This is a genomic window from Cupriavidus necator (assembly GCF_040578825.1).
GTDB lineage: Bacteria > Pseudomonadota > Gammaproteobacteria > Burkholderiales > Burkholderiaceae > Cupriavidus > Cupriavidus necator_E.
This window is the reverse complement of sequence record NZ_JBEFLI010000030.1, coordinates 1-54896: the sequence shown is the minus strand read 5'-3', so window position 1 is coordinate 54896 and position 54896 is coordinate 1. Positions and strand designations below refer to the sequence as shown.

Genomic DNA, 54896 nt, shown 5'->3' with positions numbered 1-54896 from the left:
CGATACCGTCGTGGCCGATGAGATCATCGCCAAGATCGACACCGAAGCCACCGCTGGTGCTGCCGCTCCGGCCGCAGCCGCAGCTGCCCCCGCCGCTGCTGCCGCTGCTGCCGCTGCTGCACCGGCCGCTGCTGCTGCCGCGCCTGCCGCCGCCGGCGGCGTGGCCATGCCGTCGGCTGCCAAGCTGATGGCCGAAGCCGGCCTGTCGGCTGGCCAGGTTGCCGGCACCGGCAAGGACGGCCGCATCACCAAGGGCGACGTGCTGGGCGCAGCCGCTGCACCCGCACCCGCCGCCAAGGCTGCCCCGGCTCCGGCCGCCGCCAAGCCGGCGCTGCAACAGGTTGCGACTCCGGTCGACTTCGCCGCGCTGGGCGACCGCCCGGAAGAGCGCGTGCCGATGAGCCGCCTGCGCGCCCGTATCGCCGAGCGCCTGCTGCAGTCGCAAGCCACCAACGCCATCCTCACCACGTTCAATGAAGTGAACATGAAGCCGGTGATGGACCTGCGCAACAAGTACAAGGACCGCTTCGAGAAGGAACACGGCGTGAAGCTGGGCTTCATGTCGTTCTTCGTCAAGGCCGCGGTGCACGCGCTGAAGAAGTTCCCGCTGATCAACGCTTCGATCGACGGCAACGACATCGTCTACCACGGCTACTTCGACATCGGTATCGCGGTGGGTTCGCCGCGCGGCCTGGTGGTGCCCATCCTGCGCAATGCCGACCAGATGAGCCTGGCCGACATCGAGAAGAAGATCGCCGAGTTCGGCGTCAAGGCGCGTGACGGCAAGCTGTCGCTGGACGAGCTGAGCGGCGGTACGTTCTCGATCTCCAACGGCGGTGTGTTCGGCTCGATGCTGTCGACCCCCATCATCAACCCGCCGCAATCGGCCATCCTGGGCGTGCACGCCACCAAGGACCGCCCGGTGGTGGAAGACGGCCAGATCGTGATCCGTCCGATGAACTACCTGGCGATGTCCTACGACCACCGCATCATCGACGGCCGTGAAGCCGTGCTGGGCCTGGTCGCGATGAAGGACGCGCTGGAAGATCCGGCCCGCCTGCTGCTGGACCTGTAAAGACCGGTCCACCCCCGCGCGCATCGGCACGTGCTGCCTGCGCGCGGGGCGCATCTCCAGTTTTGACGGCGCGCCGGCACATGCTGCTGCCGGCGTCCACAAAGGAAATCCATGAGCAAACAATTCGACGTGCTGGTGATCGGCGCCGGCCCCGGCGGCTATATCGCCGCGATCCGTGCCGGCCAGCTTGGCCTGAACGTGGCCTGCTGCGAAGGCAACGCCTACGACGATCCCAAGAACGAACCGCGCCTGGGCGGCACCTGCCTGAACGTGGGCTGCATTCCCTCCAAGGCGCTGCTGGCGTCCTCGGAAGAGGTCGAGAACGTCCAGCACCACCTGGGCGACCACGGCATCACCGTGGGCGACGTCAAGGTCGACGTGGCCAAGATGCTCAAGCGCAAGGACGACGTCGTCGGCAAGATGACCAAGGGCATCGAGTTCCTGTTCCGCAAGAACAAGGTGACGCTGCTCAAGGGCTACGGCAAGTTCGTCGGCAAGACGGCCGAGGGCTTCCAGGTCGAGATCGCCGGTGAGGTCGTGACTGCGAAGCAAGTCATCATCGCCACCGGTTCCAAGGCTCGCCACCTGCCGGGCATTCCCGTTGACAACGACCTCATCAGCGATAACGAGGGCGCGCTCAAGTTCCCGTCCGTGCCGAAGAAGCTGGGCGTGATCGGCGCCGGCGTGATCGGCCTGGAGCTGGGCTCGGTGTGGCGCCGCCTGGGTGCCGACGTGACCGTGCTGGAAGCGCTGCCGGCCTTCCTGGGCGCCTGCGATGAAGGCGTGGCCAAGGAAGCGCAGAAGCTGCTGACCAAGCAGGGCCTGAAGTTCAGCCTCGGCGTCAATGTCACCGAAGTCAAGACCGGCAAGAACGGCGTCACCGTCAGCTACACCGACAAGGACGGCGCCGCGCAGACGCTGGAAGTCGATCGCCTGATCGTGTCGGTCGGCCGCGTGCCCAACACCGACAACCTGGGCCTGGACGCTGTTGGTCTGGCTGCCGACCAGCGCGGTTTCATCGAGGTCGACGACCACTGCGCCACCAAGGTGCCGGGCCTGTGGGCCATCGGCGATGTGGTGCGCGGCCCGATGCTGGCGCACAAGGCCGAGGACGAAGGCGTGGCCGTGGCCGAGCGCATCGCCGGCCAGAAGCCGCACATCGACTACAACTGCATTCCGTGGGTGATCTACACTTTCCCGGAAATCGCATGGGTGGGCAAGACCGAAGCCCAGCTCAAGGCCGAAGGCCGCGAGTTCAAGGCGGGCCAGTTCCCGTTCATGGCCAACGGCCGTGCACTGGGCATGGGCCATCCGGAAGGCTTCGTCAAGATGCTGGCCGATGCCAAGACCGACGAGATCCTGGGCGTGCACATCGTCGCCGCCAACGCGTCGGACCTGATCGCCGAAGCCGTGGTGGCGATGGAGTTCAAGGCCGCGAGCGAGGATATCGGCCGCGTCTGCCATCCGCACCCGTCGATGTCGGAAGTCATGCGCGAAGCCGCGCTGGCAGTCGACAAGCGTCAGCTTAATATGTAAGGCGTATGCTTCGCATAGCCTGAGTACCGGCGCGCCGCATCCGTGGCGCGCCGTTTTCACTTGCGGGCCGTCCCGCAGGGACCCGCTAGCATGAACGTCACCGAGTACTACGAGAAGGAACTGAAGGAGCGCGGCTACCAGTCCGACGAAGCGCAATTGCGCGCCGTGGCCCGGCTGCAGCAGTGCTACGACGAATGGGTGGCCTACAAGAGCCGCCGCAACAATGCACTGAAGAAGCTGCTGGTCCGTCCCGACGTGCCCATGGGCGTCTACATGTGGGGCGGGGTAGGGCGCGGCAAGTCCTTCCTGATGGACAGTTTCTATACCTGCGTGCCGGTGGTGCGCAAGACGCGGCTGCACTTCCACGAGTTCATGCGCGAGGTCCATCGCCAGCTCGAGGAACTGCGCGGCCGTCCCGATCCGCTGGACGAGCTCGCCAAGCGCATCGCGCGCCGCTTCCGGCTGATCTGCTTCGATGAATTCCACGTCAGCGACGTCGCCGACGCGATGATCCTGCACCGCCTGCTGCAGCAGATGTTCGAGAACGGCGTGCAGTTCGTGATGACGTCCAACTACCGGCCCGACCTGCTGTATCCGGATGGCCTGCACCGCGACCGCGTGCTGCCCGCCATCGCGCTGCTGCAGCAGAAGCTCGATGTGGTCAACGTCGACGCCGGCATCGATTACCGCAAGCGCGCGCTGGAACAGGTGCAGGCGTACCACACGCCGCTTGGCGCCAAGGCCAGCTCGGCGCTGCGCGACGCCTTCACTTCCATTGCCGGCGTGGCGGACGAATCGCCGCTGCTGCATATCGAGCACCGCGAACTGCGCGCGCTGCGCAAGGCCAATGGCGTGGTGTGGTTCGACTTCGCGACGCTGTGCGGCGGGCCGCGCTCGCAGAACGACTACCTGGAGCTGGCTTCGCAGTTCCACACCGTGATCCTGTCCGACGTGCCGCGCATGACGCCGCGGATGTCGTCGGAGGCACGGCGTTTCACCTGGCTGATCGACGTTTTCTACGATCACAAGGTCAAGCTGCTGATGTCGGCGGAAGTGCCCGCGGACGAGCTCTATACCGAAGGCCAGATGGCCAACGAATTCCACCGGACCGTGTCGCGCATCATCGAGATGCAGTCGCGCGAGTACGTGGAGTCCGAGCGCCGCACCATGGATACGTCACTCACCTGAGTGTTGTATTCGGCCCGGCGCGTGACGGCAGCCGGGCCGCATTGACCTATATCAAGGTCGATGCCGGGACCCGCCTATACCCTGCAGTGGGTAGAAAAAGGTCCCCATGTCGTCGTCCCCAGTCACCAGTCATCCGGCCAGCCTGCTGGCCACTCCTCCCGCCACCGCGCTCCGCGAACCCGCGGCCGCCATGCCGTCCGGCACCGGGGCACAGCTTGCGTGCTTCCATTGCGGCCTGCCGGTGACGGATGCCGAGCCGCTTGCCGCCGACCTGGACGGCAGCCGCCGCGTGTTCTGCTGCGGCGGGTGCCAGGCGCTGGCCCGGACACTGCACGCGGCCGGTTTTGCGCATCTCTACGGCGACGAAGCCCGCTTTGCCCGCCCGATCGACGAAGACGCCCGGCGCGAGGCCGAGCCGATCTGGGCCGCCTACGACACCCCGGAACTGCGCAGCCAGTTTGTCCGCCCCCTCGACAACGACCGCGCCGAGATCACGCTGGCGCCGGAGAACATCCGCTGCGCCGCCTGCGCGTGGCTGATCGAACAGCACCTGAGCCGCCAGCCCGGCGTGGAAAGCGCCGTCGCCAACGTCGCCACCCGCCGCGTGGTAGTGCGCTGGCGCGACCGCGAACAGACCGTGGCGGGGCTGCTGGCGGCCCTGGCGGGCATCGGCTACATGGCCTGGCCGTTCGAGGTCTCGCGCACTGACCAGCAGGACCGCCGCGCGCGCCGCGGGCTGCTGATGCGCATGGCCGTGGCCATGCTCGGCATGATGCAGGTGATGATGTACGCGTGGCCGATCTACACCCACGAGGCCACCATCGATCCGGGTCAGCTCCAGCTGATGCGCTGGGCCAGCCTTGCGCTGACGCTGCCGGTCGTGCTCTATGCCGCCTCGCCGATCTTTGCCGGTGCCTGGCGCAGCCTGCGCCAGCGCCATATGGGCATGGACGTGCCGGTCGCGATCGGCGTCGGCGCGGGTTTCCTTGCCAGTGGGCTGGCGACGGTGCGCGGCGTCGGCGAGGTGTATTTCGATTCGGTGACGATGTTCGTCGCCTTCCTGCTGCTGGCGCGCTACCTGGAGCTGCGCGTGCGCCAGGCCTCGCGCAGCGGCGCCGAGATGCTGGCGCGCCAGCTTCCTGCCACCTGTGAACGGCTGGCCGGCGTGGGCGCTGCCGGCGAACGCGTGCCGGTGGCGCGGCTGCGCGCCGGCGATCTCGTTCGCGTCAAGGCGGGCGAGATCGTTCCCGCCGACGGCACCGTGGTGGCGGGGGCGAGCGAACTCGATGAATCGATGCTGACCGGCGAAAGCCGCCCGGTGCGCCGCGGCGCCGGCGAAACCGTGCTGGCGGGCTGCTTCAACACCGCCAGCCCGCTGGAGTTGCGGGTCACGCGCGTCGGCGCCGGTACCCGGCTGGCCGAGATCGTTGCCGTGCTTGATCGCGCGCTGGCGGAGAAACCGCGCCTGGCTACGCTGGCCGATCGCGTCGCGGGCTGGTTCGTGGCGACGCTGCTGGTGCTGGCGGCGCTGACCGGCCTGGTGTGGGGCCTGTGGATCGATCCGTCGCGTGCGTTGCTGGTGACGATCGCGGTGCTGGTGGTCAGCTGCCCGTGCGCATTGTCGCTGGCCACGCCCGCGGCGCTGGCGGCGGCGGGCGCGGCGCTGTCGCGTCGCGGGGTGTTGCTGACGCGCGGCCATGCACTGGAAACGCTGGCACGCGTGACCGACGTGGTGCTCGACAAGACCGGCACGCTGACCGAAGGCCGTTTTGCGGTCTCGGCGGTCGAGCCGCTTGCCGGCCAGGACCAGGCGCAATGCCTGGCGCTGGCTGCGGCGATGGAGCGCGGCGGCGAGCATCCGATTGCGCGCGCGCTGGTGGCCGCCGCTGGTGCCGGCGCGGACGCAACGCTCGCGGTCGCGGCTATGCGCAACGTGCCGGGCCAGGGCCTGGAAGCATCCGTCGCGGGCAGGCGCCTGCGGCTCGGCCGCCGCGATTTTGTCGCGGCGCTGGCGCCCGAAGGCGCGACCGGCTCGCCGGATGCCGCCGGCGACTGCGCGCATCCCGGCGCGACGTTCGTATGGCTGGGGGCCGAATCCGGCCCGCTTGCGCGCTTCGTACTGGCAGACCTGGAGCGCGCCGAGACCCCGGCGCTGCTGGCGCGGCTGCGCGCGCTGGGGGTGGGTTGCCACCTGGTGTCGGGCGACAACGCCCCGACCGTGCGCTGGTGGGGCACGCATTTCGGCATGGAATGCGTGGCCGGCGGGACCACGCCCGAAGGCAAGCGCGATTACGTCGCGCGCCTGCAGCAGGGCGGGGCGGTCGTGCTGGCCGTGGGCGATGGCATCAATGACGCACCGGTGCTGGCCCAGGCGCAGGTATCGATTGCGATCGGCAGCGGCGCGCCGCTGGCACAGGCCGGCGCGGATGCGGTGCTCACCCACGGCGGCGTGGCTGAGATTGCCACCGCGCTCGCGGTGGCGCGCCAGACGCGCCGCGTGGTGCGCCAGAACCTGGGCTGGGCCTTCTTCTACAACGTGGTCGCGATTCCGCTGGCGGCGACGGGGCTGGTCACCGCCTGGATGGCCGGCATCGGCATGTCGCTGTCGTCGCTGCTGGTGGTGGCCAATGCCTGGCGCCTGCTGCGCGCAGGCCGCAAGGGAGCCTGACGATGGAAACGCTCTACCTGCTGGTCCCGATGAGCCTGGTGCTCGTTGTGGTGATCGCAGCCGCGCTGTGGTGGGCCTTGCATGCGGGCCAGTACGACGACCTCGACCGTCCCGCCGAATCGATCCTGCTCGACAACGACAAGCCTTGAGTGAGCGCCTGAACACGTCTCGGTGCGCCGCCGTGCGCCTCCGACCCGGCATCGCCAGCGAGGTTCATCAGGCGTCCTGAGCGACTTGATAAAGATCAACACACCGACCGCACGGTTTTTCTAAAGTCACACCGTCAGTAGGTTTTTTCTTCTCTAGCATTTGGGGGTCTGAATGGATGTCACCGCCGCGTCTTCACGCGTCGACACCTTCAATTACAACGTCGTGAGGCAGTTCGCTGTCATGACGGTAGTTTGGGGGATCGTCGGCATGGCCGTCGGCGTGCTGCTGGCAGCACAGCTGATCTGGCCGGAACTCAACTTCAATACGCCGTGGCTATCCTTCGGACGCTTGCGGCCGCTGCATACCAATGCGGTGATCTTCGCCTTCGGCGGCAGCGCGCTGTTCGCCACCTCGTACTACGTGGTCCAGCGTACCTGCCAGACCCGTCTGTTCTGCGGCCCGCTGGCCGCATTCACGTTCTGGGGCTGGCAGCTGGTCATCGTCGCCGCCGCCATCACGCTGCCGCTCGGCATCACCAGCTCGAAGGAATACGCCGAGCTGGAATGGCCGATCGACCTGCTGATCACCGCGGTCTGGGTGGCCTACGCGATCGTGTTCTTCGGCACGATCGTCAAGCGCAAGACCCGGCATATCTACGTCGCCAACTGGTTCTTCGGCGCCTACATCCTGACTATCGCGCTGCTGCATATCGTCAACAACATCGAGATGCCGGTGTCGCTGTGGAAGTCCTACTCGGCCTATGCCGGCGTGCAGGACGCGATGATCCAGTGGTGGTACGGCCATAACGCGGTGGGCTTCTTCCTGACCACCAGCTTCCTCGGCATGATGTACTACTTCATCCCGAAGCAGGCCGAGCGCCCGATCTACTCCTACCGCCTCTCCATCGTCCACTTCTGGGCGCTGAACTTCACCTATATGTGGGCCGGCCCTCACCATCTGCAGTACACCGCGCTGCCGGACTGGGCGCAGTCGCTGGGCATGGTGTTCTCACTGATCCTGCTGGCGCCTTCCTGGGGCGGCATGATCAACGGCATCATGACCCTGTCGGGCGCCTGGCACAAGCTGCGCACCGACCCCATCCTCAAGTTCCTGGTGGTGGCGCTGTCGTTCTACGGCATGGCCACGTTCGAGGGCTCGATGATGTCGATCAAGACCGTCAACGCGCTGTCGCACTACACGGACTGGACCATCGGTCACGTGCATTCGGGCGCGCTGGGCTGGGTGGCGATGATCTCGATCGGCTCGCTCTACTACCTGATCCCGCGGCTGTTCGGCGAAAAGCAGATGTACAGCGTGCGGCTGATCGAGTGGCACTTCTGGATCGCCACCATCGGCGTGGTGCTCTATATCGCCTCGATGTGGATCGCCGGCGTGATGGAAGGCCTGATGTGGCGCGCCACGCAGCCTGACGGCACGCTGACGTACGCCTTCGTCGAAGCGGTCAAGGCCAAGTACCCGTTCTACCTGATCCGTCTGCTCGGTGGCCTGTGCTTCCTGTCCGGCATGCTGCTGATGGCTTACAACATGGTCAAGACCATTGTCGGCAAGCCCGTCGTGGATGCGCCGATCCCGGCCAGCCTCGCTGCCTCTGCCCACTGATCCATCCAGGATAGAAAGATGTCTGACAAACAAAGATTCTTTTCCCACGAAACGCTGGAGAAGAACATCGGCTGGCTGATCATCTGCACGATCGTCGTGGTCAGCATTGCGGGTCTGGTCCAGATCGTGCCGCTGTTTTTCCAGCACTCCACCACCGAGCCGGATCCAGGCATCACCCCGTATTCGCCGCTGCGGCTGATGGGCCGGGATATCTATATCCGCGAAGGCTGCGTCGGCTGCCACTCGCAGCAGGTGCGAACGCTGCAGGCGGAAACCGAGCGCTATGGCCACTACTCCACGGCGGGCGAGTCGGTCTACGACCATCCGTTCCTGTGGGGTTCCAAGCGTACCGGCCCGGACCTAGCGCGCGTCGGCGGCCGCTACTCGGACGACTGGCAGCGTATCCACCTGCGCAATCCGCGCGACGTGGTGCCGGAATCGGTGATGCCGTCGTACCCGTGGCTGGAAAAGGCGGAACTGCCTACCAACGATATCCAGGCCCGCATGCGCGCACTGGTCAGGCTGGGCGTTCCCTACAGCGAGGCCGACATCGCCAAGGCGCCGGACGAGCTCAAGGGCAAGACCGAGGAAGACGCGCTGGTGGCTTACCTGCAAGCGCTGGGTACCAACCGTCGCAACGTGCGCGTGGAAGCGGCCGTTGCCCCGGCACCCGAAGCGGCACAAGCCAAGGAGTAAGCCATGGCCATGATCACTGCCATTGCGACCGTCGTATCGATGGTCGTCTTCCTGGGGATCTGCTGGTGGGCCTGGTCCGCCGGCCGGCAGGCCGCTAACCGGGAATCCGCCATGCTGCCGTTCGCGCTGCCTGACGAAACCACGACTATATCGAGCCGGAACACCTAGCCATGAGCGATTTCATTTCCGATTTCTGGGGTTACTACATTGCCGCGATCGCGCTCGTCGGCATCGTCTGGTGCGTCTGGCTGCTGTTCTCGCAACGCAAGATCACCAAGACGGCCGGCGCCGTCGAGGATACCGGCCACGTCTGGGACGGCGACTTGCGCGAGCTGAACAACCCGCTGCCGCGTTGGTGGATGTGGATGTTCCTGCTGACGTGCATCTTCGGGCTGGCCTACCTGGTGCTGTACCCCGGCCTGGGCTCGTACGCCGGCGTGCTGAATTTCTCGACGCAGGGCGAACTTGCCGCCCACCGCGCAGCGCAGGAGCAAATGCAGAAGGAGATCTACGGCAAGTACCTGAAGATGGACGTCAGGCAGGTCGCGGGCGATCCGCAGGCCCGCGAGATCGGCCAGCGCCTGTTCCTGAACTACTGCGCGCAGTGCCATGGCTCCGATGCACGCGGCAGCCGCGGCTTTCCCAACCTGACCGACAACGACTGGCTGTATGGCGGCGAACCGGAAACCATCCAGCAGACCATCACCAAGGGCCGTAACGGCGTGATGCCGCCGCTGGGTGCCACCATCGATGCCAAGCTGGCGGGCGACGTGGCGCAGTATGTGCGCTCGCTGTCGGGCCTGTCGTCGGATCCGATCCGCGTCTCGCGTGGCGAGGGCACGTTCAAGACGACCTGCGCGGCCTGCCACGGTGCCGGCGGCAAGGGCAACCAGGCGCTGGGCGCGCCGAACCTGTCCGACAACGTCTGGCTGTATGGCAGCTCCGAGGCCAGCATCGTCGACGCCATTCTGAAGGGCCACAACAACCATATGCCGGCGCATGAGGAAATCCTGACGCCCGAACGCATCCGCATGCTGACGGCCTATGTCTGGGGCTTGTCCCACACCGGCGGAGGCGCCGGGCAATGACAGGCGACTCATCTGAGCGGACGCTGGCCGCCCGCGGGAGCAAACGTCCATGAACGCACCCGGGACCAAAGGACTGGCCCGGGCGGCCGACCCGCAGCGGTCGGCCGCTGCGCCTGGTGAGAGCTCCGACGAAACGCTGTACGAGGTCCGCCGCAAGATCTATCCGCGCTCGGTGACGGGCGCTTTCTCCAGCTGGCGGGTCTGGCTGGTGATCCTGACCCAGCTCATCTACTACGGCACGCCCTGGCTCCAATGGAATGGCCGCCAGGCCGTGCTGTTCGACCTTGGCGAGCGCAAGTTCTACATCTTCGGCCTGGTGCTGTGGCCGCAGGACGTCATCTACCTCACGGTGCTCCTTGTCATCTCGGCGCTGGCGCTGTTCCTGTTCACGGCGATCGCGGGCCGGTTGTTCTGCGGCTATGCCTGTCCGCAGACGGTCTACACCGAGATCTTCATGTGGATCGAGCGTCGGATCGAAGGCGACCGCATCGCCCGCATCCGCCTGGACGGCGATCCCTGGAGCCTGCGCAAGCTGCGTCTCAAGGCAACCAAGCATTTCCTGTGGGTGCTGATCGCGCTATGGACCGGCTTTACCTTTATCGGCTATTTCGCGCCGATACGCGAGCTGGGCGGCGAGGTGCTGGCGCTGTCGCTGGGGCCGTGGCAGACCTTCTGGATGCTGTTCTATGCGTTCGCCACCTGGGGCAACGCGGGCTTCATGCGCGAGCAGGTGTGCAAGTACATGTGCCCGTATGCGCGCTTCCAGAGCGTGATGGTGGACCGCGACACCTATGTCGTGACCTACGACGTGGGCCGAGGCGAGCCGCGCGGCAGCCGTTCGCGCAAGACCGACCACCGCAAGGCCGGGCTGGGCGATTGCGTCAACTGCAGCATTTGCGTGCAGGTGTGTCCGACCGGCATCGATATCCGTGACGGGCTGCAGTACGAGTGCATCGGCTGCGGCGCCTGCATCGACGCGTGCAACCAGGTGATGGACAAGCTCGAATACCCGCGTGGGCTTATCCGGTACACCTCGGAAAACGCGATGCGCAAGGGCCTGTCCGCGGCGGCATCGCGCAAGCGGCTGCTGCGTCCGCGCGTGATCATCTATTCGGTGATCTGGGTAGCGCTGATGGCGGGTTTCGCGGCATCGATCGCGCTGCGCACGCCGCTGAAGGTGGATATCATCCGCGACCGCGGGGCATTGGGTCGTGAGGTGGAAGGGCGCTGGATCGAGAACGTCTATCGCCTGCAGCTGATCAACACGACCGAAGGGCCGATGCGCATCAGCGTGCGCGCCGACAGCGACGAACTGAAGCATCTGACGGTCGAGTACGACAAGCAGGCCGAAGCGCTGGCGCCGACGTCCAACCGCTTGCTGCCGATCCGCATCCGCGTGCCGATCGAGGAGGCGGCGCAGGGCACGCACAAGATCAGCGTGACGGTGACGAGCGAAGGCACGGAGCAGGGGAGTGCCGAAATCCGGCAATCCACCAGTTTTATCGTGCCGCGCAATTTGTGAAGCTAACAGGCGCGGTGCAGGCACAGGCCGGCGCCGCGCCGGTGCAAATGAAGGGGGCAAGATGAATCAGCAAGGCAATCCGTGGTGGAAGGAACCGTGGCCGTGGCTGTTGATGACCGGCCCGCTGGTGGCGATCGTGGCGTGCGGCGTGACGATCTGGCTGGCGTCCACGCATCCTGATCAGCCGGTTCAGGGCGCGACGCGGCACGGCCTGGTGGTCGAGAAGGTCGAATCCGCGCCGCCGAAGGCTGGCGCAGCGAGGCAGCCATGAGGTTGCGCTGGCTGATGTGGGTGTTGTGGCCTGGCTTCCTGATGGCGGGCTTCGCCACCGCAACGGTGTTTTCGGTGGTGGATCCGGGCGACCTGAAGTTCTTCGGGCATCAGGTCGATGCATCGCGCGAATCCATCTACACCATCGGCTTCCTTGTCGCCTGGGTGTTCTGCGCGCTGTCCAGCGGACTGACGCTCTACACCATGCCGACGCGGCTCAGCGATACCGACGAACTGGAATGACGCTTTGAATAGCCATCGCCGCATCCGGCGATGGCGGCAAGATGGATAGGCGGGGGGCGCTCAGCAGGAGCGGCTGTAGAGTTGCTTGATGCCGGCGATGTCCACCAGCTTGACGTGGCGCTGGCGAATCTGGATCAGGCCGGCCTCGGCAAAACGCGAGAACAGGCGGCTGACGGTTTCCAGCTTCAGGCCGAGGTAGCTGCCGATCTCTTCGCGGCTCATGCGCATGACGAACTCGGAGGCCGAGTAGCCGCGCGCCGACAGGCGTTCCGACAGGTTGATCAGGAAGGCGGCGAGGCGCTCCTCGGCGCGCATCGAACCGAGCGTGACCAGCATCAGTTGATCGTGCGTGATTTCCTTGCCCATCAGGCGCAGGAACTGCTGCTGCAGCGAGGGCAGGTCGGCCGACAGGTGTTGCAGGTCGTTCATGCGCACCACGCAGACTTCGGTATCTTCCAGCGCCGTGGCATCCGATGCGTGCTGCATTTCGCCGAGCCCGTCGAGCCCGACGATTTCACCGGGCAGGTGAAAGCCGGTAATCTGCGACCGGCCATCTTCGGTGGTGACGTGGGTCTTGAGCGTACCGAAGCGAATGGCATAGACAGCGGTGAGCGGATCGCCCATGCGATAGAGGGTCTCGCCCTTGTGGACGCGGATGCGTTCCTGCACCAGCGTATCCATCTTCGCCAGGTCTTGCTGCGACATGCCTACCGGAAGGCACAGTTGCCCCATTGAACATGTGGAGCAACGGGGCGACATCTCGGTAACGGGAATGGAGGTAAGCAATTGGAACCTGCAAGAATGGCAGCGAGGGCGCGACCCCGACATTTTAACGTGCGATGTGATGCGGCAGGGAGCCGGAATTGACATTTGGTGTGCTTATTAGCGTTTTTCTGCTTGCGCTCCTTGGCGGTGTGCATTGCGCCGCCATGTGCGGCGGCGTGGCGCTTGCAGTGGAGCAACGCTGCGGCACCTCGGCGACGGTCAGCTTCGCGCGCAGCCGGGCTGCGTGGCTTGGCGAGTTGCTGGCAATGCACATCGGCCGAATCTCGACCTATATGCTGCTGGGTGCACTGCTCGGCGCGGTGGGTGCCACGGCCTGGAAGCAGGACTATCTGCCGGTGCAGCGCTGGCTGTTCGGTGCCGGCAGCGCGATGCTGTTGATTTCAGGCTGGCGCTTGCTGCGCGGCAATGCCTTCACGGTGGCCTGGCTGGAGCCGCTGGCCGCGCGCGGCAGTGCGGCGCTGGCAGGGCGACTCGGAAAACTGGCCGGCAGCCTGCCGGCATTCGCGCGGGCGCGCGGTGGCCTGGCGCGGCGCTACGGCGTGGGGCTGGCGTGGGGCCTGGTGCCGTGCGGCATGGTCTACGGCGCGCTGACACTGGCGCTGCTGGCCGGCAACGCCGGCTCGGGCGCCCTGGTGATGGGCGTGTTCGGGCTGGGAACGCTGCCAAACCTGCTGGTGCTGTCGGGGCTCTCGGGCTATCTGCGCACGGTATCGCGGCGTCCGGGTGTGCGCCTGGGGGCCGGCGTGGCGGTGATGGCCTTTGGCGGGCTGGGCATCGCGCGAGCGGTGCTGCTGCCACATTCGCTGGCCGGGCAGGGCTTCTGCCTGGTGTTCTGAGGCGGCCGCGCCGCACGGCGCAACGGATTTGGTTGCAGGCAGGGCCGGGAAGCCATACAATCGCGTGCATTGCGGTATCGCGCGGTGTGATTGCAAGGAGGGATTGCAATCCCTGGAGCCTGGCACATTCCGCGGTCCATCCGGTTCAAAAGATCTGGTTCAAAAGTCCGGCTGGCACCACGGTGTTGGAGATGCCGGCCTTGCTCCCGATATCCGTTTCCGATATCCGCGTTTTCGGTATCCGTTTTTTTCTTGCGCCCGAGGCCTTCGGTTAGCCGACAGCGACATCCGTTGCACGGATGCGCGACGCAAGAGGTTCGCTGACCGCCCCATGACGGCATGCGGACGATCTCCTGCCGGAACGACCGGCAATTCGATGCAAAGAAAGGGAAGTGCACGGCTTGGATGCAGCAGGCATTCGGGTTAGCTGCGCAATGAGATGGCGGTGGCATTGGCATCGCTGTATCCAAAATCTCCGGTGCCCCGGATCCGTCCGGGAGCAGGTGCAAAGACAGGCTGCACACCATCAACATGAATACCCAAGAGGCGAAGATCGTCCTCGAGACGGCGCTGATCTGCGCGCAGGAGCCCTTGCGTGTCAATGATCTGCGACGGCTGTTTGACGATGACGTCGGTGCGGACACGATCCGCGTGCTGCTCGACGAGCTGCGCCAGGACTGGCGCCAGCGCGGCGTGGAACTGGTGGCGCTGGCCAGCGGCTGGCGCTTCCAGAGCCGGCCGGAAATGCGTGAATACCTTGATCGCCTGAATCCGGAAAAACCGCCAAAGTACTCGCGTGCGGTGATGGAAACGCTGGCGATCATTGCCTACCGGCAGCCCGTGACCCGCGGCGATATCGAAGAGATCCGCGGCGTGACGGTGAGCACGGAAGTGATCAAGAAGCTGGAAGACCGCAGCTGGATCGAGGTGATCGGCCACCGCGACGTGCCGGGGCGGCCGGCGCTGTATGCGACGACCAAGGCCTTCCTGGACGATCTGGGCCTGCGCACGCTGGATGAGCTGCCGCCACTGGAAGACGCCCAGGCCCAGGCGCAGGCAGCGATCCTGGAGCAGCAGGCCATCGATTTTGAAGGGCTGGCGGCGGGCAAGCCTGGCAGCGCCGACGAGGAGGCATTTGCCGACCCCGCGGCGGCCGCCGCAGCCCCGGCGCCTGATACAGAACTTGCCGCACCCGAGGCACTGCCACCCGAGACCGACGCGCCGGCAGCCGCGGTGGTCGATGCCGGGCCCGCCGACGCTGCCGACACCGCCAATGGCTTCGACGTCGAGTCGCAGCACCGGGCAGCCGATGAGGCTGCCGACGACGCCATCGAATCCGACGACGCCGAACCCAATCCGGACGGGGCCCGGGAAGACATGCCGGACGACGGCACCCCGCCGCACCCGAGCGAGCACGACGAGCGCGTGCCGAACTGAATAACATGCAACATCCGATAGTGAATATCTTGTCTGATTCCGTTGAGCAAGACGCCCGCAATGCGGGCGCATCCGCCGACACCGGCGCCGCAGAACCCGGATCGGGCAGCGAAGCCGCGCCCCGCCGCAAGGGCCTGCGCCGTGGGCTGAGGAACCTGGTGGCATCGCGCCGCCAGGCCGCGCAGGACCGCGACGCCGGCCGCGGCGAAGGTGCCGAGGCGCCCGCGCAGGGCGAATCCGGCGAGGCGGGCCCTGTGTCCGCGGCCGGCGCTGCTTCCGCGGCGGCACCTGCCGGCGGGCGCGGCGGCCAGCGTGGCCGCGGCAAGCGCAAGACGGGTCAGGGCGAAGGCGGCCAGGCCGGCCAGGGTGGGCAGGCCAGGCAGGGCTCTTCCACCAAGGCCGAGAAAATCGACCGCGCCGCCCAGGGCGAGGGTGCCGACAAGCCCGAGCAGGGCGGCCGCAAGCGCAAGCAGGGCCAGCGCGCCGGCAAGGGCGCTGCGCCCGCCGAAGCGCAGGGCGGCGCACGCCAGCAGGGCCGCCGCAAGGACGGCGCCAAGTCGCAGGCGCAGCAGCCTCAGCAGCCACAACAGCGCAAGGGCCAGAGCGGTGGCGAAAAAACCGCGGCGAGCAGCGAAGACCTGTTCCGCTTCGTGATCTCCGAGCAGTACGACAAGGAAGACACCGTCATCCCGCGCACCAAGGCCAAGCCGGTGCGCGAGCTGTCGGCCGAGGACGATGCCCCCAAGCTGCACAAGGTGCTGGCCGAGGGTGGCCTGGGCTCGCGCCGCGAGATGGAAGAACTGATCCTGCAAGGGCGGGTCTCGGTCAACGGGTTGCCCGCGCATATTGGCCAGCGCATCCTGCCGGCCGACCAGGTGCGCGTGAACGGCAAGCTGATCCACCGCAAGGTGTCGACCAAGCCGCCGCGCGTGCTGCTGTACCACAAGCCCGCCGGCGAGATCGTCAGCCAGTCCGATCCGGAAGGCCGTCCGACCGTGTTCGACAACCTGCCGCGCATCAAGACCGGCAAGTGGGTCGCGGTGGGCCGCCTGGACTTCAATACCGAAGGGCTGCTGATCTTCACCACCTCGGGCGATATCGCCAACCGTTTCATGCATCCGCGCTACGGCGTGGAGCGCGAATACGCGGTGCGCACGCTGGGCCAACTGGCCGAGGCCGATCGCCAGCGCCTGCTGCACGGCATCAAGCTGGATGACGGCGAAGCGAACTTCCTGCGCATTGCCGATGGCGGCGGCGAGGGCGTCAACCAGTGGTACCACGTGGCGCTGACCGAAGGCCGCAACCGTGAAGTGCGCCGCATGTTCGAGGCGGTCGGCCTGACCGTGTCGCGCCTGATCCGCACCCGCTACGGCCAGTTCCTGCTGCCGCGCGGCCTCAAGCGCGGCCGTTGGCAGGAGGTCGAGCCCAATGATGTCAAGGCGCTGATGGCCGGGGTCGGCCTCAAGGTGCCCGGCAAGGGCGAGCAGGCGCCCAAGGGCGCGACCAAGATCGGCGGGCGCAAGCAGCGCACCGAGGCGGCGATTGCCGGCATGCCGATGGCAACCGGCATGGACGGGCTGCCGCGCTTCGATCAGGGCGGCGCACGCGGCGGTGCCCGCGGCGGCCAGCCCGATCCGATGAAGACGTCGATGGGCTATATCAGCCACGGCCCGACGCTGCTGACCTCGCATGCGGCCAACCTGGCTGGCACGCGCGGCACTGGCCCGCGCCAGGGCCGCGGCGCCGCGGCGGGCGGGCAGGGCAAGCCGCAGCGCCGTGGCGGCGGCGAAGCCAACGGCAATGTGATGCCGAAGGCCGCAAAGCCGGGCGGCAACCGCGCGCCGCGCGGCGCCGGTGCCAACCGCGGTGGAAAGACCGGCGGCAATCGTGGCGGAAGCAGCGGCGGCAATCGCTAAAGCGCCGGATGCGGCGCACGACGGGCGTGCGCCCGCCGGCGCCGCATGCAATACGGATACAAATACGCGGCCATGTCTGGCTTTTGCCTTTTCGACATAATCAGCGTATAATTCAAGTCTATTCAAAAAGCCATCCTCGTCGAGGATGGGCGAATGATGGGCATTGCGCCCATTTTTTTTTGGTTCGCCCGTTTTCGGCCCCGCGCTCCGGCGCGAGGCGCGGATGGCGGACAGGCAGGGCTGCAGCAGGGTCGTCCCGGACGGCACCGGCGGGTTTGCCTGCCACGGTGTTGATGGCCATTACTCGGGATAACAGTGCATCTGGCAGATTTGATCGAAACCACCCTTAGCGGCATGGGATATGAGCTGGTCGAGCTCGAGCGTGCCCCCGCCGGATTGCTGCGTGTCTATATCGATCAGCCTGAAACCGGCATTGCCATCGAGGATTGTGAAAAGGTGAGCCGCCAGCTCACCCACGTGTTTACGGTCGAAAACGTCGACTATGAACGCCTCGAGGTCTCGTCGCCCGGACTGGACCGGCCGCTGAAGAAGCTGGCCGACTACGCCCGCTTTGCCGGTGCCGAGGCGCGCGTCACGCTGCGCCTGCCGGTCAACGGGCAAAAGAACTTCACAGGGATCCTGCAGGCGCCCACCGGGGAGGCGGGCGCAGAGAAGGTCGGCCTGGAGTTCGAGGGCAAGGATGGCCCGGCGCTGCTGGAGTTTGCCGTATCCGATGTCGACAAGGCCCGCCTGGTGCCGGTGATCGACTTCAAAGGAAATCAAAGAAAAGGGAACAAGCAATGAGCCGCGAAGTTCTGTTGCTCGTCGATGCGCTTGCGCGTGAGAAGAACGTCGACAAGGATGTGGTATTCGGTGCCCTGGAGGCGGCGCTCGCCTCGGCCACCAAGAAGCGTTTCGAGGAAGACGTGGATATCCGGGTCGCGATCGATCGCGAGTCGGGCGAGCATGAAACCTTCCGCCGCTGGCTGGTCGTTCCCGACGAACAGGGCCTGCAGGAGCCGGACAAGCAGATCCTGCTGTTCGAAGCCCGCGATGAGAACCCCAGCCTCGAGCTGGGCGACTATGTCGAGCAGCAGATCGAGTCGGTCGAGTTCGGCCGCATCGGTGCGCAGGCTGCCAAGCAGGTGATCCTGCAGCGTATCCGCGACGCCGAGCGCGAGCAGATCCTGAACGACTACCTGGATCGTGGCGAAAAGATCATGACCGGCACGGTCAAGCGTGCCGACAAGAAGGGGCTGATCGTCGAGTCCGGCCGCGTGGAAGCGCTGCTGGCCCGCGACCAGATCATCCCGAAGGAAAACCTGCGCACCGGCGACCGCGTGCGTGCCTACATCCTGAATGTGGACCGCGCCGCGCGCGGCCCCCAGATCGAGCTGTCGCGCACCGCGCCCGAGTTCCTGATCAAGCTCTTCGAGAACGAGGTGCCGGAGATGGAACAAGGCCTGCTGGAGATCAAGGCCGCGGCCCGCGATCCGGGCGTGCGTGCCAAGATCGCGGTAGTGGCGCATGACAAGCGCATCGACCCGATCGGCACCTGCGTCGGCGTGCGCGGTACCCGCGTCACGGCGGTGCGTAACGAGATCGGCGGCGAGGCCGTGGACATCGTGCTGTGGTCGGAAGACCCGGCGCAGTTCGTGATCGGCGCGCTGGCACCAGCACAGGTGCAGTCGATCGTGGTCGATGAAGAGAAGCACAGCATGGACGTGGTGGTCGACGAGGAAAACCTCGCCGTCTCGATTGGCCGCAGCGGTCAGAACGTACGCCTGGCGTCCGAGCTGACCGGCTGGCAGATCAACATCATGACCCAGGAAGAATCGGCGCAGAAGCAGGCCGAAGAGAGCGATGTCGTACGCAAGCTGTTCATGGCCAAGCTGGACGTGGACGAGGAAGTTGCCGACATCCTGATCGAGGAAGGCTTCTCCACGCTGGAAGAAGTGGCCTATGTCCCCATCAGTGAAATGATGGAGATCGAGGCCTTTGACGAAGACACCGTCAACGAGCTGCGCAACCGCGCGCGTGATGCGCTCCTGACGATGGAACTGGCCCGGGAAGAAAAGGTGGAAGAGGTGTCGCAGGATCTGCGCACGCTCGACGGCCTGAACCCGGAACTGATCGGCAAGCTGGCCGAAGGCAATATCAATACGCGTGACGACCTGGCCGAACTGGCCGTGGACGAACTGGTCGAGATGACCGGCGTCAGCGAGGAAGAAGCCAAGGCGCTGATCATGAAAGCACGGGAACATTGGTTTAACTGAGGGACACGGCCGGGCCGGCCAACACCAGCCCGGGCGCGCTTTCCGCATACGATTTGTCCCGACGAAGAAACCAAGCATTGAAAGGGTTTGAATGGCAAGCACAACAGTTGCCCAACTGGCCGCAGAACTGAGTCGCAGCGCAGCTGCCCTGCTGGAACAATTGCAGGCGGCTGGGGTGGGCAAAGCTGCGCCAGAAGACATCATCACGGAATCGGATAAGACCAGGCTGCTGGACTATCTGAAGCGTTCGCACGGCCAGGCCGATGACAGCGCCCGCAAGAAGATCACACTGACCAAGCGCGAAACCTCCGAGATCCGCCAGTCGGATTCCACGGGCAAGACCCGCACGGTCCAGGTGGAGGTGCGCAAGAAGCGCGTGCTGATCAAGCGCGACGAAGCCCAGCCCGAGGCCCATGCCGACGCAGCCGAGGCCCAGGCCCCGGTGGTCGACGGCGCCGAGCAGGCACGCCGCGAAGAGGAAGAACGCCACCAGGCCGAGCTGCTGGCGCGCCAGGAAGCTGAAGCCAAGGCCGCCCGCGAGGCCGCCGAGCGCGAGGAAGCCGAGCGCCGCGCCCAACAGGAAGCTCTGGAAGCGGAGCAGCGCCGCCAGGCCGAACTCGCCGCCAAGAAGGTGGAGGAAGAGGCTGCCGCTTCGCGCGCCGTGACCGAGGCCAACGAGGACTCCTCGCGCAAGAAGGCCGAGGACGAGAAGGCCCGCGTCGCCGCCGAACGCGCCGAGGCGCAGAAGGCCGCCGACGAGGCCAAGGCCGCCGCCGACAAGGCCCGCGCCGAGCAGGAAGTCGCTGCGCGCAAGCGCCGCGAAGCTGCCGAAGCCGAGGCCCGCGCCATCCAGCAGATGCTGAATGCGCCGGCCCGCGTGCTGAAGGCGCCGTCCGAGCGCAAGGCCGAGGAAAAGAAGGCCGAGCAGACCGGCACGCTGCACAAGCCGGTCAAGCCGGTTTCCGCCACCGCGGCTGAAGCCAAGCCGGGCGACAAGAAGCCGGCGGCCACGGCCACCACCACTACTGCCGACAAGAAGGGCAAGGTCGTCAAGGCCGGCACCTCGTCGACGTGGCAGGACGAAGGCAGCCGCAAGAAGGGCAGCGGCCTGAAGACGCGCGGCGATTCGTCGGGCGGCGTGGGCGGCTGGCGCGGTGGCCCGCGTGGCCGTGGCGGCAGGCAGCAGCAGCATGACGACAGCCGCAGCAACTTCCAGGCGCCGACCGAACCGGTGGTGCGTGAAGTGCACGTCCCCGAAACCATCTCCGTGGCCGATCTCGCCCACAAGATGGCGGTGAAGGCATCCGAGGTCATCAAGCAGATGATGAAGCTCGGCCAGATGGTGACCATCAACCAGGTGCTGGACCAGGAAACCGCCATGATCGTGGTGGAAGAAATGGGCCACAAGGCGTTCGCCGCCAAGCTGGACGATCCGGAAGCGCTGCTGGTGGTGGACGGTGAAGAACACACCGACGCCGAGCTGCTGCCGCGTCCGCCGGTGGTGACCGTGATGGGTCACGTCGACCACGGCAAGACCTCGCTGCTGGACTACATCCGCCGCACCAAGGTTGCCGCGGGCGAAGCCGGCGGCATTACGCAGCACATCGGTGCCTATCATGTGGAAACCGAACGCGGCGTGATCACCTTCCTGGACACCCCGGGTCACGAGGCCTTCACGGCCATGCGTGCCCGCGGCGCCAAGGCGACCGACATCGTGATCCTGGTGGTCGCGGCCGACGACGGCGTGATGCCGCAGACAAAGGAAGCGATTGCGCACGCCAAGGCTGCCGGCGTGCCCATCGTGGTGGCGATCAACAAGATGGACAAGCCCGAAGCCAACCCGGACCGCGTCAAGCAGGAACTGGTGGCCGAGCAGGTCCTGCCGGAAGAATACGGCGGGGACTCGCCGTTCGTGCCGGTGTCCGCCAAGGCTGGTACAGGTATCGACGACCTGCTGGAGCAGGTGCTGCTGCAGGCTGAAGTGCTGGAACTGACCGCTCCGGTCGATGCCCCGGCCAAGGGCCTGGTGGTGGAAGCCCAGCTCGACAAGGGCAAGGGCCCGATCGCGACCATCCTGGTCAGCAGCGGCACGCTCAAGCGTGGCGATGTGGTCCTGGCTGGCAGCGCCTACGGCCGCGTGCGTGCGATGCTGGACGAGAACGGCAAGCCGACCAAGGAAGCCGGCCCGTCGATCCCGGTGGAAATCCAGGGTCTGTCGGAAGTGCCTGCCGCGGGTGAAGAAGTGCTGGTGCTGCCGGACGAGCGCAAGGCGCGCGAAATCGCGCTGTTCCGCCAGGGCAAGTTCCGCGACGTGAAGCTGGCCAAGCAACAGGCCGCCAAGCTGGAGAACATGCTCGAGCAGATGGCCGAAGGCGAAGTGCAGACGCTGCCGCTGATCGTCAAGGCCGACGTGCAGGGTTCGCAGGAAGCGCTGGTGCAGTCGCTGCAGAAGCTGTCGACCGCCGAAGTGCGCGTGCAGATCGTGCACGGCGGCGTGGGTGGCATCTCCGAATCCGACGTCAACCTGGCGACGGCTTCGAAGGCGGTCATCATCGGCTTCAACGTGCGCGCCGACGCCGGTGCGCGCAAGCTGGCCGAGCACAACGGCATCGATATCCGCTACTACAACATCATTTACGATGCGGTAGACGAGATCAAGGCGGCGATGTCGGGCATGCTGGCGCCGGAGAAGCGCGAAACCACGATCGGCCAGGTCGAAGTGCGCCAGGTTTTCCGCGTGCCGAAGATCGGCGCGGTGGCGGGCTGTATGGTCACCGACGGTCTGGTCAAGCGCAATTCGCTGGTGCGCGTGCTGCGCAACAACGTGGTGATCCACGACGGCGAGCTGGATTCGCTCAAGCGCTTCAAGGACGATGTGAAGGAAGTGAAGCAAGGCTTCGAGTGCGGTCTGTCGATCAAGAACTTCAACGATGTTCAGGAAGGCGACCAGCTCGAGGTGTACGAAATCACAGAGGTGGCGCGTACGCTGTAAGGCGTCGCAAGCAACGGCAGGCTTCGGCCTGCCGTTGTCATCTCGACCAGACTGTATTGAATGGCCAAGAAAGGCAGTATCTCCTCCCGCAATCTCCGCATCTCCGACCAGATCCAGAAGGACCTGGCCGAGATGATCCAGCGCGAACTGCGCGACCCGCGCCTGGGCCTGGTCACGCTGCAGTCCGTCGCGCTGACGCCGGACTACGCGCACGCCAAGGTGTACTTCACCGTGCTGGGCGCCGAGGCGGCGACGGCCGAAGCCATCCTCAACGAGAAGGCCGGCTTCCTGCATTCGCTGTTGTACAAGCGTCTGCATATCCATACCGTGCCGACGCTGCGCTTCCTGCACGACACCTCGGTCGAACATGCGATCGAGATGTCCAAGCTGATCAACGAAGCGAACGCCACGCGTTCGAAAGACGACTGAGCCGGCGCCCGTGCCGCCAGGCATGGGCTCATGGCCTGACCGATGCGGCCCTCCGCGCCGCATTGCCGTCGCCCCCTGTTTTCCTCCGATGACCGATTCCAACGCCAACCGTCCGCCGCGCCTGCCGCGCCGCGAGGTGCATGGTGTGCTCTTGCTCGACAAGCCGCTGGGCCTGTCGTCCAACGATGCGCTGGTGCGCGCCAAACGGCTGCTACGCGCGGCCAAGGCCGGGCATACCGGCACGCTCGATCCGCTCGCCACGGGGCTGCTGCCGCTGTGCTTTGGCGAGGCCACCAAGTTCTCGCAGGACCTGCTCGAAGCCGACAAGAGCTATGACGCCGTGGTGCGGCTGGGCGCGCGCTCCAGCACCGGCGACGCCGAAGGCGAACTGTTCGATGTGCGCGAGGTCACTTGCGACCGCGCCGCGGTGGAGCAGGTGCTGCAGCGATTCCTCGGCGAGATCGAACAGGTGCCGCCGATGCATTCGGCGCTGAAGAAGGATGGCCGCCCGCTGTACGAATACGCGCGCGCCGGCCAGACCGTCGAGCGCGCGGCGCGCCGGGTCACCATCCGTTCGATCGTGCTGATCGATTGCGCCTTGCCGGCGGAGCCCACGTTCAGCATGCGCGTGACCTGCAGCAAGGGCACGTATATCCGCACGCTGGCCGAGGATATCGGCGAGGCGCTGGGCTGCGGCGCCCACCTGACGGGGCTGCGCCGGATCGCCGTGGGCGACCTGACGCTGGACGGCGCGGTCACGCTGGAGCAGATCGAACAGCAGGATGATGCGCAGCGCCCGGCCATGCTGGCGCCGGTGGATGCCTTGCTGCAGAAGTGTGTGCCGGTTTATCTGGATGAAGCGGCGGCGGGGCGTTTCCTGCAAGGCCAGCGCATCGCCCGGCGCGACCTGCCGGCCGGCCCGGAGCTGGCCGAGGAAGCGCTGGCGCGGATCTATGCCGGTGATCCCGCGCGGCTGCTGGGCGTGGCGCGCATGCGCGAGGGCGCGTTGCGGCCTGAGCGATTGGTAAAGCTATAGGCCGCGTCCTGCCGGCATCAGCAAGGAGGCCACGTGGGCCCGGATCGACCGGGGGCACGTGGCCTCTTCGTTTTTCTGCGGCCTAGGATTAATCCGGTTCTGCATCGGCAGATGCGCCGGTTGTGGTCTGGTCAAAGGTTTCTGCTGCGGCCACGTGCAAGCTCGCTCCGTTTACTTGGCAAACAGGAGCAAAAGATGTTGTTCTGCAAGAACGTGGGTGTCGCGGACCGTGTGATCCGGATCGTGGTTGGCGCAGCGCTGATCGCAATGGTCTTTGTCAGGCCCGGGACGCTGTGGGGCTGGATCGGGCTGGTGCCTTTGCTGACCGGGGTGATGGGGTATTGTCCGGCGTATCGGTTGTTGGGGAAGAACTGTTGGCAGAGGGACCGCTGCGGCTAATCATCCCGTTCGACCGTAATGCCGTTCACATCGGTCGATGCTCGATGGCTTTCGCTGTCGATGCTCGACGGCTCGCGCTGTTGGTGACATGGTGTCGTCGGTCAACCGCTTGGTTCCGCCCTCCTGGGCGGAACAGAACGGTTGACCGACGACAACATTGTCGATCATAGACAACCACAGCGGTCGAACAACGACAACATGTCACAACAGCACGAGCCGTCGATTATCAAACAAGACGGACCCTCTTAAAGCCACTCAGCAATTACTCGAGCGTAATCTTCGCCGCCTTGATCACCTCAACCCACGTCTTCCTGTCCTGCACCAAAAAGCTCGCGAAGTGCTCCGGTGTGTCCCCCACAGGCTCGGAGCCAAATTCAGCCATTTTCTTCCTGACTTCCGGTTGAGCCAGCGCCTTGGCCAGCGCCTGGTTGTAGCGCGTCACGATGGTTTTAGGCAGGTCCTTCGGTCCGAAGATGCCTTGCCAGGTTGGCATGTTGAAGTCCTTCAGGCCGCTCTCGGCGAGGGTCGGCACGTCCGGCAACAAAGGCGAACGCTTGCTGCTGGTGACAGCAAGGGCCTTCACCTTGCCGCTCCTGGCGAGCGCCGCCGCCGTGGTGATGTTGTCGACCGTCATGGCGATATGGCCGCCCATCAGGTCGGTAATGACGGGAGTGGCGCCCTTGTACGGAGCGTGGACCATGTCGATGCCGAGCCGGTGTAGCATGGTCTCGGCAATCAAGTGATTCGAGGTGCCGACCCCGGCGGTGCCGTAGGTAACCTGCGGCGTCCTTTTGACGTACGCGACGAACTCGGCCATCGTCTTTACCGGCAGGGTCGGGCTGACGATCACCACGTTCGGCTGCGTGGCCAGCATGGCGACGGGCGTGAAATCGTCGGCCTTGTACGGCGTGCCTTTCGGGTTAAGCACGTGCGTCACCGCCATCGCCCCGGCTGCGCCCATGCCAATGGTGTAGCCGTCGGCTGGTGCCTTGGCCAGCTTGTCGGCGGCGATATTGCCGCCAGCGCCCGGTACGTTTTCCACCACGACCGGCACGCCCAGGCTTTCCGACAACGGCGTCTGTACCAGGCGCGCCAGCAGGTCGGCCGATCCACCCGGCGCAAAGCCCACCAGCAGTCTTACCGGCTTGGTCGGTTTCCACTCCTGCGCCTGTGCGCTCGTCATGACCGCTGTGCCCACGCCCACCATCATCATGCCGCGCACCAGCGGCCCCATCCACTTCGCCAGCTTTTCCATGTTACTTCCACTCCAGCATCGTCATGGGCAATCTGTCAGCGGGCTTGCCCTTACCCAAAAAAGAAATAGCGTCTCTCGCCTGGTTCAGGCGCCTGCACCGCTCAGCACCTGGCCCAGCAGCAGTGCCACCATGCGGTTGGAGAGCAGTACCGGAGCGCCTGCATGGCGCGCGACTTCGGCCCGCATGGCTTCGGTGTAGCCCATGCAGTGCATCACTATCAGGTCACAACCGCGCAGCGTTTCGCCAGCCGCAGCAAAGCGGTCGCTGCCGGTATCGACATAAGGCGATGCATGCGTGACGCGCACTTCGCAGGGCACCGGCTGGAGCAGATGGAAGCCGCTCACCTGGGCTTCGAGCGGCAGCACGATGCCGAGCCGCTTGCACCCCTGCGCGAGCGCCACGGTCAGATGGTCGACCACCTGCTGCGGCTCGATGACCAACGTCTGCATCGGCGGCAGTGCGGTGCCGGTACATAGCGGCACCAGCGCGTCGAAGCGGCCGTCATCCAGCGAGGTCATCAGCCGGGCCAGCATTGCCTCGGCCGCTGGCTTGCCCATTACCGCCTGGCTGCCGTCGCGCAGGCGGCTGGCAAAGCGGTATTCGCCGGGCGCGGGCGCCAGCACGGAAATCTCATCCGGGCTCAATGTGTCCAGGATGCCGAACTCCTCAACCGTGACCGGCAGGCCAAGGTCGGCAATCATCTGCGGCACCACGTCAGTCCGCGGGGACTGCCCGATGGTGACGAAGGCGACGCGCGGTTGGCGTGCGGCAGCCGGGCTCATGCTTCGCGCCCCACCGTCTGCAGGTGAGCCAGCGAGCCATAGCGTCGCTGCAATTCTGCCCACTCAGCCTCGTCGTAGAAGTTGCACTGCCCCTGGCCGAACAGCTTCGCTACCTCGATGCAGAAACGCGTGGCGACATCGAGATCAAAAGCGTTGGTCACACCGGTCGCGCAGCCCGGCACCGTGGTCTGCGCGGTCAGCGCAACGCCTACCACCGGGGCAGGGGTCACGATCGCCGGCTGCATGATCGAATTGACGTGCCACAGGCCGTTCTCATACGGCGTGATGTCTTGGGTGGTCAAGGGCAATATCATCGGCAGCTCGCCGCTGACCCAGCCCATCAGGTCGAGCATCCGCTCCGGCAGCCGCAGCAGCCAGCCTTGCCTGGCCACCGGCGTCAACGCCACCCCGCGGCGGTTGACGAAGCGGTTGCCGCGCGTGGTGTCGACCGACAGGATCGCCGCCATCTGCGGGTGGACTTCATGCGACATCATCGTGCGCATCGCGAACGGCGACTTCATCATGGGCACAGGCTGATGCGGCCGCGTCGCGGCATGCGGGCAGATATGCGTGTGGATGCGCACCGGCCCGGCCAGCACGTCGCCGCCGGCTGCCATATCGGCGAGCTTCAGCGCGCTGGCTACCGCCACGATGGCGCCGTCGGCGTCGGACACCAGGCCGGTCACGGCCGGGCGCGCACTGACACCGCCCAGGCGGCCCACCACGCCCAGCGCGGGCGCGTCGGGGTTCTGTCCGGGCAGTGTGCAGGCAAGGAAATCGGTGTAAAGGCCGTTCTCTTCGACGCGCGTCACGGTGACATCGGCAATGCCGCGCGACCGCAGCAATGCGGCGACGGTTTCGCCGTCGACATTCGCTGCGGACAGCAATTCGATCGATTCAATGACCTGCTTGATAGACATCTTGATTCGCTTCCTGTGGCTTGGGTAGGTCGAGGTGACGGCCGGCTCAGCGTGGCAGTGATAGCGTGCCGGGCTGTACGTCAGAGACGTCGGGGCCGTGGAACCACCGCGCGGGATGTGCGCCGCCCATCTCGATGCGCTGGTCCGAGATGCGCACCCAGTTGCCCTCGGGCAGGCCAAGTACCGGTACTTCCGGCTTCAGCGTGGTGAACTCGGCCAGGCGCTGGTCGCGCGTTTCGCCGCGGAAGCCGGGCACGACCAGGTTGAGGTAGTGGGGATTAATCTGGAACGGCACCAGCGCCAGCGCGTCCAGGCCGCCAGGGTCCGCCACCGGCATGTCGTTGGTGGTGCAGATCGTCGGGCAGGCCAGGTTGGTGCCGGCGCTCCAGCCGAGATAGCGCGCGGCTCCCGATCGCACCTGCCGGGCGATGGCCGCCAGCAAGCCGCGTTCGCGCAGGCATTGCAGCAACCGGAAGGTGTTGCCACCGCCAACGGCGATCAGCCCGGCCGCTTCGATGGCGCGGAGCGCCGCGGCAGGCTCGGCCAGCCGATGCAGCGATTGCACGTCGATGCCGACCGGCGCCAACGCGTCACGGACCAGCGTCTCATAGGTGTCCCAGTCGCGTGTCACGCCGGCGAAGGGGATAAAGCATGCGATCTTGCGGCCCGCGGCCAGCTCATGGATCGCCGCGTGGGCATGGACCAGGTAGCCGGCGTCGCTGCTGGAGTTGCTGAGTAACAGAAGTTCCATGGATATCGGGCAATGAATTTCTACTGGAGCGGGGCCAAGTCGGCGGCATGCAGCCATAGCGGGTCGCCGAGGCGTTGTCCCACGGGCGCTACCGCGCGCACCAGCGTGTCGCGCAACGCCTGCGCTTGTGCCTGGCTGACCTGCATCGCGGTGAATGACAGGCACAGGCCGCGCACGTCGCCCGAGAGCGGGTCGGCCAGCGTGGTGGCCACGGCGCCGATGCCCGGCATGCCTTCGTTCACGGCAATGGCGCTGCGCTCGCGGCGGGCGCTCGCCACGCGCTCGCGCAGCTCAGCGACGGTGGCGGGACAGCCTGCCGGCGCTTCCGGCAGATGGCTGCCGTCAGCGTCGCCGTACCGGGCGGTGAATTCGGACGCAGGCAGGCGCGACAGCAGCACCCGGCCCATCGCGGTGGTGAATGCCGGGCGGCGTGCGCCAGGCGGCGACAGCACCTGCACGGGGTTGCTGCCGTTCAGCCGCTGCAACACCACGGTGTCGATGCCGTCGAGCATCGACAGGTACGCGGTGAAGCCGGTGGAGTCGGATAGCGCGGCCAGGATTTCGCGGCATTGCGCGTCGAACGGGTGCGCTTGCGTGGCTGCCTGCGCGGCGCGGATCAGCAGGGCGCCGGGGCGGTAGCGCCGCGTGGACGGCTGCAGTTCGAGCAGGCGATAGCGCACCATCTGCGCGAGCAGGCGCGAGGCCGAACTCTTGGCCAGGCCGAGTTCGTCGACGACTTCGTTGAACGTGATTTCATGCCGGCCCTGCTCGAACATAGCCAGCACGCTTTCCACGCCTTCCAGGATGCTCACACCGTCACTCCGTGCTTTGTGTTGGTTCCGTTTTTTGGAGCTGAGGTTCCATAAAACGGTTGAGGGATCATAGGGCGACCGAGTCCGGAATGCAAGAGGCGCGAAGCGTTGTGGCGCCATCAAAGAAAATGGCCCCATTGGGGGCCATTACTGGATGAACCGTAGATTTGCTTCCGTCAGTGCGCCGCCATCGCATCCGCCGACCCGCCACCTCCCTTGGCCGGCCGCGTCAGCCAGACAAAGGCGATCAGCACGAAGAACAGCACTCCCGAGATCCAGAAGATATCGTTGGCGCCGAGCATCGCCGCCTGCTGGGTGATATTGCGCTCGATCACGCCGACCGCCTGCGCCTGGCTCATGCCCATCTGCATCAGGTGGCTGAGCTGCTCCTGGTAGGCCGGGTTGAACGGGTTGACCTGTTCCACCAGTTGCGCGTGGTGCAGGGCAGAGCGGTTCTCCCACACGGTGGTCGATACCGATGCGCCGATGCCGCCGAAGGTGATTCGCACGAAGTTCGACAGACCGGACGCCGCCGGGATCTTGTCGGCCGGCTGGCCGGACAGAATGATCGACGTCAGCGGGATAAAGAACATCGCCATCGCCGCGCCCTGGATCAGTGTGGGCACCATCAGCGTCCAGGTATCCACCTGCGTGGTGAAGCCCGAACGCATCAGGCTGACGATGCCGAAGGTGATGAACGCCGCGGTCGCGACCCAGCGTGCATCCATCCTTGGCAGGTTGCGCCCGATCAGCGGCGACAGCAGGATCGCGAAGATGCCGACCGGAGCCATCACAATGCCGGCATCGGTCGCGGTATAGCCGACGATGGTCTGCAGCCACAGCGGCAGGATCACGAGATTGCCGAAGAACAGCCCGTACGCCACCGAGATCGCCACCACGCCGGCGCTGAAGTTGCGGCCCTTGAACAGGCTGATGTCGACGATCGGGTGCTTCTCATAGATTTCCCAGGCGAGGAAGAACAGGAAACCAACAATCGCCACCAGCGTCAGCACCACGATCTCGGTCGAGTGGAACCAGTCCAGCTCCTTGCCCTTGTCCAGCATCAGCTGCATCGAGCCGACCCAGATCACCAGCAGCGCCAGGCCGATGCGGTCGATCGGCAGCATCTTGGTCGGGGTTTCGCGGTCCTTATAGATGGCCCAGGTGGCGTAGGCAGTGATGATCCCCACCGGCACGTTGATGTAGAAGATCCACGGCCAGCTCATGTTGTCGGAGATCCAGCCGCCCAGCAGCGGGCCCATGATCGGCGCCACCAGCGTGGTCATGCCCCACAGCGCCAGCGCCATGGTGCTCTTGGCGGGCGGATAGCTCGACAGCAGCAGCGACTGCGACAGTGGGATCATCGGCCCCGCCACCGCCCCCTGCAGGACGCGCGCGGCCAGCAGCGTTTCGAGGTTGGGCGCGACGCCGCACAGCCACGACGCCAGCACGAACAGCAGGATCGACGTGATGAAGAGGCGCACCGCGCCGAAGCGCGTGGTCAGCCAGCCGGTCAGCGGCACCGAGATCGCATTGGCCACCGCGAACGACGTGATGACCCACGTGCCCTGGTTGGGCGCCACGCCCAGGTCGCCGGAGATCGCCGGGATCGACACGTTGGCGATCGACGAATCCAGCACGTTCATGAACGTGGCCAGCGACAGCGCGATGGTGCCGATCACCAGCTTGCCGCCGGTCAGCGGCTGCGGCTGCTGCGGGGCCAGCGACGCGGCGGGCCGCGCCGCAGCCTGGCTGCCGCCCGGCTGCGCGGCGGTGATGGAGTTGGCCATGATCAGGTGTTGGCAGGCTTGGCGGGGGCAGTGCTGGCCGTGGGCAGGCCGGTGCTGCGTCCGCCGTTGTTGGCGGTGATGATGCGCGCGATGAGCTGGTCGGCGTCCTGTGCGACCTTGTCATAGACGTCGGTCTGCATCGGCCTGGCCGGCGCGGCCTTGGCCATGGCGGCGCCTTCCTCGCGGCGCACGTCGACGCTTACGGTCATCGACAGGCCCACGCGCAGCGGGTGGTCCTTCAGTTGCTGCGGGTCAAGCGCGATGCGCACCGGCAGGCGCTGCACCACCTTGATCCAGTTGCCGGTGGCGTTCTGCGCCGGCAGCAGCGAAAAGGCCGAGCCGGTACCGGCCGAGAAGCCGGCCACCTTGCCGTGGTATTCGACCTTCGAGCCATATACGTCGGCTTCCAGCTTCACCGGCTGGCCGATGCGCATATGCGTGATCTGCACTTCCTTGAAGTTGGCGTCGACCCAGACCTGCTCCAGTGGCACCACCGCCATCAGCGGCGCCCCGGCGGCCACGCGCTGGCCCACCTGCACCGAACGCTTGGCGACATAGCCGGTCACCGGCGCGGGCATGGTCGAGCGCGCGAACGACAGATAGGCCGAGCGCAGGTTGGCAGCGGCGCGCTGCACGTTGGGGTGCTTCTCCACCGTGGTCTGGTCGGTCAGCACCTTGTTCGAAGCAAGCTGTTCGCGCGCGGCGAGCAGCGCCGACTCCGCGGCCTTGAGCGCGGACTGCGCGTGCGAGATCTCTTCGTTGGACACCGCGCCCGTGCCGGCGATGGCCTGGCGGCGGCGCAGGTCGTCGCGCGCCTTGGCGACATCGGCCTCGCGCATCGCCACGTTGGCGGCGAGCGAGCCGTTGTTGACATACAGCGTGCGCACTTCGCGCACCGCTTGCGCCAGTTGCGCCTCGGCCTGTTCCAGCGCCACCTGCGTATCGGCGCGGTCGAGCTGGATCAGCGGCTGCCCGGCGGTGACGAGCTGCGTGTCGTCGGCCGCGATCGAGACCACGGTGCCGGCTACCAGCGGCGTGACCTGCACCACGTTGCCGGCGACATAGGCGTCGTCGGTGGTTTCGAAATGGCGCGCGTACATGCCCCAGTACACGCCGTAGCCGATGCCGGCGACGACGACCGCCGCGGTCAGCGACAGCAGCATACGCTTGCGCTTGCCGTTGTTGTTGGTGGCCGGGAGAGGTTGGGGGGCGTTGGTACCGGCCGTTTGCTGGTTATTGCTCATGATGTTCTCTGCTTGATCTTGTCTGCGATCGCCGGGTGCGCGGATCAGCCGCGGGCGCCCGCTTGTTGGTTGTGCTGTGGCTGCATATGGGGCGTATGGCTTGCGTGGCTCTCGTGCCCGCCATGGCCTTCCGCGGGCTCCTGGTAGCCGCCGCCGAGCGCCTTCATCAGGCCCATCTGCAGGTCCAGGCGGCGCGCCTGCAGGTCGGTCGCGAGCCGGCGCTGCTGCAGCACGTTGCTTTCCGCGTTGAGCACGGTGAGCTGCGTGCCGAGTCCCGCCTTGTAGCGCGTGGTGGCCAGCGCATAAGCGTGCTCGGCCAGGTCCAGCGCCTCGCGCTGGGTCCGGATCTGCTGGTCGACGCTGCGGATGCTGGTCATGGTGTCGGCGGTCTCGCGCAGCGCATCGACCAGTGCCTGGTTGTAGTTGGCCACGGCGATGTCGTAGCCGGCGTACTTGCCCTTCAGATTGGCGCGCAGCTTGCCGCCTTCGAAGATCGGCAGGCGCACGGCCGGGCCGATGCCGAACGTGCGGCTGATGCCCATCAGCAGCTTTGACGGATCGAGGGCGGCCAGGCCGGCGAAGGCGGTGAGGCTCACATCGGGCAGGAATTCCTTCTTGGCGACGTTGATGTCCTTGGACGCCGCCTCCACGCGCCAGCGCGCCGCGACCAGGTCAGGACGCCGGCCGAGCAGGCCGATGGTCAGGTCGTCAGGCAGCGTCGGCGTGGGCTGCGCCAGCAGCACCGGGCGCTGGATCTGCAAGCCGCGGTCGGGGCCCTTGCCCAGCAGCGCGGCGAGCTGGTTGCGCGCCAGCGCGATTTCTTCGTCGACGCGCTGCAGGTCGGTCTGCGACGCGGCTACCGTGCCGCGCGCCTGCGTGGTCTCGACCTGGGTATCGAGTCCGGCGGCCAGGCGCTGGCGCGACAGGTCGGTCAGATCGCGGCGCTGCGCGATAGCGCGCTCGGCCACGTCGCGCTGCGCGTACAGCGCGGCCAGGCGGGCATAGTTGCGCGCGATCGACGTGGCCAGGATCAGGCGCGAAGCCTGGCTTTCGGCCTCGGCGGCGCGATCGTCGGACAGCGCGGCTTCCAGCGCGTCGCGGTTCTTGCCCCAGAAATCGAAGTCATACGACAGGCCCACCTGCAGGCGCGACTGGTTCTGCCACGAGCCGGCCAGCGGCGTGCCTTCGAACAGGTCATTGTTGGAGAAACGCTGGCGGATCAGGCTGCCTTCGAACTCCAGGTGCGGGTACAGCGCGCTGCGCGTGGCCTCGGCCATCGCGCGCGAGGCTTCCACGCGGGCGAACGCGGCCTGCAGGTTGGGGTTGTCCTTGACCGCCTCGTCGACCAGCGCGCTCAGTTGCGGGTCGTTGAACTGCGCCACCCAGTCCTGCGACGGCCACTGGCCGTGTTCCCCGGGCAGGGTTTGCGAGGTGGCCATGGCGGCCGGGTCAGCCATGGTCTGGGTGCTGTGCGAATTGCCGAGTGCCGCACAGCCGGCCAGCGCCGCCGTGGCGATGGCCGTCAGCGCCAGCGTGCCGGCGCGGCGCGCCAGTTGGCGTGCGCGCGTCGGCCGGGGGGCTTGGGAAGAGAGAGCTTGTTTCATCAGACTTGCTCCGTGCCGGAGCCATGCTTTTTTACGGGTATCTACGGATGTGTGTGCTGTCCGGTTGACCGGACGGCGTGCTTTGCCGGGTTTAACGGCGCCCGGTCGCTACCCGCTGTTGTTGTCGATGACCCGCCGCAGCATGCTGCGCAGCACTTGGATTTCTTCAGACGAGAACCCGCGGAAGTGGTGGGCAAGTACCTTGCAGAAGATCGCCGGCAGGCGCCCGGCCAGTTCACGGCCCTGGTCCGTCAGCGACAGGTCCACCACGCGCCGGTCGTCATCGCGCCGGTTGCGCTCGATCAGCCCGCGCTTTTCCATGCGACTGAGCAGCCGCGTCACTGAGCCCATATCGGTGTTCAGTTCGCGGCCGAGGTCGGTGACAGTGGAAGCGCGCCCGGTGGCGAGCATCATGAGGCAGCTGGCCTGGGCGTGCGTGATGTCCAGCGCGCTGACTTCCTGCTCGACGCCGTGCGCCAGCATGTTCTTGGCGCGCTGCATCAGGTAGCCGACGCTGTCGGACATCTGGTAGCTGGCGGAATCGAACAATCCGTCAGTGGTGGTGTCGGCTGGTTGATCTGCGGGAGAGGCGGGGAGTGACATCTTTGCCTTTGCAATCTTTGCTGAGGCAAATATATGTTCCCGTTGAATGATGAACAAGGACTGAAATTCGTTATTCCAGTTTCAGCAATTAATTTCTCTACCTTGGCGAGCGCTCCGATCAAGGCGTCTTGCGCCGCAACATGCTAGAATGTCCAGTTACCTCAGATTCTCCAAGCGAGACGCAGCAATGACCCGCGCCATCCGAAATATCGCCATCATCGCCCACGTCGATCATGGCAAGACCACCCTGGTCGACCAGCTCCTGCGCCAGGCAGGCACCTTCCGCGACAACCAGCAAGTCGCCGAGCGGGTGATGGACTCGAACGACCTGGAAAAGGAACGCGGGATCACGATTCTCGCGAAGAACTGTGCCGTCGAGTACAACGGCACCCATATCAATATCGTCGACACCCCGGGCCACGCCGACTTCGGCGGTGAAGTGGAGCGCGTGCTGTCGATGGTCGACGGCGTGCTGCTGCTGGTCGACGCAGTCGAAGGCCCGATGCCCCAGACCCGCTTCGTCACGCGCAAGGCGCTGGCGCTGGGCCTGAAGCCGATCGTGGTGGTCAACAAGATCGACCGCCCGGGCGCGCGTCCGGACTGGGTGATCAACCAGACCTTCGACCTGTTCGACAAGCTGGGCGCCACCGACGAGCAGCTCGATTTCCCGGTGATCTACGCTTCGGGCCTGAACGGCTTTGCCGGCCTGACCGAAGACGTGCGCGACGGCGACATGAAGCCGCTGTTCGAGACCGTGCTGGACAAGGTGCCGGTGCGTGACGACGATCGGGATGGCCCCCTGCAGCTGCAGATCATCTCGCTGGACTACTCCAGCTACGTCGGCAAGATCGGCGTGGGCCGCATCTCGCGTGGCCGCGCCCGTCCGCTGCAAGACGTGGTGGTCAAGTTCGGCCCGGAAGGCAACCCGATCAAGGGCCGCATCAACCAGGTGCTGAAGTTCCAGGGCCTGGAGCGCGAGATCGTGTCCGAGGCTGAAGCCGGCGACATCGTGCTGATCAACGGCATCGAAGAACTGGGTATCGGCTGCACCGTGTGCGCGCCGGAGGCCCAGGACGCGCTGCCGATGCTGAAGGTGGACGAGCCGACACTGACCATGAACTTCTGCGTCAACACCTCGCCGCTGGCCGGCCGTGAAGGCAAGTTCGTGACCAGCCGCCAGCTGCGCGAGCGCCTGGACCGCGAACTGAAGTCCAACGTGGCGCTGCGCGTGGCCGATACCGGCGACGACACCATCTTTGAAGTGTCGGGCCGCGGCGAACTGCACCTGACCATCCTGCTGGAAAACATGCGCCGCGAAGGCTACGAGCTGGCCGTGTCGCGTCCGCGCGTGGTGTTCAAGGAAATCGACGGCGTCAAGCATGAGCCGTACGAACTGCTGACCGTGGACGTCGAAGACAGCCACCAGGGTGGCGTGATGGAAGAGCTGGGCCGCCGCAAGGGCGAACTGCTCGACATGGCTTCGGACGGCAAGGGCCGTACCCGCCTGGAATACCGCATCCCGGCTCGTGGCCTGATCGGCTTCCAGGGCGAGTTCATGACGCTGACGCGCGGCACCGGCCTGATCAGCCATATCTTCGACGACTACGCACCGGTGCGCGAGGGCGGCCTGGGCGAGCGTCACAACGGCGTGCTGATCTCGCAGGACGACGGCGATGCGGTGGCCTACGCGCTGTGGAAGCTGCAGGACCGCGGCCGCATGTTCGTCAAGCCGGGCGATGCGCTGTACGAAGGCATGATCATCGGCATTCACAGCCGCGACAACGATCTGGTGGTCAACCCGATCAAGGGCAAGCAGCTGACCAACGTTCGTGCTTCGGGTACCGATGAAGCCGTGCGCCTGGTGCCGCCGATCCAGATGTCGCTCGAGTACGCGGTGGAATTCATCGCCGACGACGAGCTGGTCGAGCTCACGCCCAAGAGCATCCGCCTGCGCAAGCGTCACCTGAAGGAGCACGAGCGCAAGCGTGCCGCACGCGAAGGCGCATAAGCGCTGACGTTGTGGATAAAAACCGCGCCTTCTGGCGCGGTTTTTTATTGCGCGGCGGGGAAGGCGGCGTTGCTCCCTGAAGACCTCACCAGGTTACTTGACGCCGGCGCGCACCGCGTACTGGTAGAAGCTTTGTGCGCCCCACGCGCCTCCCACATTGGCCCAGCCGCTCCAGCGCTTGCCCAGGTCGGCATTGACGCCTAGCTTCACTTCATACCGGATACAGGCTGCCCAGCGGTAGCTGATTGAACGACATATTGCTGTCGGTCCTGGTGTGCCACCAGTTCAGCGTTGCGTACGGCTGCGCCTTGCGGCCGTCGTCACGCACGAAGGTGCGGTGCACGCGCGCGCCCAGCCGCGTGATCACGCCGCTGGAGTCGGCGCCGCGGATGCGCGTGCCGTTGGTTTCGGTGATATCGCCGGCGCTATAGGCGACGTAGATGGCCTGTGCCTGGGGTTGGCCACCCAGCCATCGCGCACGGGGATGGCATAGCCCGCCTCGCCGGAGATGGCCCAGCCGCTGGCGTCATACCTGACCGTGGTGGTGAGGTCGCGGCGGGCCCAGTACCAGGCTTCCGCGCCAATGGTCAGCAGGAACACTGGCGCAAAGGCCAGCAGCACGAGTCCGGGATCGAGCGATTCGGTGGTCATGCCGCTAGTGTGCACATTCCCGCCCGGATTGCCATGAGAGGTTCCTCCAAACGCACGCCGCCAAGTGCAACGGCGTCGCGGCGCATTCTCCACATTGATTCCTCACATTGGCCATTGCTGACCGGCGCGCAGTTCTGTCGCGCATGCAAAGGCGGGCAGCGCGGGTAAAGGATGCGGCCGGGGGCGCCGTAGTTGAGCAGGGCAGCGGTGTGCCGCACGCCCCCCGATTTATCCACCCCGGAGCCTCAATGTTCAAGAACACTACCATCGGAGCCAGATTGTGGTTCCTCACCATCGTCACCAACTTGTTGCTGCTGATTGTCGGCGCGGTGGGTTGGCTGGGCATGTCGCGCAGCAACGATGCCACGCACCAGATCTACCAGCAGCAGCTATCGGCGGCGGTCAACCTGGCCGAGGCACGCTCCAGCCAACTGCTGGTGCGCGTGCTGCTGGACCAGGCCACCTTCGCGGTGGATCCCGCCGACGCCAGGGCACGCGCCGCGACTGCCGAAGGCTTTGCGCGCGATTCCGAGAAGGCATGGAAGGCCTATCTCGCGTTGCCGCGTTCGGCGGACGAAGCCAAAGTGGTGGAGGACCTCACCGCAAAGCGCGACGCGCTGTTCAGGCAAGGCGTCGCGCCGATGATTGCCGCATTGCATGCGGGCGATCGCGATGCCGTGATGGAGGCCGTGCTCGAGACCATCCCGCAGCTCGACATCGCCTTCACCGCCGTCAATACCGAGCTGAACAAGTTGCAGGTGGCCAGCGCGAAACAGGTCTACGAAGCGTCGCAGCAGCGCTATCGCAGCCTGTTCACGCTGTCGGTATGCGTGCTGGTCGTGGGCCTGGTGTTCAGCACCGTGGTGGCGTGGCGCCTGCGCCGGTCGATCGTACAGCCTTTGGATGTCGCCATTGCGCGCTTCGGCAAGATTGCCGGCGGCGACCTGGGCGGCGCGGCAGTATCAGCTGGCGAGGCGCTCGCCGACGAATCGGCGCGCAATGAAACCGCGCGCATGCTAGGCATGCTGGGCCGCATGCAACAAAGCCTGGTGGCGATGGTGGGCGAGGTGCGTGGCGGCGCCGATTCGATCGCCTCGGCCAGCAAGCAGATTGCCAGCGGCAACGCCGACCTGTCGCAGCGCACCGAGCAGCAGGCCGCTTCGCTGGAGGAGACCGCTTCGAGCATGGAGGAGCTGACCAGCACGGTGCGCCAGAACGCCGACAGCGCGCGCGAGGCGCGCACGCTTGCCACCGATGCCACTTCGCTGGCCGAGCGCGGGAGTGAAGCCGTGTCGCGCGTGGTGAACACCATGCAGTCGATCGACGCCAGCTCGGGCAAGATCGTCGACATCATCGACGTGATCGAGAAGATCGCTTTCCAGACCAATATCCTCGCACTGAATGCGGCGGTGGAAGCGGCGCGCGCCGGCGAGCACGGCCGCGGCTTCGCGGTGGTGGCGGGGGACGTGCGCGACCTGGCGCAGCGCTGCGCCGGCGCGTCGAAGGAAATCCGCACGCTGATCGGCGCCTCGGTGGCCAATGTGCGCGAAGGCACGGGGCTGGTGGGTGAGGCGGGCAAGGCGATGCAGGACATCGTCGATGCGGTGCGGCGCGTCAGCGCCCTCATCGGCGATATCAGCGCGGCATCGGACGAGCAGTCGCACGGCATCGAGCAGGTCAACGTGGCGGTGTCGCAGATGGACAGCATGACGCAGCAGAACGCGGCGCTGGTGGAGCAGGCCGCCGCGGCGGCCGCGTCGCTCGAAGATCAGGCGCAGCGGCTGACCTCGCTGGTAGCGACCTTCAGGCTGGCGTGACGGAGCGGGGCCGCGCAGGCGAATGGCAACGCATTCGCATGCGGCGCAAGCTGCCCACGCCGTGCACCTGACAGGGTGGCTGGCGTAAAATTGCCAGTTGCATTGGAGGAGTACGACATGACTGAATTCGTCACGACAGAGGTCCACGGTGGCATCGGATACCTGACGCTGAACCGTCCGCAGGCGCTCAATGCCCTGTCGCTCGACATGATCCGCGCGATCACGCGGACACTGCAAACGTGGGCCGACGCGCCCGAGGTGGTGGCAGTGGTAGTCGCCGGTGCCGGCGGCAAGGCCTTCTGCGCCGGCGGCGATATCCGCTACTTCCACAAGGCGGCGCACGAGGGCGATCCGCTGCTCGACCAGTTCTTCATTGAGGAATACGCGCTCAACTACCTGATTCATCGGTACGCCAAGCCCTATATCGCACTGATGGATGGTGTGGTGATGGGCGGCGGCATGGGCATTTCGCAGGGCGCGCGGCTGCGCATCGTCACCGAGCGCACAAAGATGGCGATGCCCGAAACCAATATCGGCCTGTTCCCGGATGTGGGCGGCGGCTGGTTCCTGGCGCGCACGCCGGGCCGTATCGGCGAATACCTGGGGCTGACCGGCACCGTGATCGGTGCGGCAGACGGGCTCTATGCCGGGCTCGCCGATGTGTTCCTGCCGAGCAACCGGATGGCCGAGCTGGTCGATTCACTGCGCGGGCAGCAGTTTGCCAGCGGCGATGCCGTGCTGGCGCATATCGCCGGTTTCACCGCGCCGCACTGCGACGACTGCGTGCCGGCACAGAGCGGGCTGGCGGGCCTGTCCGCCCAGCTCGACACTTTGTTCGCCGGCAACACCATGGAGGACATCCTGACCGCAGTCAGCGACGCGCCAGGCGACTGGGCTGCGCAGACCGCCGCGATGTTGCGCAGCCGCTCGCCGCTGATGCTGTGTGTAACGCTCGAGCAGATCCGCCGTGCGCGCAGCATGTCGCTGGAGGACGAGCTGCGCATGGAGCTGGACATGATGTACTACGTCTTCCGCAACGGCGACGGCGTCGAAGGCATCCGCGCGCTGGCCATCGACAAGGATCACAAACCGCGCTGGCAGCCTGCGCGGCTAGATGACGTGCGCCGCGAGAAGGTGCTGTCGTTCTTCGACAGCCCGTGGCGTGCGGAAGAGCATCCGCTGGCAGCGCTTGGGAAGGCGGCATGACGCCGCCGGATGGCGCGATCCACGCCGCGGCCATGACTGGGGTAGAGTGAGGGCTCGGCCGGCGCAGGCAGCCATGCGACCCATGGATACCTGCGTCGGCCGTGCCATTCCGTCCACACAGACAAAGGAGCCGTGATGAGTAATCCTCGTGATGTCGTTGTACTGGTGGGAAGCCTGCGCAAGGAATCGTACAGTCGCAAGCTGGCCAAGGGGCTGATCGCGCTGGCGCCGGCACAGCTCAAGCTGGAGATCGTCGAGATCGGCGAGCTGCAGCTCTATAACCAGGACGTGGACGAAAATCCGCCCCAGACCTGGACCGCATTCCGCGACCGCGTGCGCCGCGCCGATGCGGTGTTGTTCGTAACACCGGAATACAACCGCTCGGTGCCCGCACCACTGAAGAACGCCATCGACGTGGGTTCGCGCCCCTATGGCAAAAGCGTCTGGGACGGCAAGCCCGGCGGCATCATCAGCGCGTCGCCCGGCGCGGTGGGCGGGTTTGGCGCCAACCATCACCTGCGCCAGTCGCTGGTGTTCCTCAATATTCCCATCCTGCAGCAGCCCGAAGCGTATATCGGGGGCGTCGACAAGTTGCTCGACGAGCAGGGCGGCATTGCCAACGAATCGACCAAGGGCTTCCTCAGCAAGTACCTGACCGCGTTCGCGAGCTGGATCGACAAAACCGGCGCCCGTTGACCAACTTGCGCACCGGCATCGCCTCACTGGTAATTCATCGTCAGGATCATCGAGGTGTTCGCGGTGCCCGCTACGACTGCCGTCGCCGTCTGATAATAGCGGGCCTGCAGCGCAATGGCGTAATTGCCGCCGGTGCTGCTGTTGTAGCTTGCAAGCGGGGTCACCGTGCCCAGCACATAGGGGGTGCCATTGCCATCGAGCAACTGGACGCCGACGCCGCTTGCCGATGAACTGCCATCCAGCGTGGCAACGCTGGTGGTGCCGCAGAAGGATCAGGGCTGCGAAGGCTCTGAGCGGCCTGGCGCGGCAAATGAAAGGCGTGAGGGATCGGAGCGCTCTACATTTCATTGGGATAGGGGCAACGGATCATTGGCCGGCGTAACGGGGGAAGGCCATAACAGTAAGCGCGGGCGTTTGCCAAATGGTTGGGAACTTTCCGAATGGTGGCGGGAAGAATTCGTTTCGTCAGGGGTGGTAAAATTTCGATCCTTCGTTACAAGAGCGCTGTTGCTCCGAGACGCATTCCAGGCGTTCGGGGCTCGTAATACCGGGTGCGCTGCCGATGGCCGATGTGATGTGTTGCCGCCACGAACCGCCACACCGATTCACTGACAAATGACCGATTCGCAAGCCAAGACGGCCTCAGCCAGCCAGAGACGGATTTCCGTCGCACCGATGATGGACTGGACTGACCGCCATTGCCGCATGTTCCACCGCCAGCTCAGCCGCCATACGTGGCTGTACACCGAGATGGTGACGACTGGCGCGCTGCTGCATGGCGACGTGCCGCGGCATCTGGACTTCGACGCGGTGGAACAACCGGTCGCGCTGCAACTGGGCGGCAGCGAGCCTGCCGACCTGGCCGCGGCTGCGAAGCTGGGTGAGCAGTGGGGCTACGCCGAGATCAACCTGAATTGCGGCTGCCCTTCGGAGCGCGTACAGCGTGGTGCGTTCGGAGCCTGCCTGATGGCCGAGCCGCAACTGGTCGCCGATTGCGTGAAGGCGATGCGCGATGCGGTGGACATTCCGGTAACGGTCAAGCACCGGATCGGAATTGATAAGATCGAGCACTACGATTTTGTTCGCGATTTTGTCGGTATGGTGGCGCAAGCGGGTTGCGGCACGTTTATCGTTCATGCCCGCAATGCGGTGCTGAAAGGCCTGAGCCCGAAGGAAAACCGCGAAATTCCCCCGCTGCGCTATGAGGTCGCATACCAATTGAAGCAGGAATTTCCCGACCTCGAGATCCTGATCAATGGCGGCATCGTCAGCTACGACGAAATGGCGCGCCACCTGCAATACGTCGATGGCGTGATGATCGGCAGAGAAGCCTATCATCAGCCGTACGTCCTGGCGGAAATGGATGCGCGTTTCTACGGCGATACGAGTGCGCCGATTCCTACGCGGCTCGATGTCGAGCTGTCGATGCAGCGCTATATCGGCGACCTGGTGGAGCGGGGCGGCTATATGGGCGCAGTCACGCGGCATATGCTGGGCCTGCACCGCGGCATTGCCGGTGGGCGCGGCTGGCGTCGCGTGCTGTCTGACGCCAAGCGGATGAATGCGGCGCGCACGCGCGCGGCGGTGGACGCGCTGTTCGAAGAAGCGCGCGGGCATTTGCACGCGCCGGCATCGGAACCGCTGGCGGCGTAATGCCTGGCGCCGATGGCACTAGCATCGAGATGGTCCCGAGCGCTTGTTCTAATTCCGAATCGCGAAACTGTGCATCCATTGCAGAGGGTAGCGGCAGCGGCACCTGAAATGTTCCATCGCCCGCAAACCTGCGCCCGCAAAGGGATTCCCCTAATTCGCCGCGACAGGGCACTTTCATACACTGTGCCTGCCCTCGAATACAGGGCTTTCTTCAACTGATTATTCAGCCCGCTTCGGCGGGCTTTTTTTTCGTCGGCGGCTGGTATCGCAGCTGGTGTTGCCTGCTGCGCTGCGCCGCTCTTCGTTTACCCGAATGGTGCAACCACTCGATGACAGGTACATTGCCTCTGCCTTCAGGGCATTTGAGATCGCTAAAGTTAAGAGTCCGCGCTGCGGACTCTTTTTTTGCGCTCAACGTTCATGCGGCAGACGTCCGGGTTTGATGGACACTACGCAAAAGAGTTCCATCGGGCGCGCATCGCGCTAGCGCGTATGACTGATGCCGACGTCCAGCGTGCCGTACGTCGTGATGCCCGACTCCCGTCCCTCGGCCGCACCGCCGGCGCATCCTCCCAACGCAGCCGCCAAAGCCAGCGTTGCCGCGATCCCCGTTACCCGCCAGAACAGCTTTCGCATTTCTGCTCCTTCTTGCATTAACGATGGTTGGGCCTGCGCGCGGCCATGAGGTTCAATGCGGGCCGTCGTTGCCAGTGGGTGCAGTGGGAAGCGAAAGCAAAAAAGAGCAGGCGGCCCCATGGGGCAGGGCCGCCTGACGGGAAGTCGAGGGGGGTCAATGTCCCTCGGATGAAAGTATCGCTTCGGGCACGTTCGTCAAAAACCCTGCCGAGGTGGGGCTGCGCCCAGCATATTTCCGCCAGACACTGACATGCCGCAACGGTGATGCGGCCGTCCGAAGCGCGGCCCGCCTGAGGCCCTTGCGCCCGTGATACGATCTTTCGCGTCGCCCCCAGTTAGGTAACAATCAGGCAAGCGGACCGCCGCCGATGTCAGGACCACCGTCGAACTACCGCCGGTGGCGGCGCGACTTCATCGTCCGGGAAGACAGTAAGCGTGGAAAAATCCGACGTGGAAAAAGAAGAGCCGTTCGGCCAGGTCTACGAAGACTTCAGGCTGGTATGGGTCGCCGAGCAGTTGCAGGATGGCAAATGGACGGCACGCTACTGCTGGCACCACGGCACCTCCGCCGCGGCCGGCAAGGCGCTGCAGGAAGCGGTGCTGAACGGCAAGTCACGCCGCCTGCTAGGCCACTTCAACACCGAGGCCGAGACCATCGCCGCAATCAAGGAGGCTGTGCTGCTCGAGGCCAAGTGGAACCCGCCGAAGGCATGAGCGCCCTCTTCAAAAAATTTGTGCGGGATACTAGCCATCTCAGAAAAGTGTTTGTATAATCTTGGTTTTCGTCGATCAGCACTTCGCTGATGACCTCTACGGTGGCTGTAGCTCAGTTGGTAGAGTCCAGGATTGTGATTCCTGTCGTCGTGGGTTCGAGTCCCATCAGCCACCCCAGAATTTTCTTTCGCATCAATGCTTTATGGGTTTTCTAACCGTTTCGTGATGCGAAATTTCCCACAAAAAAGGGAATTTTCCCACGGCGCCATTGGCGCCGTTTCTGTTTTCTGCTCCCCTTATTCTGTTGCCGACGCCCGTTTGACCTTCCGCCGGTCATAGTGGCGGTGTGTCGTCGAGGGGTTTGCATGCGCCGCGAAGTCATAGGCGTCGGCGGACCTGCGCTCGAGCTTCGTGGTGATTGCCGCTGGGCGGATGTCGAGCGTCGAGAAATACGCCTCGTGCTCGGCGATCGAATATCCGGACGTCCAGGTGCCCGCGCTTCTATCTTTTCGCCGCGCGGCGGACTGCTCTCGCTCGGCGCGCAGCGCCTGTGCTGCCTCGGCATCAAACGTCGAGATCCATTCCCACATGGCATCCTGCCAGACCGACCCCCAGCCGCTCTTGCTGTAGGGCTGGCCTCTCCTGTTCGGGAACAGGTAGAGACTCTTGACCACGACCTTTTTCGTGGAAGTCTCGGCCGCGGTCTGCTTGGCCCGCTCGACGACAGCGCGCAGGCGAGGGGACCAGTCGCGAATCTTGACGACCTCGGCCTCGCCCTTTTTGCGCTTGGCGCCGACCACGCGCACGCCGTCATCCGATAGCCCGGACAGGTGGAATGGGCGGACCTCGGCGGCGCGGAAGCCGGTCAGGTAGGTGAACATTGCGGCACATCCCATGGTCCGGTAGGCCTGGCCTTGCCGTACTGCCCACAGGTAGAACCGCACGACCTGGCTTCGGGTGACCGTCCGGACGTCCTTGTCGGCCTTATTCAGCATCATGCCGACGAAGGGGTTTGCCTCCATTAGTCCCCAGCGGACGCCATAGTTGCAGATCGTCGACATCTGGGACAGTTCCTTGTTGGCTTTGATGGGCGCACCGGTTTTGGCTCGCGTATCAAGGTACTGGTAGCCGTGCACGGTCTTCAGTGCTGCCGGCGCCATCTTGCCGAAGAACTTCGTCAGGTTCTCGAATGCGCTGTCTCTGACCGCCTTGCCCGCCTTGGACTGGTCGCGATAGTGCGTTTGGTCAACCTCAGTCTTGAAGCGATCAATCAGGTCCGCCACCGACCCGGCGATGATCTGGCCGGCCTGAATGTCCAGGGCCTTCCGCTTGGCAATGCGTTCCGCCTCCGCGATAGCCTTTCGGTCGCCAAGCGGGGCGGAAGCCATGGTCTCGCTCTTGCCGTCAGGGTGCTTGTAGTAGAACGAGACCTTCTTCGCCCCGATGTACTTGACCAGCCGATCGATGCCAGTGGCTTCTTTACGCAAACGCTGCGAGGTTCGGCGCGTCGTCATACTTGGCTTGCCCCTTGGATTCCTCGATCCCGAGTTTTCGGTTGTAGTACGCCCTGGCGACCTTGGGTAGCCCGTTCTTGTCCATGACGTAGCGCCAACGCTCCCGGTCCAGCCACTTGACCATTTCGTGACGCTGGTTCTGCTTGCAACCGACCAGGTCGGCCAGTTGCGCCGTTGATAGGAAGTCGCTCACCCCGTGCTCCAATCCGCCAAGCTCGGCGGGTCAATTCGATGATTCGTTGTGCTTGCTGCTGCATTACAGGTGATGCCTTGTAAATCGGCGATACAGGCGCTGGCCTGTGCCGCGAATTATCGTTCTGGAATAATTGGGGATAAAACGCCGGCGCGTCGCCTACGGAGCAGTTCGCCCAAGGCCGCCCGGTCGACCTCGACGGCGCCGAGCTGGACGGCCAAAGCCCGCTTGCTCTTGGCAATGTCGAAGTGCTCCTGGTACGTGCCGGCCTTCTGGATCCACTTGCGATCCACGCCGATCCGGTCAGCCATGGCCAGCAGCTCGGCGGTGGTGTCGGCCAGCATGTGGCACATGACCATGCCGCGGTAGGGCGCAGCCATATCGTCGACGTAGACCGGCATCAGACGACCCTCCTGAAATCGACTATCCATACCCATGGGTTGGCATCCCACGATGCGGGGCCGTTGATCTGCTCCCACAGCGACCGATAGCTGCCGCGCGCGTCAGTGCTCAAGCCGGAGTCGGCGTAGTGCGCCCATTCGCCGTCGGCGCCGGGGCGCGGCTCGATGCCCTCGGCGATTGCGTCTGCCTCGCTGCAGTCGTTCAGCCGCTCGACGCGCACGCTGACGATCTCCAGCACCAGCCGGCACAGTGCGCGAGGCATGTGGATGCTCGGCTTCCATGTGATCTCGTCGACCGTCGGAATTCGTTCGTAGCCAGGTGGCACGCACGCCGGGTAATCGGCGCGGTAGATCGTGGGGCCCGGGTCCAGCGGAACCGGCTGCGCCCATGTCTCGCGCACCCACAGGCGGTCGCCGGGCTTGCCGTATGGGCATTGCAAAGGGCCCGTGCTCATCCCGGGAATGCCAAACCACCAGCCGTCATTCCCCTCATACGCGCGTGCATGCGACTCGTTCCAGCGGCGATGGCTGTATGGCTCATAGGTCTGGAAGCCAGCCAACTCCGGTTGATGCTTCACGATCCGCCGGGTCTGAGTCTTCCGGCCGTCCAGGATGCCGCGCACCATGGCGCCTCTGAAGAGAATGGGGCGTTCTTTGGTCATGCTAGGATTCGTCCAAAAATTTGGAGTACAGGATGTCGGTCGAGAAATGGGGATGGGTCAGCGTTGCGATTACCGGCAGCGTAGGTCTCGCGCTTGGCGCTTTTCTTTTTGTCCACGCGAATGGCCTTGACTCCGGACAGAATCAAGCTGTTGCCGCTTGGGTCCAGGCCGTCGGGTCCGTAGCTGCCATTGGCGTCACAGGATGGCTCTTCCTCGCTCAACGCCAGGCAGAGCGCAAAAAGGTGAACGACGCCCACTTGCTGATGAAGCTGCGATCCGCTCAGCGAGCGCAAGCCATTGGATTCTGGGCGGTCGAGGCAATGGAAGCTGGCGCGGAAAGCCTTGAACTTGGCGGCGCATCGAATGGCCTTCGATTCCGGCCGGAACGCTTTGATCAGCTGAGAGAAATGATGGAGCGGGCCGCGGAAGCGACCGAGGACAACGCCATCACTCTTATAGCGCTCGCTGTCTGTAATAGCCTCAATGAGGCGCATAACGATTATGTTTATTTTGATTCTCAGTTTCGCGACATTTGGCTGAAGGCGATGTGGAAGCGCCGGGACGATACGCGCGAGATGTACGACAGAATCGTTACCTATCAACATAAGCTCGAAGCTCTCTGTGCCACCCGTGGCATTCGCTTGAATAGCGGAGAGGGGGAGTAGTCCTATTCCGATCATTCGCCAGCCTGCCCGATAATGGCTGCTGGTGGCGTGGCGCTCATAGCGGCGCGGTCGATGTAGATGGTGAACACCTTTCCGGGGTGGTTGACGTTTATCTCGTCCAGAACGTTGCCATAGATCAGCTCATAGTCGCCGACCTCATAGCCATCGATGGTAGATTCGACATCACCGCACACCATTTCGCCTAAGGGCACAACATCGCGCGCATCCTCCGCCTGGTCGGCAGGCGATGCGGCAGCTTGCTCAGGGGCGGATAGGCTGTAGGCCTCAAAGCACGGAAGGTCTTTCCAACCGGCAGGGCGCTCGGTGCGATAGGTCCAGCCTCCCCACGATGTTTTCCAGCGAAACAGTGTCGGCTCGGCAGGCGATGTGCTCGACGCGGTCTGCACGCGCTCGCCGCATTTGGCGCAGATGGCGGCACGCGCACCGTTGGCGCCCTCGTACTCGGCCAGCAGGTCGTGCTGGCACGCCACCGGCTCGGCGTTCTGGCTGGCTGCGACTTCCCCTTCGTTGCGCGCCTCATCCGTCAGGTCTTGAACGTGGTTGTCGATAGCACTGCAAACCGCGCTCGGCGCAGTCTGCGGGTAAGTGACAGCGCCGCCCGTGGCGTGGTCGTACACCTTCGGCACGAAGTGCAGCAGCATGGAGAAAGCAGCCAGTTCTTTCTTTACCTGCTCCAGGTCGAGCACGCCGTTCGGCGAAACGATCTCATTCCAGAATTCATCCCACTCCACCTGCGGATCGCCGGTGTAGCGCTCGCGCTTACGCTCCGTCTGGCTAGCTGCGGCCGGCGTTGCGCTGCCATTCGGCGGAACGAGTGATAGTTCGAAGCAGAGGGCGAGCGGGGAGATGGGTTCTCCGCGCGCCCACAAGAACGCACAGAAGTTCGCGACGTCGCGCGGATCGCCCTTCTCAACGTGCTCGCGCAGCATGCGGGACAGATCGGCGGGAGGGCAGGTTTGCCAGCCGCCGCGGCCTTTGTCGCGCGCTTTGGCCAGCTTCTTCTTCAGCTCGATGGCGAAGCGGTCGATTGCCGCGTCGTCCGGGTTCTCGGCAGTGAGCTTGTCGAGCCTGTCGGTAGGGTCCGTGTGGGCGTCGAAATATGCCTGCGCCTCTTTGGCATGCGGCTCGTCCTCATCGGGAATGAGACCCGGGCCCCACAGCGTGTTCTCGATCCATTGCATGGCGTGGTCGGCGCCGCCGCCGTGCTGCCATTCGATCCAGGCGGCTTGCATAGCCAGCGTGAGGTTGTGGACGATCTCGCCCATGACGTGGTCGCGAGTTTTGGATTCGATGGGTGCCGGCGCTGGCGCTGATACTTGCGTGGTCTGTTCGGTCATTGCTCGTTGTCCTTGTCCAGTTCGAGAGGGCGGCTCATCCACACCGCCTGGAGAATTACTGCGTAGGTGCCGACAGCGGTGAAGATGACGCCGCCGGCGGCTACGATGGCAAGGGCAATCTCCTGGCTCATGGTGCGCTGTGGTTTGGTGTGGTACCGCGAAGCAAGCTCAGGCCGGCTTGAGGGAAGAGCGGGGCGCGCGGCTGGCTGTCGGCCTGGCGGAATTCCTCCGGGGCTATCAGCGGGCCGTCGTGCTGCGGCATCTGCTGCATCCACTGGACCGCGGCGTCCGGGCGGATCAGCTTGCCGGTCTTCTCGGCGTAGCGTCGGCGCGCGCGCAGGTTCTGGCGCGCGCAGTACTCGGGGTCTTTCCGCATGCGGCGCGAGTACTCCCGGTTGACCTCGTTCTTGGTCTTTTGGGGCGGGAGGGGGGCATCCGGCCCCGGGCCCAGCTTCCAGCGGTTGACCCTCGTGGAATGCGCGGCCACCTTGACATAGCCGCCGACGTGCACGTCCTTGCCATGGCGATCGCGCATGCACACTTGCACTGCGTGCGGCGTGACTTTCAGCGCCTCGGCCAGTTCTTTGGACGTCATCATCTTGCCGCCGGCCAGCATGCGCTTCACGCCTTCCCATACAGGGGAAAAGCTCTCGCGGCCGCAATCGCGCGGACCCAGGCCAAGGGCGACATAGCCGTGCTTCAGAATGGCGGCGGGAGTCCGGCCGGGGAAGCGCTCGGCCAGCCGCTTGGTCGATACCTTATCCGCCCAATGCTTGCTCAGCCGGGCGTCTTCTTCGGGCGTCCAGACATTCCAGGTCTTGGCGGTCATGCTGCCGCTCCCGCCAAGACCGTACGGCTGCCGTCGGACCCCATGGGTGAGACGATCTGCGTGCCCTCCATTTGCTCGAGCAAGCGCGCTGCGCGGTTGTAGCCAATCCTCAGATGACGCTGTACCAGCGAGATGCTGGCCCGTTTGCGCTTCGTGACCACTTCCACGGCCTGCGGGTAGAGAGGATCAACGTCGTCGGCTGCCGGCGATTCCGCATCCTCAGCGGCCGATATCAGGTCATCTGGTGCCTCTGGCGCGCGCTCGCCGCCCAGTGCATACAGAAGGTCTGAGAGCAGACGGGCGAGCTCGCCGGCCATGAGCAGGAAGTCACCGTCGAAGGCCTCGTCGGCGGTCTGCTCTGCGGTGCTGGTTTCCTTCAGGACATCCAGTGCTGCAACGCGCTTGAGCGTGAGCCCGTCAGTCAGCACGAACGAGACGCGGTCGTTCCACGTCATAGCCAGGTGCGTGCAGCGCTTGCCGGCGGCGATGTGGCGGCTTACGTCCTCGGCCTCCAGGGTGTGCTGTACATAGCGTACGGTGGCGCGGCCTTCGCCGGTGGCGCGCAGTTCGGCATCCTGGTCGATCGTGAAGCCGGCCGGCGCCGAATCGGTGGCGAGCCACTCTGTCATGGCGGCCACCGGCGCATTGTTGACGCGCAGAGCTACCAGGTCCAGTTTGTCGATGGACTTGAAGAGGTAGCCGGTCAGAGCGTCGGCCTTCGTGCTGCTCGGCGCGTCGATTGCCAGCCAGCCGTTGGCGGGGTCAATCCAAGCCGCGATCTTGGTCCGGATGCTGAACGCCTTCGGCAGCAGTTCGTCGGTGACGGCGTCCTTGATCTCGCGCAGCTGCTTGCGGCCGGGCTTGTAGCCTTGCTGCTCTTCAAACTCGGCGGCGCGTGCTTGAGCGGCTTCCTTGACCACGGCGGCGGGCAGCAGCTTCTTCTCGATGCATAGGGTGATCAGCATCTGGCCGTTCACACTGTGCACCAGGCTGCCGCCGTCGCGTGGAGAAATCCAGCCTTGCGAGGACATTTCCAGATCCGTGCACGCTATGTATGCGTGCTTTGCCAGGGCTTCGTCCAGTTCCTCGGCACTCAGGTGGAACTCCGCCAGGCGGTAGAGGGTGAGATTGCGGAACCACATATTCGGTCTCCGTTTGGGTCAGGCGGCCAGCTTGCGCAGCTCGGCCACGTTTTGGTCCACCAGCTTGTCGAAGTCCATCAGGTCTTCAACCATGGCGTCGATGTATGTCTCGTCGCGCTGGATGCGCCAGCGGAAGAAGTCCTTGCCGATCGCCTTCAGGGCCGGGCAGTACAGAGCAAAATCCCACCAGGAGCGACCGGACAGCCACAGATTCCCGAACACCTGGTCATCGAACTTCTTCAGGTCGTGCTCGATCAGCACGGTGCGCAACTCATCCGGCGCGATGAGACACTTGTATTCGGCGCCCCCATCGTTGCGGATCCAGCCGTCCGCGCTCGCACCGAAGTTGCCGTCGTCGGACAGCACCATGCCGACCGGTTCAACGAACTCGCCGATATCGGCTTGGTGCGCGATGCGAGCATCGGCCTCCAACTCTTGGCCGCGGCGCATCTGCCACGTCTCGAAGCCGCCATCCAGGGGCGAGCCGCTGATCCGCTCGATAGCCAGGCGGAAGGCATAGTTGAGGGCTTCGTCGGTGCGCTCGCCGTTCTTCTTTCGTGATCGAGCAACACGGAACATGCTGGCGGTGATCACGCCGGCGCGGCTTGCATGCCATGTCGCGTCGCCCTGCTGGCAGGTTACGATGCGCATGCTGCCTCCCTAGCGGCGAGCATGGCGTCGGCCATGCGGTAAGCGGCCTTTGCAGCCATCAGTGCGCTGTCCACTTTCCCACCGATCCCTTGGCCTTGATTCCAGACCTCAGTGGGAACCAGATCAATAAACAGTGGCATCGCCTTCGCCGCGAAGTAGTCGCGCAGGGAAAGCCCAGCCCCATACACGCCGTTGTCGGGGCCATTCGTCGGAAACGCCGGCCCGCCGTCCTTGATCTCGGTGGTCACGCTGCCTCTTCCGAAGCGGCGCGCAACTCCTGCATGCGCTGGGTGTAGTAGTCGTTGTACTTGGCGCGCTCTTCCTTTCGCAGGCTGTTCATGACCTTGCTGAGTTCGCCGATGGTCTTGGCGTCGCGCATGCCGGTGTGCACCTCGGGCTGCACCGGCGACAAGCCGGTGCCTGCGTCCGGGTCGCTGCTATCGTCCAGATCCGCTTCGCCAGCGACGTTCAGCATGGCGGTCACGATGTAGCGGCGCAGGATCGTGATCGATGCCCCGAAGCTCTTGATGTCGGCGTCGCCGCGAACGAGACTCAGTGACGACTCGATGCGGGCGGCAGACTTGTGAGCGATGATTGTTCGGATGCGCGTGCCTCCGCTTCCGTCGGGTTTGTCCGAAACAATCTGGATGAGCGCCAGCGCGTGCTTTGACAGGGCAGGGGTGGTCTTGTCCCGGATTTCCTGCATGTCGGCGTAGTCGAAGGTGTATGGTCTCTCGCTCGGATCCTTGGGGATAACGTGCGCCGTGCGGTTCTTCGCAATGGGCATGAACTCCCCCTGCGCGGTGGCCAGCGCTTCGAACAGTTGCCCGAGGCTTTCCGGCGCCGGGCCCGGAATCAGGTTCACGTCGACGGGCGGAACGTCTGCGATTCTTTCCGGCGCATTCATTGCTGGGCTCCAGTAGCTGCGGTGATGGTGGCGTCGATGCGGACGGCCAGGTCGCCGGCCGGCACATGGCCGCGGGCTTCGACAAGCAGGGCCAGCAGCGTTTCAGCCTGTGCGCGCACGCGCTGGGCGGCAGCGGCGGCGGCTTCCTGCTCGCGGCGGCGGGCGGCAGCTTCCTCGCGCTGGCGCTTTTCCTCGGCGGCGCGGGCCTCGGCCTGGCGCTTCGCCTCGGCTTCGCGCTCCGCACGCTCGGCGGCTTCCTTGGCTTCCTGCGCTTCCCGCTCGGCGCGGGCGGCGGCGTCAGCGGCTTCCTGCTCGCGGCGGGCCTTGTCGGCGCGCAGCTGCGCCAGTTCCTCGGCATCGCGCGCGGTTTCCAGCATGGCGTTCAGGTTGCCCAGCGCAGCTTCGATCGCGGCGCCGGCCTCAGCCTGGAACTCGGCGAAGTCATCGGCGGCTTCCCGGGCCAGCGATTCAATGCGCTGCTGGATCTGCTTCACACCCAGACCGATGCAGGTCGACGGGGAAATCTCGATCGCGTGGATGCGTTCCTTGATGCTGTCCACGCGCTTGCGCTCAGCCTCGGCCTTGGCTTCCTCAGCGCGGCGCGCGGCTGCCTCGGCTTCCTGCTGGGCCTTCATGGCGGCTAACTCTTCGCGGGCCTTGGCATTCTCCAGGTGGGCTCGCAGGGTGGTCAGAGCGGTGTCGACGGCTTCCTTGGCCTGCTCGGCGTACTCTTCCCAGTCGCGCTGACCGAGGTATTCCGGCGATTCCAGGTCGAGGATGGCGGCGGCGACATCGGCGGCGGAGGCGCTCAGATAATCCTTCGGCAAGCAGGCGATCGCATTCAGGCACGCCTGGTGCGCGCCGATCCGGGCGCTCTCGGCGCGGGCTTTAGCAATGCGCTCTTCGTCCTTGCGCTTCTGCTCGGCGTCGATCTGGTCTTTGACCGGCGTTTCGATCTCCTTCACCGCGGCCACGATCTCGTCGCGCTTGTCGCGGTTCTTCTTCTGCAGATCCAGCACTGGGCGGTTCCACTTCGTGTATGCCTCTTCGGTCCCAGTCCGCGTGGTCACGCAGCGCTGGACGAACTCGCGTGCCGCCTTGTTGCCTTCCTTGCTGGAAATGTCGAACGCTTCCTTGCTGGCTTCCCGTAGCTCGGTAAGAACAGCCTCGAACGGATCGTAGAGGGCGACGTCCGTTGTCGGCTCGTCCTGGACCGGATCCAAAACTTCCGTTTCAGGTGCTGCCATGGATTCCTCTTTGAATGGCGGGGCCGTCAGGCCACCTTGATGTAGGCGAAGGCGCGGGCCACCGCGGCGGGCACGTGCGCGCTCCCGATTGCGACGCGCGGGGAGATGCCGCGGCGAGCGTTCTCAGCCTTGCGTTGCTTGTGCTGGGCGTGGTTCGACGCAACCATGTGACGCAACTGCGCTTCCATGCGCTCGATGCGGGAGAGCTTCACGCCGGTCACGACGTGGCGCAGGTCCGTGTTCTTGCTGATCATGTTCAGCCTCCGAGATAGAGAGAGATTTCGTGCACTGCTGCTACGACCGCGAACAAGCCGAGCACGTAGTAGAAGAGGGCGCGGTTCCGGGCCTGGGCCTCGCGCAGGTTGTCTTGGGTCACGCTGCGCTCCCAAGGGCCTTGGCGATGACGGCCTCGCGCTCATGGGCGCGAGTGGTGCCTTCGCTGTCATTGCCGCTCAGGATGTTCCTGGACGCCCACTCCGATTTCTGCTCGGGTGTCATGATTGCCAGCGCGTTCTGGATGATCCGGTGCGCGAGTTGGAGCTCGCTCAATAGCTGCCGCTGTAGGTTTTCGCGCCCGGCTTGGCGTGCGACTGCTTGGTCTTGCGTCATGCGGTCACTCCAAATGCGAAGCGACGTTCTTCGCGCTGGCGGTCAGCTGCCTCGCACTCTTCGTAGGCGACGTTGTCCAGGTGCGCTTCCAGCGCTAACCCAGCAATCTCGTCGAGGTCATGGAGGTGTGTGACGTCAACACCAGAGTCGGTGATGGTGTCCACGTAGAAGGCCTCGGGCTCGCCCGGCTGCTCGAGCGTGGCGTCATAGCCGCGGCAGTAGCTGCCTGAAACCTTCAACTCGGTGCCGTTGTGGCTGATCGTGACGGTGGTCATGCCGCGGCTCCCGTGGTGGTATTGAGAGTGCCGCCCGCAGGCGAAGATGCAGCCGCGAAATCATGCTCGGCCCGCTTCAGGTTTTCTTGCGACATGAGCACCTGAATATTCAGTCGCCCTTTCTTGAGCTGGACAGTGCGGAGCGAGCCCATGCTGCGATCCACAATAGTGAAGCCGGTGATCAGCAGCGCCTTGACGAGGGAAACCTCAGCGGAAGAGAGGAGGGTGGTGATCCGGACCGTCTGCCGCTTTCCGAATACCGGCGAGACGTTGTCCGCATAGATGGTGTGTCCCGCAGCCTTGATCTTGGCGTGTTCGGCCTCGAGCAGCGCGAGCGCTCCCGCCATCTTGTTGATTTCCTGCCGACGCGCACGGTGCCGTCTATCTTCGGAAGCCACGGCCTGCTGGTGCAGCGGCATGGCCATGATCGCTACGTAGGAGGGTTGGTTAGCCATGGCGCGCCTCACACCCCGTAGTACCGAACTTCAACGATGTGGTCGCCAGTCGCGCCGTCCGTGCGCGGCAAGCCCATCGAAGGGCTGCGCATGGCGTCAATCGAGCTGAAGCGCGCACGGGCGCGTTGCTCAACCGCTTGCAGGCTTTTGCCGCGAACGGTGTAGATGCCGCCGGAGCCCTTAGGGCGGTGGCGCTCTCTTACCTCGTGAACCATGTCGCTCTCCATCGGCTGAATTGCACTGGTGTGCGTTGTGATGGAGTAATACTAGCAACGCTATTACTTTGACTCAATAGCGCAGCTAGTTGATGCGATTGAATGTTTTAATAGCGAAGCTAGTTTTGATAGGTGTTGCCGCTAAGAAAGGCGCCTCAAGGCCGAATCACATGCCAGTATTAGAGTGGGAGCGGGTATCGCTAGCAGGGGAGAGCAATGGAACCGGACGACGTGATCCGCAAGTTCGACGCCTTGCGTGGGATGAGGAAGTCGAGTTGGACATTGATGACGTGATCGCCACGCTCGCTGTGCTCCTGACGAATTCGGCGATACGGGCGGGGGCCGCGCTTTACCGGGCGGGGCTGAACGAGCGTAAGCGCCCGGTGAACCCGTCTTGAAGGGCAGCCAGAGAGCAAGGAGCATCGTGTCCATCTAAATTCTTGGTGGACACGTGAACACTATCGAAG

At 65.1% G+C, this 54896-nt stretch carries 58 protein-coding genes, 1 tRNA gene and 3 pseudogenes (1 of these 62 running past the window's edge); 29 read left to right on the top strand and 33 right to left on the bottom strand.

Annotation, left to right across the window (positions count from 1 at the left end; all coding sequences use genetic code 11):
* The 12 genes from odhB to AB1I47_RS16565 all read left to right on the top strand — a co-directional run.
* Positions 1 to 1075, top strand: partial view of a 2-oxoglutarate dehydrogenase complex dihydrolipoyllysine-residue succinyltransferase gene (odhB, locus tag AB1I47_RS16620; protein ID WP_354684839.1) — the 3' portion only. The gene continues 194 nt to the left of window position 1, outside the view; the window shows 1075 of its 1269 coding nt (coding positions 195-1269); its start codon lies off the left edge, out of view; its stop codon occupies positions 1073 to 1075.
* A 111-nt stretch (positions 1076 to 1186) separates the two neighbouring features.
* Positions 1187 to 2611 (top strand): dihydrolipoyl dehydrogenase, encoded by a 1425-nt coding sequence (lpdA, locus tag AB1I47_RS16615; RefSeq protein ID WP_354684838.1) that lies wholly within the window; start codon positions 1187 to 1189, stop codon positions 2609 to 2611.
* Positions 2612 to 2701: 90 nt separating this feature from the next.
* The gene (zapE, locus tag AB1I47_RS16610) at positions 2702 to 3799 is read left to right on the top strand and encodes a cell division protein ZapE (RefSeq protein WP_354684837.1); all 1098 of its coding nucleotides are present in this window, start codon (positions 2702 to 2704) and stop codon (positions 3797 to 3799) included.
* Positions 3800 to 3905: 106 nt separating this feature from the next.
* A complete protein-coding gene (locus AB1I47_RS16605; RefSeq protein WP_354684836.1) occupies positions 3906 to 6467 on the top strand; it encodes a heavy metal translocating P-type ATPase in 2562 nt (853 codons plus the stop codon).
* Between the two features lie 2 nt (positions 6468 to 6469).
* A complete protein-coding gene (gene ccoS, locus AB1I47_RS16600) occupies positions 6470 to 6616 on the top strand; it encodes a cbb3-type cytochrome oxidase assembly protein CcoS (RefSeq protein WP_063238066.1) in 147 nt (48 codons plus the stop codon).
* 172 nt (positions 6617 to 6788) lie between these two features.
* Positions 6789 to 8237: a cytochrome-c oxidase, cbb3-type subunit I gene (gene ccoN, locus AB1I47_RS16595; RefSeq protein ID WP_354684835.1), complete on the top strand. Its 1449-nt coding sequence runs from the start codon at positions 6789 to 6791 to the stop codon at positions 8235 to 8237.
* A gap of 18 nt (positions 8238 to 8255) precedes the next feature.
* Positions 8256 to 8933 carry a cytochrome-c oxidase, cbb3-type subunit II gene (gene ccoO, locus AB1I47_RS16590; RefSeq protein ID WP_354684834.1) on the top strand — a complete coding sequence of 226 codons (678 nt, stop codon included), beginning with the start codon at positions 8256 to 8258 and terminating at the stop codon, positions 8931 to 8933.
* A gap of 3 nt (positions 8934 to 8936) precedes the next feature.
* Positions 8937 to 9101, top strand: coding sequence for a cbb3-type cytochrome oxidase subunit 3 (locus AB1I47_RS16585; RefSeq protein WP_354684833.1), 165 nt, complete (start codon positions 8937 to 8939; stop codon positions 9099 to 9101).
* Between the two features lie 2 nt (positions 9102 to 9103).
* The gene (gene ccoP, locus AB1I47_RS16580; protein WP_354684832.1) at positions 9104 to 10021 is read left to right on the top strand and encodes a cytochrome-c oxidase, cbb3-type subunit III; all 918 of its coding nucleotides are present in this window, start codon (positions 9104 to 9106) and stop codon (positions 10019 to 10021) included.
* Between the two features lie 49 nt (positions 10022 to 10070).
* On the top strand, positions 10071 to 11543 hold the full coding sequence (ccoG, locus tag AB1I47_RS16575; RefSeq protein ID WP_354684831.1) for a cytochrome c oxidase accessory protein CcoG: 1473 nt from the start codon (positions 10071 to 10073) through the stop codon (positions 11541 to 11543).
* A gap of 61 nt (positions 11544 to 11604) precedes the next feature.
* Positions 11605 to 11814 (top strand): hypothetical protein, encoded by a 210-nt coding sequence (locus AB1I47_RS16570; protein WP_354684830.1) that lies wholly within the window; start codon positions 11605 to 11607, stop codon positions 11812 to 11814.
* Positions 11811 to 12056: a hypothetical protein gene (locus tag AB1I47_RS16565; RefSeq protein WP_354684829.1), complete on the top strand. Its 246-nt coding sequence runs from the start codon at positions 11811 to 11813 to the stop codon at positions 12054 to 12056. Before AB1I47_RS16570 ends, AB1I47_RS16565 begins: the two co-directional genes overlap by 4 nt.
* A 60-nt stretch (positions 12057 to 12116) precedes the next feature.
* Here AB1I47_RS16565 and fnr read toward each other — a convergent pair whose 3' ends face one another.
* Positions 12117 to 12842: a fumarate/nitrate reduction transcriptional regulator Fnr gene (gene fnr / locus AB1I47_RS16560; RefSeq protein ID WP_354684828.1), complete on the bottom strand. Its 726-nt coding sequence runs from the start codon at positions 12840 to 12842 to the stop codon at positions 12117 to 12119.
* A gap of 77 nt (positions 12843 to 12919) precedes the next feature.
* Between fnr and AB1I47_RS16555 the strand changes: the two genes are divergently transcribed.
* The 9 genes from AB1I47_RS16555 to AB1I47_RS16515 all read left to right on the top strand — a co-directional run bounded on the left by AB1I47_RS16555 (position 12920) and on the right by AB1I47_RS16515 (position 24163).
* Complete coding sequence (locus AB1I47_RS16555) at positions 12920 to 13678, top strand: sulfite exporter TauE/SafE family protein (protein ID WP_354684827.1); 759 nt, start codon at positions 12920 to 12922, stop codon at positions 13676 to 13678.
* Between the two features lie 531 nt (positions 13679 to 14209).
* On the top strand, positions 14210 to 15115 hold the full coding sequence (gene scpB, locus AB1I47_RS16550; protein ID WP_354684826.1) for an SMC-Scp complex subunit ScpB: 906 nt from the start codon (positions 14210 to 14212) through the stop codon (positions 15113 to 15115).
* 5 nt (positions 15116 to 15120) lie between these two features.
* A complete protein-coding gene (rluB, locus tag AB1I47_RS16545) occupies positions 15121 to 17031 on the top strand; it encodes a 23S rRNA pseudouridine(2605) synthase RluB (RefSeq protein WP_354684825.1) in 1911 nt (636 codons plus the stop codon).
* Between the two features lie 315 nt (positions 17032 to 17346).
* The gene (gene rimP, locus AB1I47_RS16540; RefSeq protein ID WP_354684824.1) at positions 17347 to 17835 is read left to right on the top strand and encodes a ribosome maturation factor RimP; all 489 of its coding nucleotides are present in this window, start codon (positions 17347 to 17349) and stop codon (positions 17833 to 17835) included.
* Complete coding sequence (gene nusA, locus AB1I47_RS16535) at positions 17832 to 19307, top strand: transcription termination factor NusA (RefSeq protein ID WP_354684823.1); 1476 nt, start codon at positions 17832 to 17834, stop codon at positions 19305 to 19307. Before rimP ends, nusA begins: the two co-directional genes overlap by 4 nt.
* Before the next feature lie 91 nt (positions 19308 to 19398).
* A complete protein-coding gene (gene infB, locus AB1I47_RS16530) occupies positions 19399 to 22299 on the top strand; it encodes a translation initiation factor IF-2 (RefSeq protein ID WP_354684822.1) in 2901 nt (966 codons plus the stop codon).
* Between the two features lie 60 nt (positions 22300 to 22359).
* Positions 22360 to 22728, top strand: coding sequence for a 30S ribosome-binding factor RbfA (gene rbfA / locus AB1I47_RS16525; RefSeq protein WP_022535711.1), 369 nt, complete (start codon positions 22360 to 22362; stop codon positions 22726 to 22728).
* An 88-nt stretch (positions 22729 to 22816) separates the two neighbouring features.
* The gene (gene truB / locus AB1I47_RS16520; protein WP_354684821.1) at positions 22817 to 23764 is read left to right on the top strand and encodes a tRNA pseudouridine(55) synthase TruB; all 948 of its coding nucleotides are present in this window, start codon (positions 22817 to 22819) and stop codon (positions 23762 to 23764) included.
* Between the two features lie 195 nt (positions 23765 to 23959).
* A complete protein-coding gene (locus AB1I47_RS16515) occupies positions 23960 to 24163 on the top strand; it encodes a YgaP family membrane protein (protein ID WP_354684820.1) in 204 nt (67 codons plus the stop codon).
* Between the two features lie 262 nt (positions 24164 to 24425).
* Here AB1I47_RS16515 and AB1I47_RS16510 read toward each other — a convergent pair whose 3' ends face one another.
* The 9 genes from AB1I47_RS16510 to AB1I47_RS16470 form a co-directional block, all read right to left on the bottom strand.
* Positions 24426 to 25418 carry a Bug family tripartite tricarboxylate transporter substrate binding protein gene (locus AB1I47_RS16510; protein WP_354684819.1) on the bottom strand — a complete coding sequence of 331 codons (993 nt, stop codon included), beginning with the start codon at positions 25416 to 25418 and terminating at the stop codon, positions 24426 to 24428.
* An 84-nt stretch (positions 25419 to 25502) separates the two neighbouring features.
* A complete protein-coding gene (locus tag AB1I47_RS16505; RefSeq protein WP_354684818.1) occupies positions 25503 to 26201 on the bottom strand; it encodes an AroM family protein in 699 nt (232 codons plus the stop codon).
* Positions 26198 to 27121 (bottom strand): DUF1177 domain-containing protein, encoded by a 924-nt coding sequence (locus AB1I47_RS16500; RefSeq protein WP_354684817.1) that lies wholly within the window; start codon positions 27119 to 27121, stop codon positions 26198 to 26200. The genes AB1I47_RS16505 and AB1I47_RS16500 overlap by 4 nt, the downstream gene beginning before the upstream one ends.
* 46 nt (positions 27122 to 27167) lie before the next feature.
* Positions 27168 to 27872 carry a dipeptidase PepE gene (gene pepE / locus AB1I47_RS16495; protein ID WP_354684816.1) on the bottom strand — a complete coding sequence of 235 codons (705 nt, stop codon included), beginning with the start codon at positions 27870 to 27872 and terminating at the stop codon, positions 27168 to 27170.
* 20 nt (positions 27873 to 27892) lie between these two features.
* Positions 27893 to 28684, bottom strand: a complete 792-nt coding sequence (locus AB1I47_RS16490; protein WP_354684815.1) for an IclR family transcriptional regulator — start codon at positions 28682 to 28684, stop codon at positions 27893 to 27895.
* A 176-nt stretch (positions 28685 to 28860) separates the two neighbouring features.
* On the bottom strand, positions 28861 to 30474 hold the full coding sequence (locus AB1I47_RS16485) for a DHA2 family efflux MFS transporter permease subunit (RefSeq protein WP_354684814.1): 1614 nt from the start codon (positions 30472 to 30474) through the stop codon (positions 28861 to 28863).
* Positions 30475 to 30476: 2 nt separating this feature from the next.
* The gene (locus AB1I47_RS16480) at positions 30477 to 31718 is read right to left on the bottom strand and encodes an HlyD family secretion protein (protein ID WP_354684813.1); all 1242 of its coding nucleotides are present in this window, start codon (positions 31716 to 31718) and stop codon (positions 30477 to 30479) included.
* Between the two features lie 44 nt (positions 31719 to 31762).
* Entirely contained in the window at positions 31763 to 33322 is a 1560-nt protein-coding gene (locus AB1I47_RS16475) for an AdeC/AdeK/OprM family multidrug efflux complex outer membrane factor (protein WP_354684812.1), read from the bottom strand.
* Positions 33323 to 33430: 108 nt separating this feature from the next.
* The gene (locus tag AB1I47_RS16470) at positions 33431 to 33925 is read right to left on the bottom strand and encodes a MarR family winged helix-turn-helix transcriptional regulator (RefSeq protein ID WP_354684811.1); all 495 of its coding nucleotides are present in this window, start codon (positions 33923 to 33925) and stop codon (positions 33431 to 33433) included.
* 187 nt (positions 33926 to 34112) lie between these two features.
* Here AB1I47_RS16470 and typA point away from each other — a divergent pair, with 187 nt between their 5' ends.
* The gene (gene typA, locus AB1I47_RS16465; protein WP_354684810.1) at positions 34113 to 35933 is read left to right on the top strand and encodes a translational GTPase TypA; all 1821 of its coding nucleotides are present in this window, start codon (positions 34113 to 34115) and stop codon (positions 35931 to 35933) included.
* Positions 35934 to 36026: 93 nt separating this feature from the next.
* Here the strand turns inward: typA and AB1I47_RS16460 are convergent, their stop codons facing one another.
* From AB1I47_RS16460 to AB1I47_RS16450, 3 genes and pseudogenes are all read right to left on the bottom strand, one after another.
* Positions 36027 to 36143, bottom strand: coding sequence for an autotransporter outer membrane beta-barrel domain-containing protein (locus AB1I47_RS16460; protein ID WP_354684809.1), 117 nt, complete (start codon positions 36141 to 36143; stop codon positions 36027 to 36029).
* A gap of 1 nt (position 36144) precedes the next feature.
* The gene (locus AB1I47_RS16455; RefSeq protein ID WP_354684859.1) at positions 36145 to 36348 is read right to left on the bottom strand and encodes an autotransporter outer membrane beta-barrel domain-containing protein; all 204 of its coding nucleotides are present in this window, start codon (positions 36346 to 36348) and stop codon (positions 36145 to 36147) included.
* Between the two features lie 134 nt (positions 36349 to 36482).
* Positions 36483 to 36584: pseudogene (locus tag AB1I47_RS16450) on the bottom strand (sterol desaturase family protein); the annotation flags it as partial.
* A gap of 248 nt (positions 36585 to 36832) precedes the next feature.
* Between AB1I47_RS16450 and AB1I47_RS16445 the strand changes: the two are divergent.
* The 3 genes from AB1I47_RS16445 to AB1I47_RS16435 all read left to right on the top strand — a co-directional run bounded on the left by AB1I47_RS16445 (position 36833) and on the right by AB1I47_RS16435 (position 40303).
* Positions 36833 to 38401, top strand: coding sequence for a methyl-accepting chemotaxis protein (locus AB1I47_RS16445; RefSeq protein WP_354684808.1), 1569 nt, complete (start codon positions 36833 to 36835; stop codon positions 38399 to 38401).
* A gap of 117 nt (positions 38402 to 38518) precedes the next feature.
* Positions 38519 to 39607 (top strand): enoyl-CoA hydratase/isomerase family protein, encoded by a 1089-nt coding sequence (locus AB1I47_RS16440; RefSeq protein ID WP_354684807.1) that lies wholly within the window; start codon positions 38519 to 38521, stop codon positions 39605 to 39607.
* 135 nt (positions 39608 to 39742) lie between these two features.
* Complete coding sequence (locus AB1I47_RS16435) at positions 39743 to 40303, top strand: NADPH-dependent FMN reductase (protein ID WP_354684806.1); 561 nt, start codon at positions 39743 to 39745, stop codon at positions 40301 to 40303.
* Positions 40304 to 40326: 23 nt separating this feature from the next.
* Here AB1I47_RS16435 and AB1I47_RS16430 read toward each other — a convergent pair.
* Positions 40327 to 40548: pseudogene (locus AB1I47_RS16430) on the bottom strand (fimbrial protein); the annotation flags it as partial.
* 370 nt (positions 40549 to 40918) lie between these two features.
* On the opposite strand from AB1I47_RS16430, the gene dusA reads away from it, so the two are divergent.
* A complete protein-coding gene (dusA, locus tag AB1I47_RS16425; protein ID WP_354684805.1) occupies positions 40919 to 41956 on the top strand; it encodes a tRNA dihydrouridine(20/20a) synthase DusA in 1038 nt (345 codons plus the stop codon).
* 483 nt (positions 41957 to 42439) lie between these two features.
* Here the strand turns inward: dusA and AB1I47_RS16420 are convergent, their stop codons facing one another.
* Complete coding sequence (locus AB1I47_RS16420) at positions 42440 to 42592, bottom strand: hypothetical protein (protein ID WP_354684804.1); 153 nt, start codon at positions 42590 to 42592, stop codon at positions 42440 to 42442.
* A 435-nt stretch (positions 42593 to 43027) separates the two neighbouring features.
* Here AB1I47_RS16420 and AB1I47_RS16415 point away from each other — a divergent pair, with 435 nt between their 5' ends.
* Positions 43028 to 43306 (top strand): hypothetical protein, encoded by a 279-nt coding sequence (locus AB1I47_RS16415; protein ID WP_354684803.1) that lies wholly within the window; start codon positions 43028 to 43030, stop codon positions 43304 to 43306.
* Positions 43307 to 43407: 101 nt separating this feature from the next.
* Positions 43408 to 43483 (top strand) — tRNA-His (locus AB1I47_RS16410).
* Positions 43484 to 43602: 119 nt separating this feature from the next.
* On the opposite strand, the gene AB1I47_RS16405 is transcribed toward AB1I47_RS16410, so the two are convergent.
* The 4 genes from AB1I47_RS16405 to AB1I47_RS16390 form a co-directional block, all read right to left on the bottom strand.
* Entirely contained in the window at positions 43603 to 44820 is a 1218-nt protein-coding gene (locus AB1I47_RS16405) for a hypothetical protein (protein WP_354684802.1), read from the bottom strand.
* Positions 44786 to 45013: a DUF4224 domain-containing protein gene (locus tag AB1I47_RS16400; protein WP_195427508.1), complete on the bottom strand. Its 228-nt coding sequence runs from the start codon at positions 45011 to 45013 to the stop codon at positions 44786 to 44788. The genes AB1I47_RS16405 and AB1I47_RS16400 overlap by 35 nt, the downstream gene beginning before the upstream one ends.
* Before the next feature lie 116 nt (positions 45014 to 45129).
* Positions 45130 to 45414 (bottom strand): DUF4031 domain-containing protein, encoded by a 285-nt coding sequence (locus AB1I47_RS16395; protein ID WP_354684801.1) that lies wholly within the window; start codon positions 45412 to 45414, stop codon positions 45130 to 45132.
* Positions 45414 to 46076, bottom strand: a complete 663-nt coding sequence (locus AB1I47_RS16390) for an ASCH domain-containing protein (protein WP_354684800.1) — start codon at positions 46074 to 46076, stop codon at positions 45414 to 45416. The genes AB1I47_RS16395 and AB1I47_RS16390 overlap by 1 nt, the downstream gene beginning before the upstream one ends.
* Positions 46077 to 46108: 32 nt before the next feature.
* Here AB1I47_RS16390 and AB1I47_RS16385 point away from each other — a divergent pair, with 32 nt between their 5' ends.
* Positions 46109 to 46741, top strand: a complete 633-nt coding sequence (locus AB1I47_RS16385) for a hypothetical protein (RefSeq protein ID WP_354684799.1) — start codon at positions 46109 to 46111, stop codon at positions 46739 to 46741.
* An 11-nt stretch (positions 46742 to 46752) separates the two neighbouring features.
* On the opposite strand, the gene AB1I47_RS16380 is transcribed toward AB1I47_RS16385, so the two are convergent.
* The 14 genes and pseudogenes from AB1I47_RS16380 to AB1I47_RS16315 form a co-directional block, all read right to left on the bottom strand.
* On the bottom strand, positions 46753 to 48099 hold the full coding sequence (locus AB1I47_RS16380) for a hypothetical protein (RefSeq protein ID WP_354684798.1): 1347 nt from the start codon (positions 48097 to 48099) through the stop codon (positions 46753 to 46755).
* Positions 48096 to 48230, bottom strand: a complete 135-nt coding sequence (locus tag AB1I47_RS16375) for a hypothetical protein (RefSeq protein ID WP_354684797.1) — start codon at positions 48228 to 48230, stop codon at positions 48096 to 48098. Before AB1I47_RS16375 ends, AB1I47_RS16380 begins: the two co-directional genes overlap by 4 nt.
* Positions 48227 to 48928, bottom strand: a complete 702-nt coding sequence (locus tag AB1I47_RS16370) for a hypothetical protein (protein ID WP_354684796.1) — start codon at positions 48926 to 48928, stop codon at positions 48227 to 48229. The genes AB1I47_RS16375 and AB1I47_RS16370 overlap by 4 nt, the downstream gene beginning before the upstream one ends.
* Entirely contained in the window at positions 48925 to 49161 is a 237-nt protein-coding gene (locus tag AB1I47_RS16365) for a DNA translocase FtsK (RefSeq protein ID WP_354684857.1), read from the bottom strand. Before AB1I47_RS16365 ends, AB1I47_RS16370 begins: the two co-directional genes overlap by 4 nt.
* A 24-nt stretch (positions 49162 to 49185) precedes the next feature.
* Positions 49186 to 50070, bottom strand: a pseudogene (locus tag AB1I47_RS16360) (recombination-associated protein RdgC); the annotation flags it as partial.
* A gap of 18 nt (positions 50071 to 50088) precedes the next feature.
* A complete protein-coding gene (locus tag AB1I47_RS16355; RefSeq protein WP_354684795.1) occupies positions 50089 to 50721 on the bottom strand; it encodes a lambda exonuclease family protein in 633 nt (210 codons plus the stop codon).
* Entirely contained in the window at positions 50709 to 50969 is a 261-nt protein-coding gene (locus tag AB1I47_RS16350) for a hypothetical protein (protein WP_354684794.1), read from the bottom strand. Before AB1I47_RS16350 ends, AB1I47_RS16355 begins: the two co-directional genes overlap by 13 nt.
* Positions 50966 to 51628: an ERF family protein gene (locus AB1I47_RS16345; protein WP_354684793.1), complete on the bottom strand. Its 663-nt coding sequence runs from the start codon at positions 51626 to 51628 to the stop codon at positions 50966 to 50968. The genes AB1I47_RS16350 and AB1I47_RS16345 overlap by 4 nt, the downstream gene beginning before the upstream one ends.
* On the bottom strand, positions 51625 to 52875 hold the full coding sequence (locus AB1I47_RS16340) for a hypothetical protein (protein ID WP_354684792.1): 1251 nt from the start codon (positions 52873 to 52875) through the stop codon (positions 51625 to 51627). The genes AB1I47_RS16345 and AB1I47_RS16340 overlap by 4 nt, the downstream gene beginning before the upstream one ends.
* 26 nt (positions 52876 to 52901) lie before the next feature.
* Positions 52902 to 53129: a hypothetical protein gene (locus AB1I47_RS16335; RefSeq protein ID WP_354684791.1), complete on the bottom strand. Its 228-nt coding sequence runs from the start codon at positions 53127 to 53129 to the stop codon at positions 52902 to 52904.
* Positions 53130 to 53247: 118 nt separating this feature from the next.
* On the bottom strand, positions 53248 to 53484 hold the full coding sequence (locus tag AB1I47_RS16330) for a hypothetical protein (protein ID WP_354684790.1): 237 nt from the start codon (positions 53482 to 53484) through the stop codon (positions 53248 to 53250).
* Complete coding sequence (locus tag AB1I47_RS16325; RefSeq protein WP_354684789.1) at positions 53481 to 53759, bottom strand: hypothetical protein; 279 nt, start codon at positions 53757 to 53759, stop codon at positions 53481 to 53483. The genes AB1I47_RS16330 and AB1I47_RS16325 overlap by 4 nt, the downstream gene beginning before the upstream one ends.
* Entirely contained in the window at positions 53756 to 54214 is a 459-nt protein-coding gene (locus tag AB1I47_RS16320) for a hypothetical protein (protein WP_354684788.1), read from the bottom strand. The genes AB1I47_RS16325 and AB1I47_RS16320 overlap by 4 nt, the downstream gene beginning before the upstream one ends.
* 8 nt (positions 54215 to 54222) lie before the next feature.
* Positions 54223 to 54429, bottom strand: a complete 207-nt coding sequence (locus tag AB1I47_RS16315; protein WP_354684787.1) for a hypothetical protein — start codon at positions 54427 to 54429, stop codon at positions 54223 to 54225.
* Positions 54430 to 54896 lie beyond the last annotated feature (467 nt).

Bases quoted from the DNA above. Each gene is read 5' to 3' on its own strand.
- lpdA (WP_354684838.1), top strand. From the start codon at position 1,187: ATGAGCAAACAATTCGACGTGCTGGTGATCGGCGCCGGCCCCGGCGGC.
- zapE (WP_354684837.1), top strand. From the start codon at position 2,702: ATGAACGTCACCGAGTACTACGAGAAGGAACTGAAGGAGCGCGGCTAC.
- AB1I47_RS16605 (WP_354684836.1), top strand. From the start codon at position 3,906: ATGTCGTCGTCCCCAGTCACCAGTCATCCGGCCAGCCTGCTGGCCACT.
- ccoS (WP_063238066.1), top strand. From the start codon at position 6,470: ATGGAAACGCTCTACCTGCTGGTCCCGATGAGCCTGGTGCTCGTTGTG.
- ccoN (WP_354684835.1), top strand. From the start codon at position 6,789: ATGGATGTCACCGCCGCGTCTTCACGCGTCGACACCTTCAATTACAAC.
- ccoO (WP_354684834.1), top strand. From the start codon at position 8,256: ATGTCTGACAAACAAAGATTCTTTTCCCACGAAACGCTGGAGAAGAAC.
- AB1I47_RS16585 (WP_354684833.1), top strand. From the start codon at position 8,937: ATGGCCATGATCACTGCCATTGCGACCGTCGTATCGATGGTCGTCTTC.
- ccoP (WP_354684832.1), top strand. From the start codon at position 9,104: ATGAGCGATTTCATTTCCGATTTCTGGGGTTACTACATTGCCGCGATC.
- ccoG (WP_354684831.1), top strand. From the start codon at position 10,071: ATGAACGCACCCGGGACCAAAGGACTGGCCCGGGCGGCCGACCCGCAG.
- AB1I47_RS16570 (WP_354684830.1), top strand. From the start codon at position 11,605: ATGAATCAGCAAGGCAATCCGTGGTGGAAGGAACCGTGGCCGTGGCTG.
- AB1I47_RS16565 (WP_354684829.1), top strand. From the start codon at position 11,811: ATGAGGTTGCGCTGGCTGATGTGGGTGTTGTGGCCTGGCTTCCTGATG.
- scpB (WP_354684826.1), top strand. From the start codon at position 14,210: ATGAATACCCAAGAGGCGAAGATCGTCCTCGAGACGGCGCTGATCTGC.
- rluB (WP_354684825.1), top strand. From the start codon at position 15,121: ATGCAACATCCGATAGTGAATATCTTGTCTGATTCCGTTGAGCAAGAC.
- nusA (WP_354684823.1), top strand. From the start codon at position 17,832: ATGAGCCGCGAAGTTCTGTTGCTCGTCGATGCGCTTGCGCGTGAGAAG.
- infB (WP_354684822.1), top strand. From the start codon at position 19,399: ATGGCAAGCACAACAGTTGCCCAACTGGCCGCAGAACTGAGTCGCAGC.
- rbfA (WP_022535711.1), top strand. From the start codon at position 22,360: ATGGCCAAGAAAGGCAGTATCTCCTCCCGCAATCTCCGCATCTCCGAC.
- truB (WP_354684821.1), top strand. From the start codon at position 22,817: ATGACCGATTCCAACGCCAACCGTCCGCCGCGCCTGCCGCGCCGCGAG.
- AB1I47_RS16515 (WP_354684820.1), top strand. From the start codon at position 23,960: ATGTTGTTCTGCAAGAACGTGGGTGTCGCGGACCGTGTGATCCGGATC.
- AB1I47_RS16510 (WP_354684819.1), bottom strand. From the start codon at position 25,418: ATGGAAAAGCTGGCGAAGTGGATGGGGCCGCTGGTGCGCGGCATGATG.
- AB1I47_RS16505 (WP_354684818.1), bottom strand. From the start codon at position 26,201: ATGAGCCCGGCTGCCGCACGCCAACCGCGCGTCGCCTTCGTCACCATC.
- AB1I47_RS16500 (WP_354684817.1), bottom strand. From the start codon at position 27,121: ATGTCTATCAAGCAGGTCATTGAATCGATCGAATTGCTGTCCGCAGCG.
- pepE (WP_354684816.1), bottom strand. From the start codon at position 27,872: ATGGAACTTCTGTTACTCAGCAACTCCAGCAGCGACGCCGGCTACCTG.
- AB1I47_RS16485 (WP_354684814.1), bottom strand. From the start codon at position 30,474: ATGGCCAACTCCATCACCGCCGCGCAGCCGGGCGGCAGCCAGGCTGCG.
- AB1I47_RS16480 (WP_354684813.1), bottom strand. From the start codon at position 31,718: ATGAGCAATAACCAGCAAACGGCCGGTACCAACGCCCCCCAACCTCTC.
- AB1I47_RS16475 (WP_354684812.1), bottom strand. From the start codon at position 33,322: ATGAAACAAGCTCTCTCTTCCCAAGCCCCCCGGCCGACGCGCGCACGC.
- AB1I47_RS16470 (WP_354684811.1), bottom strand. From the start codon at position 33,925: ATGTCACTCCCCGCCTCTCCCGCAGATCAACCAGCCGACACCACCACT.
- typA (WP_354684810.1), top strand. From the start codon at position 34,113: ATGACCCGCGCCATCCGAAATATCGCCATCATCGCCCACGTCGATCAT.
- AB1I47_RS16445 (WP_354684808.1), top strand. From the start codon at position 36,833: ATGTTCAAGAACACTACCATCGGAGCCAGATTGTGGTTCCTCACCATC.
- AB1I47_RS16440 (WP_354684807.1), top strand. From the start codon at position 38,519: ATGACTGAATTCGTCACGACAGAGGTCCACGGTGGCATCGGATACCTG.
- AB1I47_RS16435 (WP_354684806.1), top strand. From the start codon at position 39,743: ATGAGTAATCCTCGTGATGTCGTTGTACTGGTGGGAAGCCTGCGCAAG.
- dusA (WP_354684805.1), top strand. From the start codon at position 40,919: ATGACCGATTCGCAAGCCAAGACGGCCTCAGCCAGCCAGAGACGGATT.
- AB1I47_RS16420 (WP_354684804.1), bottom strand. From the start codon at position 42,592: ATGCGAAAGCTGTTCTGGCGGGTAACGGGGATCGCGGCAACGCTGGCT.
- AB1I47_RS16405 (WP_354684802.1), bottom strand. From the start codon at position 44,820: ATGACGACGCGCCGAACCTCGCAGCGTTTGCGTAAAGAAGCCACTGGC.
- AB1I47_RS16395 (WP_354684801.1), bottom strand. From the start codon at position 45,414: ATGCCGGTCTACGTCGACGATATGGCTGCGCCCTACCGCGGCATGGTC.
- AB1I47_RS16390 (WP_354684800.1), bottom strand. From the start codon at position 46,076: ATGACCAAAGAACGCCCCATTCTCTTCAGAGGCGCCATGGTGCGCGGC.
- AB1I47_RS16385 (WP_354684799.1), top strand. From the start codon at position 46,109: ATGTCGGTCGAGAAATGGGGATGGGTCAGCGTTGCGATTACCGGCAGC.
- AB1I47_RS16380 (WP_354684798.1), bottom strand. From the start codon at position 48,099: ATGACCGAACAGACCACGCAAGTATCAGCGCCAGCGCCGGCACCCATC.
- AB1I47_RS16375 (WP_354684797.1), bottom strand. From the start codon at position 48,230: ATGAGCCAGGAGATTGCCCTTGCCATCGTAGCCGCCGGCGGCGTCATC.
- AB1I47_RS16370 (WP_354684796.1), bottom strand. From the start codon at position 48,928: ATGACCGCCAAGACCTGGAATGTCTGGACGCCCGAAGAAGACGCCCGG.
- AB1I47_RS16355 (WP_354684795.1), bottom strand. From the start codon at position 50,721: ATGCGCATCGTAACCTGCCAGCAGGGCGACGCGACATGGCATGCAAGC.
- AB1I47_RS16345 (WP_354684793.1), bottom strand. From the start codon at position 51,628: ATGAATGCGCCGGAAAGAATCGCAGACGTTCCGCCCGTCGACGTGAAC.
- AB1I47_RS16340 (WP_354684792.1), bottom strand. From the start codon at position 52,875: ATGGCAGCACCTGAAACGGAAGTTTTGGATCCGGTCCAGGACGAGCCG.
- AB1I47_RS16335 (WP_354684791.1), bottom strand. From the start codon at position 53,129: ATGATCAGCAAGAACACGGACCTGCGCCACGTCGTGACCGGCGTGAAG.
- AB1I47_RS16330 (WP_354684790.1), bottom strand. From the start codon at position 53,484: ATGACGCAAGACCAAGCAGTCGCACGCCAAGCCGGGCGCGAAAACCTA.
- AB1I47_RS16325 (WP_354684789.1), bottom strand. From the start codon at position 53,759: ATGACCACCGTCACGATCAGCCACAACGGCACCGAGTTGAAGGTTTCA.
- AB1I47_RS16320 (WP_354684788.1), bottom strand. From the start codon at position 54,214: ATGGCTAACCAACCCTCCTACGTAGCGATCATGGCCATGCCGCTGCAC.
- AB1I47_RS16315 (WP_354684787.1), bottom strand. From the start codon at position 54,429: ATGGTTCACGAGGTAAGAGAGCGCCACCGCCCTAAGGGCTCCGGCGGC.